The organism is Pseudomonas sp. MDT2-39-1, assembly GCF_054898085.1.
The window spans coordinates 4,278,186-4,334,359 of record NZ_CM142716.1 but is presented as its reverse complement, the minus strand read 5'-3'; the positions used below and the strand labels follow the sequence as shown (position 1 = coordinate 4,334,359).

57 protein-coding genes (2 of these 57 cut by a window edge) are annotated in these 56,174 nt (G+C 59.5%); 25 read left to right on the top strand and 32 right to left on the bottom strand.

The annotated features are described in order from the left end of the window. The 3 genes from ACYZTM_RS20230 to ACYZTM_RS20220 all read left to right on the top strand — a co-directional run. Positions 1-1,313: the 3' portion of an MFS transporter gene (locus ACYZTM_RS20230; protein WP_131061176.1), read on the top strand. The gene continues 187 nt to the left of window position 1, outside the view; only the last 1,313 of its 1,500 coding nucleotides appear in the window; the start codon falls outside the window, past its left edge; its stop codon occupies positions 1,311-1,313. A 380-nt stretch (positions 1,314-1,693) separates the two neighbouring features. After that, a complete protein-coding gene (locus ACYZTM_RS20225) occupies positions 1,694-2,032 on the top strand; it encodes a HopJ type III effector protein (protein ID WP_461984290.1) in 339 nt (112 codons plus the stop codon). A gap of 123 nt (positions 2,033-2,155) precedes the next feature. Then, on the top strand, positions 2,156-3,406 hold the full coding sequence (locus ACYZTM_RS20220; protein ID WP_461984287.1) for a 2-aminoadipate transaminase: 1,251 nt from the start codon (positions 2,156-2,158) through the stop codon (positions 3,404-3,406). Between the two features lie 176 nt (positions 3,407-3,582). Here the strand turns inward: ACYZTM_RS20220 and ACYZTM_RS20215 are convergent, their stop codons facing one another. Both ACYZTM_RS20215 and trxB read right to left on the bottom strand, forming a co-directional pair. Beyond that, on the bottom strand, positions 3,583-4,155 hold the full coding sequence (locus ACYZTM_RS20215; RefSeq protein ID WP_449643770.1) for a hypothetical protein: 573 nt from the start codon (positions 4,153-4,155) through the stop codon (positions 3,583-3,585). A gap of 364 nt (positions 4,156-4,519) precedes the next feature. Beyond that, a complete protein-coding gene (gene trxB / locus ACYZTM_RS20210) occupies positions 4,520-5,482 on the bottom strand; it encodes a thioredoxin-disulfide reductase (protein ID WP_131061180.1) in 963 nt (320 codons plus the stop codon). 316 nt (positions 5,483-5,798) lie between these two features. On the opposite strand from trxB, the gene cysZ reads away from it, so the two are divergent. Continuing rightward, on the top strand, positions 5,799-6,551 hold the full coding sequence (cysZ, locus tag ACYZTM_RS20205) for a sulfate transporter CysZ (RefSeq protein ID WP_131061181.1): 753 nt from the start codon (positions 5,799-5,801) through the stop codon (positions 6,549-6,551). A gap of 40 nt (positions 6,552-6,591) precedes the next feature. Next, positions 6,592-7,791, top strand: coding sequence for a glycosyltransferase family 4 protein (locus tag ACYZTM_RS20200; protein WP_461984283.1), 1,200 nt, complete (start codon positions 6,592-6,594; stop codon positions 7,789-7,791). Positions 7,792-7,903: 112 nt separating this feature from the next. On the opposite strand, the gene ACYZTM_RS20195 is transcribed toward ACYZTM_RS20200, so the two are convergent. From ACYZTM_RS20195 to ACYZTM_RS20185, 3 genes are all read right to left on the bottom strand, one after another. Next, on the bottom strand, positions 7,904-9,007 hold the full coding sequence (locus ACYZTM_RS20195; protein ID WP_131061183.1) for an NADH:flavin oxidoreductase: 1,104 nt from the start codon (positions 9,005-9,007) through the stop codon (positions 7,904-7,906). Between the two features lie 237 nt (positions 9,008-9,244). Next, the gene (locus ACYZTM_RS20190; RefSeq protein ID WP_461984279.1) at positions 9,245-9,727 is read right to left on the bottom strand and encodes a glutathione peroxidase; all 483 of its coding nucleotides are present in this window, start codon (positions 9,725-9,727) and stop codon (positions 9,245-9,247) included. A 123-nt stretch (positions 9,728-9,850) separates the two neighbouring features. Then, a complete protein-coding gene (locus ACYZTM_RS20185) occupies positions 9,851-10,336 on the bottom strand; it encodes an FKBP-type peptidyl-prolyl cis-trans isomerase (protein ID WP_045061434.1) in 486 nt (161 codons plus the stop codon). Here ACYZTM_RS20185 and ACYZTM_RS20180 point away from each other — a divergent pair. The 3 genes from ACYZTM_RS20180 to ACYZTM_RS20170 all read left to right on the top strand — a co-directional run bounded on the left by ACYZTM_RS20180 (position 10,305) and on the right by ACYZTM_RS20170 (position 13,707). Further along, the gene (locus tag ACYZTM_RS20180) at positions 10,305-10,643 is read left to right on the top strand and encodes a DUF3565 domain-containing protein (RefSeq protein ID WP_131061185.1); all 339 of its coding nucleotides are present in this window, start codon (positions 10,305-10,307) and stop codon (positions 10,641-10,643) included. The genes ACYZTM_RS20185 and ACYZTM_RS20180 overlap by 32 nt on opposite strands. A gap of 61 nt (positions 10,644-10,704) precedes the next feature. After that, positions 10,705-12,804 carry a phosphate acetyltransferase gene (gene pta, locus ACYZTM_RS20175; RefSeq protein ID WP_131061186.1) on the top strand — a complete coding sequence of 700 codons (2,100 nt, stop codon included), beginning with the start codon at positions 10,705-10,707 and terminating at the stop codon, positions 12,802-12,804. Then, positions 12,805-13,707 carry an acyltransferase gene (locus ACYZTM_RS20170; protein WP_131061187.1) on the top strand — a complete coding sequence of 301 codons (903 nt, stop codon included), beginning with the start codon at positions 12,805-12,807 and terminating at the stop codon, positions 13,705-13,707. A 178-nt stretch (positions 13,708-13,885) separates the two neighbouring features. Here the strand turns inward: ACYZTM_RS20170 and cysN are convergent, their stop codons facing one another. From cysN to ACYZTM_RS20155, 3 genes are all read right to left on the bottom strand, one after another. After that, on the bottom strand, positions 13,886-15,784 hold the full coding sequence (gene cysN, locus ACYZTM_RS20165; RefSeq protein WP_131061188.1) for a sulfate adenylyltransferase subunit CysN: 1,899 nt from the start codon (positions 15,782-15,784) through the stop codon (positions 13,886-13,888). A 9-nt stretch (positions 15,785-15,793) separates the two neighbouring features. Then, entirely contained in the window at positions 15,794-16,711 is a 918-nt protein-coding gene (gene cysD / locus ACYZTM_RS20160; protein WP_283182974.1) for a sulfate adenylyltransferase subunit CysD, read from the bottom strand. A gap of 263 nt (positions 16,712-16,974) precedes the next feature. Continuing rightward, positions 16,975-17,733: a Nif3-like dinuclear metal center hexameric protein gene (locus ACYZTM_RS20155; RefSeq protein WP_131061191.1), complete on the bottom strand. Its 759-nt coding sequence runs from the start codon at positions 17,731-17,733 to the stop codon at positions 16,975-16,977. A 102-nt stretch (positions 17,734-17,835) separates the two neighbouring features. Here ACYZTM_RS20155 and algW point away from each other — a divergent pair, with 102 nt between their 5' ends. From algW to ACYZTM_RS20135, 4 genes are all read left to right on the top strand, one after another. After that, a complete protein-coding gene (gene algW / locus ACYZTM_RS20150) occupies positions 17,836-18,996 on the top strand; it encodes a Do family serine endopeptidase AlgW (protein WP_131061192.1) in 1,161 nt (386 codons plus the stop codon). Positions 18,997-19,082: 86 nt separating this feature from the next. Then, entirely contained in the window at positions 19,083-21,188 is a 2,106-nt protein-coding gene (locus ACYZTM_RS20145; RefSeq protein ID WP_461984268.1) for a TonB-dependent siderophore receptor, read from the top strand. A gap of 12 nt (positions 21,189-21,200) precedes the next feature. Further along, on the top strand, positions 21,201-21,929 hold the full coding sequence (locus ACYZTM_RS20140) for a DUF4198 domain-containing protein (protein WP_461984266.1): 729 nt from the start codon (positions 21,201-21,203) through the stop codon (positions 21,927-21,929). A 244-nt stretch (positions 21,930-22,173) separates the two neighbouring features. Then, positions 22,174-22,599: a hypothetical protein gene (locus ACYZTM_RS20135; protein ID WP_461984263.1), complete on the top strand. Its 426-nt coding sequence runs from the start codon at positions 22,174-22,176 to the stop codon at positions 22,597-22,599. 90 nt (positions 22,600-22,689) lie between these two features. Here the strand turns inward: ACYZTM_RS20135 and hisC are convergent, their stop codons facing one another. The 10 genes from hisC to ACYZTM_RS20085 form a co-directional block, all read right to left on the bottom strand. Further along, positions 22,690-23,742, bottom strand: a complete 1,053-nt coding sequence (gene hisC / locus ACYZTM_RS20130) for a histidinol-phosphate transaminase (RefSeq protein WP_131061195.1) — start codon at positions 23,740-23,742, stop codon at positions 22,690-22,692. Between the two features lies 1 nt (position 23,743). Next, on the bottom strand, positions 23,744-25,081 hold the full coding sequence (hisD, locus tag ACYZTM_RS20125; RefSeq protein WP_461984259.1) for a histidinol dehydrogenase: 1,338 nt from the start codon (positions 25,079-25,081) through the stop codon (positions 23,744-23,746). Positions 25,082-25,208: 127 nt separating this feature from the next. Further along, positions 25,209-25,844, bottom strand: a complete 636-nt coding sequence (gene hisG, locus ACYZTM_RS20120) for an ATP phosphoribosyltransferase (RefSeq protein WP_007901570.1) — start codon at positions 25,842-25,844, stop codon at positions 25,209-25,211. 143 nt (positions 25,845-25,987) lie between these two features. Further along, the gene (gene murA / locus ACYZTM_RS20115; protein WP_131061197.1) at positions 25,988-27,253 is read right to left on the bottom strand and encodes a UDP-N-acetylglucosamine 1-carboxyvinyltransferase; all 1,266 of its coding nucleotides are present in this window, start codon (positions 27,251-27,253) and stop codon (positions 25,988-25,990) included. 22 nt (positions 27,254-27,275) lie between these two features. Next, positions 27,276-27,515 (bottom strand): BolA family protein, encoded by a 240-nt coding sequence (locus ACYZTM_RS20110; RefSeq protein ID WP_131061198.1) that lies wholly within the window; start codon positions 27,513-27,515, stop codon positions 27,276-27,278. 113 nt (positions 27,516-27,628) lie between these two features. Beyond that, a complete protein-coding gene (locus ACYZTM_RS20105; RefSeq protein ID WP_461984256.1) occupies positions 27,629-27,934 on the bottom strand; it encodes an STAS domain-containing protein in 306 nt (101 codons plus the stop codon). Then, positions 27,931-28,584, bottom strand: a complete 654-nt coding sequence (locus tag ACYZTM_RS20100) for an MlaC/ttg2D family ABC transporter substrate-binding protein (RefSeq protein WP_131061200.1) — start codon at positions 28,582-28,584, stop codon at positions 27,931-27,933. The genes ACYZTM_RS20105 and ACYZTM_RS20100 overlap by 4 nt, the downstream gene beginning before the upstream one ends. Positions 28,585-28,595: 11 nt before the next feature. Beyond that, positions 28,596-29,063, bottom strand: a complete 468-nt coding sequence (gene mlaD / locus ACYZTM_RS20095) for an outer membrane lipid asymmetry maintenance protein MlaD (protein ID WP_131061201.1) — start codon at positions 29,061-29,063, stop codon at positions 28,596-28,598. Next, positions 29,063-29,860: a lipid asymmetry maintenance ABC transporter permease subunit MlaE gene (gene mlaE, locus ACYZTM_RS20090; protein ID WP_131061202.1), complete on the bottom strand. Its 798-nt coding sequence runs from the start codon at positions 29,858-29,860 to the stop codon at positions 29,063-29,065. The genes mlaD and mlaE overlap by 1 nt, the downstream gene beginning before the upstream one ends. Next, a complete protein-coding gene (locus tag ACYZTM_RS20085) occupies positions 29,860-30,669 on the bottom strand; it encodes an ATP-binding cassette domain-containing protein (RefSeq protein ID WP_131061203.1) in 810 nt (269 codons plus the stop codon). The genes mlaE and ACYZTM_RS20085 overlap by 1 nt, the downstream gene beginning before the upstream one ends. Before the next feature lie 277 nt (positions 30,670-30,946). Between ACYZTM_RS20085 and ACYZTM_RS20080 the strand changes: the two genes are divergently transcribed. The 10 genes from ACYZTM_RS20080 (at position 30,947) to ACYZTM_RS20035 (ending at position 37,974) form a co-directional block, all read left to right on the top strand. Continuing rightward, on the top strand, positions 30,947-31,921 hold the full coding sequence (locus ACYZTM_RS20080; protein ID WP_131061204.1) for a KpsF/GutQ family sugar-phosphate isomerase: 975 nt from the start codon (positions 30,947-30,949) through the stop codon (positions 31,919-31,921). Further along, entirely contained in the window at positions 31,921-32,445 is a 525-nt protein-coding gene (locus ACYZTM_RS20075; RefSeq protein WP_461984250.1) for a KdsC family phosphatase, read from the top strand. Before ACYZTM_RS20080 ends, ACYZTM_RS20075 begins: the two co-directional genes overlap by 1 nt. A gap of 7 nt (positions 32,446-32,452) precedes the next feature. Then, positions 32,453-33,025: an LPS export ABC transporter periplasmic protein LptC gene (gene lptC / locus ACYZTM_RS20070; protein ID WP_131061206.1), complete on the top strand. Its 573-nt coding sequence runs from the start codon at positions 32,453-32,455 to the stop codon at positions 33,023-33,025. Continuing rightward, the gene (gene lptA / locus ACYZTM_RS20065; RefSeq protein ID WP_131061207.1) at positions 33,012-33,560 is read left to right on the top strand and encodes a lipopolysaccharide transport periplasmic protein LptA; all 549 of its coding nucleotides are present in this window, start codon (positions 33,012-33,014) and stop codon (positions 33,558-33,560) included. The genes lptC and lptA overlap by 14 nt, the downstream gene beginning before the upstream one ends. Next, entirely contained in the window at positions 33,560-34,285 is a 726-nt protein-coding gene (lptB, locus tag ACYZTM_RS20060; protein ID WP_109627985.1) for an LPS export ABC transporter ATP-binding protein, read from the top strand. Before lptA ends, lptB begins: the two co-directional genes overlap by 1 nt. Positions 34,286-34,469: 184 nt before the next feature. Beyond that, positions 34,470-35,963, top strand: coding sequence for an RNA polymerase factor sigma-54 (locus tag ACYZTM_RS20055; RefSeq protein WP_131061208.1), 1,494 nt, complete (start codon positions 34,470-34,472; stop codon positions 35,961-35,963). Between the two features lie 74 nt (positions 35,964-36,037). Then, on the top strand, positions 36,038-36,346 hold the full coding sequence (gene hpf, locus ACYZTM_RS20050; protein ID WP_131061209.1) for a ribosome hibernation-promoting factor, HPF/YfiA family: 309 nt from the start codon (positions 36,038-36,040) through the stop codon (positions 36,344-36,346). 12 nt (positions 36,347-36,358) lie between these two features. Next, entirely contained in the window at positions 36,359-36,823 is a 465-nt protein-coding gene (gene ptsN / locus ACYZTM_RS20045; RefSeq protein WP_131061210.1) for a PTS IIA-like nitrogen regulatory protein PtsN, read from the top strand. A gap of 2 nt (positions 36,824-36,825) precedes the next feature. Next, positions 36,826-37,683, top strand: a complete 858-nt coding sequence (rapZ, locus tag ACYZTM_RS20040) for an RNase adapter RapZ (RefSeq protein ID WP_131061211.1) — start codon at positions 36,826-36,828, stop codon at positions 37,681-37,683. 15 nt (positions 37,684-37,698) lie between these two features. Next, positions 37,699-37,974, top strand: a complete 276-nt coding sequence (locus ACYZTM_RS20035) for an HPr family phosphocarrier protein (protein WP_131061212.1) — start codon at positions 37,699-37,701, stop codon at positions 37,972-37,974. Positions 37,975-37,982: 8 nt separating this feature from the next. Here the strand turns inward: ACYZTM_RS20035 and ACYZTM_RS20030 are convergent, their stop codons facing one another. The 6 genes from ACYZTM_RS20030 to pmbA form a co-directional block, all read right to left on the bottom strand. Next, complete coding sequence (locus ACYZTM_RS20030) at positions 37,983-38,876, bottom strand: ZIP family metal transporter (RefSeq protein WP_461984244.1); 894 nt, start codon at positions 38,874-38,876, stop codon at positions 37,983-37,985. 30 nt (positions 38,877-38,906) lie between these two features. Beyond that, positions 38,907-39,518, bottom strand: a complete 612-nt coding sequence (locus ACYZTM_RS20025) for a superoxide dismutase (RefSeq protein WP_461984243.1) — start codon at positions 39,516-39,518, stop codon at positions 38,907-38,909. A 1-nt stretch (position 39,519) separates the two neighbouring features. Continuing rightward, positions 39,520-39,948 (bottom strand): hypothetical protein, encoded by a 429-nt coding sequence (locus tag ACYZTM_RS20020; protein WP_131061215.1) that lies wholly within the window; start codon positions 39,946-39,948, stop codon positions 39,520-39,522. A 27-nt stretch (positions 39,949-39,975) separates the two neighbouring features. Then, entirely contained in the window at positions 39,976-41,352 is a 1,377-nt protein-coding gene (locus ACYZTM_RS20015; protein ID WP_461984241.1) for a class II fumarate hydratase, read from the bottom strand. Then, complete coding sequence (locus ACYZTM_RS20010; RefSeq protein ID WP_131061217.1) at positions 41,333-41,740, bottom strand: FagA protein; 408 nt, start codon at positions 41,738-41,740, stop codon at positions 41,333-41,335. Before ACYZTM_RS20010 ends, ACYZTM_RS20015 begins: the two co-directional genes overlap by 20 nt. A gap of 248 nt (positions 41,741-41,988) precedes the next feature. Then, positions 41,989-43,335 (bottom strand): metalloprotease PmbA, encoded by a 1,347-nt coding sequence (pmbA, locus tag ACYZTM_RS20005; protein ID WP_461984239.1) that lies wholly within the window; start codon positions 43,333-43,335, stop codon positions 41,989-41,991. A gap of 108 nt (positions 43,336-43,443) precedes the next feature. Here pmbA and yjgA point away from each other — a divergent pair, with 108 nt between their 5' ends. Beyond that, complete coding sequence (yjgA, locus tag ACYZTM_RS20000; protein WP_131061219.1) at positions 43,444-43,968, top strand: ribosome biogenesis factor YjgA; 525 nt, start codon at positions 43,444-43,446, stop codon at positions 43,966-43,968. Positions 43,969-44,016: 48 nt separating this feature from the next. Here the strand turns inward: yjgA and tldD are convergent, their stop codons facing one another. The 8 genes from tldD to mreB form a co-directional block, all read right to left on the bottom strand. Next, on the bottom strand, positions 44,017-45,459 hold the full coding sequence (gene tldD / locus ACYZTM_RS19995) for a metalloprotease TldD (protein WP_131061220.1): 1,443 nt from the start codon (positions 45,457-45,459) through the stop codon (positions 44,017-44,019). 4 nt (positions 45,460-45,463) lie between these two features. Then, positions 45,464-46,324 carry a carbon-nitrogen hydrolase family protein gene (locus ACYZTM_RS19990; RefSeq protein ID WP_461984236.1) on the bottom strand — a complete coding sequence of 287 codons (861 nt, stop codon included), beginning with the start codon at positions 46,322-46,324 and terminating at the stop codon, positions 45,464-45,466. A 148-nt stretch (positions 46,325-46,472) separates the two neighbouring features. After that, entirely contained in the window at positions 46,473-50,276 is a 3,804-nt protein-coding gene (locus tag ACYZTM_RS19985; RefSeq protein WP_461984234.1) for a YhdP family protein, read from the bottom strand. A 75-nt stretch (positions 50,277-50,351) separates the two neighbouring features. Beyond that, on the bottom strand, positions 50,352-51,809 hold the full coding sequence (rng, locus tag ACYZTM_RS19980; RefSeq protein WP_131061223.1) for a ribonuclease G: 1,458 nt from the start codon (positions 51,807-51,809) through the stop codon (positions 50,352-50,354). A gap of 57 nt (positions 51,810-51,866) precedes the next feature. Beyond that, the gene (locus ACYZTM_RS19975; RefSeq protein WP_461984232.1) at positions 51,867-52,463 is read right to left on the bottom strand and encodes a Maf family protein; all 597 of its coding nucleotides are present in this window, start codon (positions 52,461-52,463) and stop codon (positions 51,867-51,869) included. A gap of 43 nt (positions 52,464-52,506) precedes the next feature. After that, positions 52,507-52,998 carry a rod shape-determining protein MreD gene (gene mreD, locus ACYZTM_RS19970; RefSeq protein ID WP_109627971.1) on the bottom strand — a complete coding sequence of 164 codons (492 nt, stop codon included), beginning with the start codon at positions 52,996-52,998 and terminating at the stop codon, positions 52,507-52,509. After that, complete coding sequence (gene mreC, locus ACYZTM_RS19965; protein ID WP_131061225.1) at positions 52,998-54,152, bottom strand: rod shape-determining protein MreC; 1,155 nt, start codon at positions 54,150-54,152, stop codon at positions 52,998-53,000. Before mreC ends, mreD begins: the two co-directional genes overlap by 1 nt. Before the next feature lie 141 nt (positions 54,153-54,293). Further along, on the bottom strand, positions 54,294-55,331 hold the full coding sequence (gene mreB, locus ACYZTM_RS19960; RefSeq protein WP_002555108.1) for a rod shape-determining protein MreB: 1,038 nt from the start codon (positions 55,329-55,331) through the stop codon (positions 54,294-54,296). Positions 55,332-55,541: 210 nt separating this feature from the next. Between mreB and gatC the strand changes: the two genes are divergently transcribed. Both gatC and gatA read left to right on the top strand, forming a co-directional pair. After that, positions 55,542-55,829, top strand: a complete 288-nt coding sequence (gatC, locus tag ACYZTM_RS19955) for an Asp-tRNA(Asn)/Glu-tRNA(Gln) amidotransferase subunit GatC (RefSeq protein WP_007901429.1) — start codon at positions 55,542-55,544, stop codon at positions 55,827-55,829. A gap of 16 nt (positions 55,830-55,845) precedes the next feature. Further along, on the top strand, positions 55,846-56,174 hold the 5' end (the start) of the coding sequence (gene gatA / locus ACYZTM_RS19950) for an Asp-tRNA(Asn)/Glu-tRNA(Gln) amidotransferase subunit GatA (RefSeq protein WP_131061226.1). 1,123 nt of this gene lie beyond the right edge of the window; only the first 329 of its 1,452 coding nucleotides appear in the window; it begins with the start codon at positions 55,846-55,848; its stop codon lies beyond the right edge, outside the window.

Sequence of the window (56,174 nt, the reverse complement as noted above, 5' to 3'; positions counted from 1 at the left end):
CACTGGGCGATCGCATTGGCCATCGCCGCGTCTTCATGTGGGGGCTGGTCGGGTTCGGGATCGCCTCACTGGCCGCCGCCTTCGCGCCAAGTGCCGAATTACTCATCACTGCCCGTATGCTGCTTGCCGTGGGAGCGGCAATGATGCTGCCCGCCACTATTGCTCTTCTGCGGCTGACCTTCAAGGAGGAGCGCGAGAGCGCTATCGCACTTGGCATATGGGGAGCCACCGCTTCCTGCGCTGTGGCCATCGGCCCGCTGATTGGAGGGGCGTTGTTGGAGTATTTTTGGTGGGGAGCAGTTTTCCTGATCAATGTGCCTGTCGTGCTGGTCACACTGGCCCTGACCCTCCGTTATGTTCCCAGCCATGGGGGAAATGCCACGCGCCATTGGGATTTTTGGACCTCCGTCCTTATTACGCTCGCCTTGGTGGGACTCATCTATGGGCTGAAGGAGGCGATCAGGCCCGACGGCGATACCATACATACCCTCGCGGCAATTGTTCTCGGCGGGTTGTTCACATGGTTGTTTCTGCGGCGACAGAAGAGTCTTCCCTCACCAATGTTGGACTTTTCGCTGTTTCGCAACCCGCGCTTCGCTGCAGGCATTATGGCAGCGCTGTTCAGCAGCCTGGCTATTATGGGCACCGATTTCGTAATTACCCAGCAACTGCAGCTTTCACACGGCTATACGCCTTTACAGGCGGGGCTGTACCTACTGCCAATCGCCGTCGCCGCGTTCCTGTCTGGCCCCGCTATAGGCTCCGTACTTATGCAGGTAGGGGTGGAACGCATGCTCGCAGTTATGCTCGGAGTGACCGGAATTGGGCTTGGTCTGTTTACCTTGTCGGGTGACGTCTCTCTCATCTGGCAGGCTGCCGCGCTGGCTCTATTTGGTTTTGGAGCGGGCGGAACCATGTCAGCTGCCTCTAGCGCAATTATGATCAGCGTGCCAGTGGATCGCGCGGGTATGGCTGGCTCCATCCAGGAGGTATCATTTGAACTGGGAGCAACGCTTGGTGTGGCCGTATTGGGCAGCCTGATGGCTGCGGTCTATACCGCCTCCTTTGCACCTCCATCGGATATGACCGTCCCGGTATTGGCATGGGACAGTATCGACCAGGCGTTGATTGCTGCCAGTTCACTTTCGCCCGATGCCGCAGCACGCATGACGGCAGCAGCGCGAATAGCCTTTGATCGCGGAGCTATCGTCAGCTTCACATTGGGGGCAGCCCTCGTGACGGCATTGGCGATTGGCATCGGTATACTGGCGCACCGCAGATCTGCCAACGCAAGCCTTCCGGTAGAACTATGAATGCGTGAACCGTATTGGCGTTCATTCAGATGTGAGGTCGGCTTCCATGGCAGCAAGTTCAACCACTCAATCTCTGCCCGCAGGGCAGAGACCAGAGCCCTCAAGACATGAAGTTTTTTAGGCCGGGAGTCGGTCACGACCGAATGTTACTTGGGCTTTTTTCAGCGTGGCAAGTTAGGCCGTGAGGGCGGGGGCTGTACGAATTGACCTCCGCCAATAAATGGTCAGGTCGAATGCAAACGGGTGGTCAAGTGGAGTGCAATTATCCAGCTTAGGTGTGGTTCGAAATGACCTCAAAAAAAGTAAAAAAAATACTATATGTAAGTGACTGAAAACGTTTGCGAATATCGCATTTAACAGTTAATAAGGAGCCATATTCAATGAGTGATTTGAACACCCTGCGCACCCGCCTCAAGAGCGGCGAACACGTTTTTGCCGACACCTTGGCCTTCATCGCCACCGGCTACGAATATCAGCCCCAAGCCTTCAACAACGGTGGCGTGGAAAACGCCGCCGGTCAGAACGAAGGTTCGTGCAAGACTTTGGGTTTGGCGCTGCTGGAAGGTCTGAGCGATGAAGAAGCGCTGTTGGCGTTTGGCGAGCATTACCGCTCGGTGGTGGCCACGCCTGAAGGCAGCGACCACGGCAATATCCGCGCGTTGATTGCGCATGGATTGACCGGAGTGAAATTCACTCAGCAGCCGCTGACTCGTCGCTGACTCCACGCCCACCCAACACATCCCGACTTTTAAGATTGACCCGGCGACTTTATTTCGTTTGCCGGGCACCGCTGCTCACGGCTTAGATAAAAAGAAGCATCCCTTCTTCAGAGTCGGCCATCCATGAGCAGCGAATCCATCAGCCGGTCGATCAACATCGTGCACCCCGTCACGCTCAGCCACGGCAAAAATGCCGAGGTCTGGGACACGGATGGCAAACGCTACATCGACTTCGTCGGTGGCATCGGGGTGCTGAACCTCGGCCATTGCCATCCGCGCATCGTCGAGGCCATTCGTGAACAAGCCACCCGGCTGACTCACTACGCGTTCAACGCTGCGCCCCATGCGCCCTACCTCCAACTGATGGACCGCCTGACGGCGTTTATTCCGGTGGACTACCCGGTCAGCGGCATGCTCACCAACAGCGGCGCGGAAGCGGCGGAAAACGCCCTGAAGATCGTCCGTGGCGCGACCGGTCGCACGGCCATCATCGCCTTCGATGGCGCCTTCCATGGCCGCACCCTCGCCACGCTCAACCTCAACGGCAAAGTCGCGCCTTACAAACAGAAAGTCGGCGTGCTGCCGGGGCCGGTGTTTCATTTGCCGTACCCGAGCAAGGACAACGGCGTGACCTGCGCCAAAGCCTTGAAGGCCATGGATCGACTGTTCAGTGTCGAGATCGACGTTGAAGATGTGGCCTGCTTTATCGTCGAACCGGTGCAAGGTGAAGCTGGCTTCCTGGCGATGGATGTGGAGTTCGCCCAAGCGCTGCGACGCTTCTGCGATGAGAAGGGCATTGTGTTGATCGCCGACGAAATCCAGTCCGGCTTCGGTCGCACCGGCCAGCGCTTTGCGTTCTCGCGACTGGGCATTGAGCCGGACCTGATCCTGCTGGGCAAAAGCATTGCCGGCGGCGTGCCGCTGGGTGCGGTTGTCGGGCGTAAGTCGCTGCTCGACACCTTGCCAAAGGGCGGGCTGGGCGGCACCTATTCAGGCAATCCCATCGCCTGCGCCGCGGCGCTGGCAACCCTGGACGAAATGACTGACGCGCAGCTGCAAGCCTGGGGCGCACAACAGGAAGAAGCGATTGTCAGCCGCTACGAATCATGGCGTACCAGCAAGCTATCGCCGTATCTGGGCCGTTTGACCGGCGTGGGTGCAATGCGGGGCATCGAGTTGATCAATGCCGACGGCACACCGGCATCGGCGCAGTTGACCCAGCTGCTGGCGTTGGCACGAGACGCAGGTTTGCTGGTGATGCCCAGCGGCAAGGCGCGCCACATCATCCGGCTGTTGGCGCCGTTGACCACCGAGGCGGTAGTGCTGGAAGAAGGGCTGGATATCCTTGAGGCGTGCCTGGCGAAGCTTTCCTGAGAGCAAACTACGATCAGGGACTGACATAGCGAATTATGTTCGCTTGTAGTCCCCGATTTTGCGTCGCAATACTGGCCAAATACCCCCTTTACCAAGCGAGATCACTGCCACCTATAAGCCTGAGGCAGTCATGTAGCAATGCCCCGGACAGCCTGACCGCTGCACGTTATTGATAGCTACCCCGGTACCGAGGATTTTTGCGCACCGACACTGCTCGCCCTACCGGCGACTGCCAGTGCCACGCAACAAGCCAGTAACGAGAATGCGGCGAATGCGCCCATTACATGTAGGTAAGGCAACACGTGATTCCAGGCTCGAGCCACCCCCAGGAAAGCGGCGAATAGCCAACCACTCATGGAAAGCGCACCCAACAAGGCAAGCCGCGCGCGGCCTGCACTGCGCAGTGCGACGAACGGAGCCTTTTGCAGCAACGGGAAGCCGACTCGATGCAATAATGCACCGTTCAGACTAAGCAGCACGACGACAGTCACCTTGGCCCAGAGCTTCTGATTGAGCAGATACGCGTCGCCTTCATCGAGGTAACCCTGAAGCACCAGCAACAGTCCGCTTGCCCAAAGGGCCAGCAGTGCGAGGCTGACGATCTTCTGAGTTTCATCAAGGTACTCAAGCCTCGCCTGGTCCAGTATTTCCTTGCGCCAACTCCAAAGCTTGTGATCCGCCTGCAACACCCTACCCAGGGCAATACACGTAGCGAGCAGATGACCGTATACGAGAAGCATTTTGAGCATTGCCTTGACCTTATTATTGTTTTGGCGCTGCGTTCCCTGCTTCGCTGAATTGAAAGCGAATGATACAAATTTGCAATTGCATTTTCAACATGAGCATTCATTCATAGGTGCTGGCACCGACCGCGATACAACTGTCATCACACATAGAGCCGGTCATTGCTGTGGCGGATGATGTAGCCGGTCGGCAACCACCACAACACTGTTGTTCGAATGCAGGTCTATGCCACAAAAGACTTTCAGATTAGCAATGTCAAAAAAATACCCCTCATAGAGGGGTATTTGTGTAGTTACAGTCTGGAAAGACCCTAACTATGTATTCCTAGGTGGGGGAATAGCCGAGGCCGGTATTTTCATTGCAACGCAATCAGAACGAAGCGTTCTGCAGGTCGTCAAGGTAACGCTCGGCGTCCAGTGCGGCCATGCAGCCAGCGCCGGCCGAGGTGATGGCCTGACGGTAAACGTGGTCAGCCACGTCACCGGCAGCAAAGATGCCTTCGAGACTGGTGGCAGTGGCGTTGCCGTCACGGCCGCCCTGGACCACCAGGTAACCGTCTTTCAACGTCAGCTGACCTTCGAACAACGAGGTGTTCGGGGTGTGGCCGATAGCAATGAACACGCCGTCGACTGTCAGCTCGTCGAAGCTGCCGTCGTTGTTCTTCAGGCGGGCACCGGTCACGCCCATGTTGTCGCCCAGGACTTCGTCCAGAGTCGAGTTCAGCTTCAAGACGATCTTGCCTTCTGCAACCCGGGCATTCAGCTTGTCGATCAGGATCTTCTCGGCGCGGAACGTTTCGCGACGGTGGATCAGGGTCACGGTGCTGGCGATGTTGGCCAGGTACAGGGCTTCTTCGACAGCGGTGTTGCCGCCACCCACCACAGCCACTGGCTTGTTGCGATAGAAGAAACCGTCGCAGGTTGCGCAGGCCGAAACGCCTTTGCCCATGAACGCTTCTTCCGACGGCAGGCCCAGGTAACGCGCGCTGGCGCCGGTGGCGATGATCAGGGCGTCGCAGGTGTAAGTCGCGCTGTCGCCGGTCAGGGTGTACGGCTTGGCAGCGAAGTCCACGGCATTGATGTGATCGAAAACGATCTCGGTTTCAAAGCGCTCGGCGTGCTCTTTCATGCGCTCCATCAACGCCGGGCCGGTCAGGCCGTGGACGTCGCCCGGCCAGTTGTCGACTTCGGTGGTGGTGGTCAGTTGACCACCAGCCTGCATGCCGGTGATCAGCAGCGGCTTGAGGTTGGCACGGGCGGCATAGACCGCGGCGCTGTAACCGGCAGGGCCGGAACCGAGAATAATCACTCGCGAATGACGGACTTCAGACATGACCTGCTCCTGTTGACCGGCCCGGAACACCTGGCGCGGAACGCCGGGTTGCCGGCGGGAATAAAAAAGGACCGTTGAAAGCACTTGGGGAAGGCTTGAACTCGACAGTCCTGTAAAAAAGATTGGGTGCAGCGTATCGAGGGGGCGAAGATTAAGGAAATACGGTTTAACAATCCAGCTCATAGGTGGTCTCTATCCCGTCACGCTGAATATAGAGACGCCTTTGTTACAGTTGATGTCGATGCTTCGACCGCGCTTTCGCCTGTCAGGCAAAGCCGGTAAGGTCGGCGCGTTTTCCCTCTGCTCGGAGCACGTTATGCCCGCCCCTGTTCTGTCCGGCCCGCAATACCTGCGCGAAGGCCTCAAGCTGGTCCTGAGCCCCAGCCTGCGTTTGTTCGTGTTGTTGCCCTTGGCGATCAACCTCGTGCTGTTCGTCGGATTGATCTACCTCGCCAGCCATCAATTCAGCCTGTGGGTCGATACGCTGATGCCGTCCCTGCCCGACTGGTTGAGTTTTCTCAGTTACGTCCTCTGGCCGATTTTTGTCGTGCTGGTGGTGCTCATGGTGTTTTTCACCTTCACCATGCTCGCCAACGTCATCGCCGCGCCGTTCAACGGCTTCCTGGCGGAGAAGGTCGAAGTGGTGGTGCGCGGCACCGATGACTTTCCGGCGTTCAGCTGGGGTGAACTGATTGCCATGATCCCCCGCACCTTGTCTCGGGAAATGCGCAAACTCGGCTATTTCCTGCCGCGGGCGATCGGGTTGTTCATTCTCTCGTTCATCCCCGTGGTGAACATCATTGCTGCGCCGCTGTGGCTGCTGTTCGGCGTGTGGATGATGGCAATCCAGTACATCGACTACCCGGCGGACAACCACAAACTGGGCTGGAACGAAATGCTCGCCTGGCTGCGCGAGAAGCGCTGGCAGAGCATGAGTTTTGGCGGGAGTGTTTATCTGGTGCTGCTGATTCCGGTGGTCAACATCCTGATGATGCCGGCGGCTGTGGCGGGTGCGACCCTGTTCTGGGTGCGTGAGCGTGGCGCGGAGAATTTGGTGACCCAACGCTGACACCGTCACAAATCCATCATCGAAACGCCACAATGACGACATGGCCTCAGCCGACACTGGGGTCATGACGACAGCTCTGCATATCACTCTGATCACCGAAACCTTCCCACCGGAAATCAACGGCGTGGCCAATACCCTCGGCCGCTTGTGCGATGGATTGCGCGCTCGCGGGCATCAGGTTGAACTGGTGCGACCACGTCAGGGCTGCGATCAGCAGTTGGGCAGTGACGATGAGTTGTTGCTGTGTCGCGGCTGGCCGCTACCGGGCTATCCCGGTTTGCAATGGGGTCAGTCGTCGATGCACAAGCTGCTGCGGCGCTGGAAACGCAATCGCCCGGACGTGCTCTACATTGCCACGGAAGGCCCGCTGGGATTGTCGGCATTGCGGGCGGCACGGCGTTTGGGGATTTCGGTGGTCAGCGGCTTCCATACCAATTTCCAGCAGTATTCCAATCGGTACGGGCTCGGATTGCTGTCGCGCTTGCTGACTCACTACCTGCGCTGGTTTCACAATCGTTCTACGTTGACGCTGGTGCCCAGCATCAGCCAGCGACTGGAACTGGAGCGGCGTCATTTCGAACGTCTTGCGTTGTTGTCCCGAGGGGTCGACAGCCAATTGTTCCACCCGGTCAAACGCCTGCAATCGCTACGCGAACAGTGGGGCCTGGGTGAGAAGGACATCGCGGTCATCCACGTAGGACGTCTGGCGCAGGAGAAAAATCTTGGCTTGCTCAAGCGCTGCTTCGACGCGCTGAAAGCCACTTATCCCCAGCGCAACATGAAGCTGATTGTGGTTGGCGACGGCCCGCAGCGGGGGGCCTTGGAACAGCAGCTTCCCGAAGCGATTTTCTGTGGCGCACAACGCGGCGAGGTTTTGGCCAGCCACTATGCGTCGGCGGATGTGTTTCTGTTTCCGAGTTTGACCGAAACGTTTGGCAACGTTGTGCTTGAGGCATTGGCTTCGGGACTGGGTGTGGTTGCCTACGATCAGGCGGCAGCGGCTCAGCATATTCGCCATGGCTACAACGGCGTGCTGGCGATGCCAGGGGATGAAGAGGCGTTCTGCGATGCGGCAACGTGGTTGCTGGAGGAGCGCGAAACCTTGCGGTGCGTGCGGCTCAATGCGCGCCAGCATGCGAGTCGGCAGGGCTGGGCGGCGATTATCGAGCAGTTTGAGGGGCAGTTGCGGGGGGCTTGTTCGCAGGAACAAGCCCTGCCAGATGCAGCGTTGTTGCCTTAAAAGCTTCGCGGGCAAGCCTCGCTCCTACAGGTTCTGCGCCGAAACACAATCCTGTAGGAGCGAGCGGTGCGGCGATCCGACTTGCCCGCGAAGAGTCCATTCCAGTCGCCGCTTAAACCAGCGTCATCAACGCCTCTCGGCTGAACGGCAGGATGTCTTCCTCGCGACCGTCACGCACTTTCTGCGCCCAGTCCGGATCGACCAGCAGCGCACGCCCTACCGCCACCAGATCGAACTCATCGTTGTTCAACCGCTCCAGCAGTTTTTCCAGACTGGCCGGCTGCGCGATCTTGTCAGTGTTGACCATGAACTGCAGGAACTCGCCGTCCAGGCCAACGCTGCCCACGGTGATGGTTGGCTTGCCAGTGAGCTTGCGGGCCCAGCCTGCCAGGTTCAGCTCGGAACCGTCGAACTCAGGCTCCCAGAAACGGCGCGTCGAGCAGTGGAAAATATCCACGCCGGCGTCGGACAACGGTTTGAGGAATTCGCCCAACGCTTCGGCTGTTTGCACCAGACGCGCGGTGTAATCCTGCTGCTTCCATTGGGAGAAACGAAAAATAATCGGGAAGCCTTCACCGACCGCTGCACGCACCGCCTGGATCAGTTCAATGGCGAAACGCGAACGGTTGGCCAGGTCGCCACCGTATTCGTCGGTGCGCTGGTTGCTGCCTTCCCAGAAGAACTGGTCCACGAGGTAGCCGTGGGCACCGTGGATTTCCACGCCGTCCATGCCGATGCTTTGGGCGTCTTTGGCGGCTTGGGCGAATGCGGCGATGACGTCCTGAATATCTTGTTGGGTCATGCCGTGAACCACGACCTGACCGTCCTTCAATTTCTCCGACGGACCGTAACCCGGCACGCTGGCGTCCGGCTCTGTGCCGATACGGCGCACGCTGCCCACATGCCACAGCTGAGGAACGATCTTGCCGCCTTCGGCGTGGACCGCGTCGACCACTTTCTTCCAGCCGGCCAGCGCTGCTTCACCGTAGAAATGTGGCACGTTCGGGTAGCCATTGGAGGCCTTGTGCCCGACGGTGGTGCCTTCGGTGATGATCAGGCCGACGCCTGCGGCGGCGCGGCGGCGGTAGTACTCGATCACTTTGGAATTAGGAACGCCGCCCGGCGAAAACGAGCGGGTCATCGGCGCCATGACGACGCGGGTCGGCAGTTCGAGGGTGCCGAGGTGGAACGGTTTGAACAGGGCTTTGACTGGCATGGGACGCTCCACGAAAACGATATCGACGGGACACAACTTTTATGACGACGATAATATGCGCAGTCGAAGACGATGCACAGCACTATTGATCTGGGTGATTAAGGATTAAAAGCAGATGTATCGTAGGAGCGAAGCTTGCTCGCGAATGCGTCATGCCAGTCAGCGATGATCTCGACTGATCGACGTCTTCGCGGGCAAGTCGGATCGCCGCACCGCTCGCTCCTACAGAAGGGGAAATCAGCTCAGCGCTTTTTCAATCGCATGGATGACCGTCGGATCATCCGGCGGCGTACGCGGCGAAAACCGCGCCAACACACGCCCGTCTTTGCCGAGCAGGAATTTCTCGAAGTTCCAGGTAATGTCCCCCGGAAACTCCGCGCCCTCGCCCGCCAGCAGACGGTACAACTGATGACGATCGTGACCGTTGACTTCCAGCTTGCTGGACAACGGAAAGGTCACGCCATAATTAAGGCTGCAGAAATCCTGGATCTCTTGCTCGGTGCCCGGTTCCTGCCCGGCAAACTGGTTGCACGGCAAGCCCAGCACACTGAAACCCTGGCCTTTGTATTTCTGGTAAAGGTTTTCCAGTGCCGCGTATTGTGGGGTCAAGCCACATTTGGAGGCGACGTTGACCACCAGCACGACGTTCCCTTTAAAGGGCGCCAGCGGTAGCTCCTGTCCATCCAGGGCTGTCAATTTAAGGTCGTGAAAAGCACTCATGACGAACTCCAGATTCCCGTTTTCTACTCGAAACAGCCACTTGGCGATGTCGCCAGGGACAGCCGCGGACTAAAAAGGCGCCCCTCGGGCGCCTCTCCAGTTCTCTGAGCTTAGCGCAGAAAATCAGTGGTGATGGCCACCTTCGCCATGGACGTGACCATGAGCGACTTCTTCCTGGCTGGCGTCACGGATGTCGATGATCTTGACCTGGAAATTCAGGCGCTGACCGGCCAACGGGTGGTTGCCGTCGACGGTGACATCGTCGCCGTCCAGATCGCGAATGGTGACGATCTGCATCTGGCCGTCTGGAGCGGATGCGTGGAACTGCATGCCCACTTCCAGTTCGTCGACGCCTTCGAACATGCTGCGGCTCAGGGTGCTGACCAGTTCGGCAGCGTATTCGCCGTAAGCATCTTCAGGCTCAACGGCTACGGTCAGCTCGTCGCCGACTGCTTTGCCTTCCAGTGCCTTTTCCAGGCCCGGGATGATGTTACCTGCGCCTTGCAGGTAGACCAGCGGCGCGCCGCCGGCGGAACTGTCGATGACCTCACCAGCGTCGTTGGTCAGGGTATAGTCGATGGAGACAGCCTTATTGGCGGCGATCAGCATGGGGCGAGACCTTTTGCATAAGAATGAAGAAAGGCCAAGTTTAGCGAAGCAATCGTCCGAAAGCGAACACAACCCGGACAGACGGATCGCGGCGAAAGGCTCGACGGTCACCGGTTTCCATCAGGATGAGGACGGGCACTGGGTGGCCGAGCTTTCCTGCGGTCACACCCAGCACCTGCGCCACCAGCCGCCCTGGCAATCGCGCGCCTGGGTCCTGGACCCCGCGCAACGCATTGAAAAAATAGGCCAGCCCTTTGATTGCGGTTGGTGCGCACAAGGCTCGGTTAGCGATAACCTTGGCGACTGAATTTCGGTAGATCAGTCAGATATAGATGATCACCACTGCCATGCTCCCTTAGAGAATCCGCATGCAAACTTTTTTTATCGCGCCCACCGATTTTGGTGTGGGTCTGACCTCCATCAGCCTCGGGCTGGTACGCACCCTTGAGCGAGCCGGCCTCAAAGTCGGCTTTTTCAAACCGATTGCCCAGCCGCATCCAGGTGACACCGGCCCGGAACGCTCCACCGAACTGGTGGCGCGCACTCACGGCTTGAAACCGCCTCAGCCACTCGGCCTGGCTCACGTCGAGCGCATGCTCGGCGACGGTCAGCTGGATGAGCTGCTCGAAGAAATCATCACCCTTTATCAGCAAGCCGCCGTCGGCAAGGACGTGCTGATCGTCGAAGGCATGGTCCCGACCCGCAGCGCCAGTTACGCCGCACGGGTCAATCTGCATTTGGCCAAGAGCCTCGATGCCGAAGTGATCCTGGTCTCGGCGCCGGAAAACGAAGTGCTGACCGAACTGTCTGGACGGGTGGAATTGCAGGCGCAATTGTTTGGCGGTCCGAAAGACCCGAAAGTCCTCGGCGTGATCCTCAACAAGGTCAAGACCGAAGAAAGCATGGAGGCCTTCGCTTCGCGACTGAAAGAGCACTCGCCGTTGCTGCGCAGCGGTGATTTCCGTTTGCTTGGCTGCATTCCTTTCCAGCCGGAATTGAACGCCCCGCGCACCCGCGATGTCGCCGATCTGATGGGCGCGCAAATTCTCAATGCCGGCGATTACGAAACCCGGCGCATGACCAAAATCATCATCTGCGCCCGCACCATGCGCAACACCGTGGAGCTGCTCAAGCCCGGCGTGCTGGTGGTGACGCCTGGCGATCGCGACGACATCATCCTCGCCGTCAGCCTCGCCGCCATGAACGGCGTGCCCCTGGCCGGCCTGTTGCTGACCAGCGACACCCTGCCCGACCCACGCATCATGGACCTGTGCCGTGGCGCGTTGCAGGCTGGCCTGCCGGTGTTGTCGGTGAGCACTGGCTCCTATGACACTGCCAACCAGTTGAACGGGCTGAACAAGGAAATACCGATCGACGACCGCGAGCGCGCGGAGATCATCACCGATTTCGTTGCCAGCCATCTGGACGCGAACTGGCTGCACCAGCGCTGCGGTACGCCACGGGAAATGCGCTTGTCGCCAGCGGTGTTCCGCTATCAATTGATTCAGCGTGCCCAGGCCGCCAACAAGCGCATCGTTCTGCCCGAAGGCAGCGAGCCGCTGACGGTGCAAGCCGCAGCGATCTGTCAGGCACGCGGTATCGCCCGTTGTGTGTTGCTGGCGAAGCCGGAGGACGTCGAAGCCGTCGCCCGCGCCCAAGGCATCGAGTTGCCGCCGGGGCTGGAGATTCTCGACCCGGACCTGATTCGCGAGCGCTACGTCGAACCGATGGTTGCGCTGCGCAAAAGCAAAAGCCTCAACGCACCCATGGCCGAGCAGCAACTGGAGGACACCGTGGTGATCGGCACCATGATGCTGGCGCTGGATGAGGTCGACGGCCTAGTGTCCGGGGTCATCCACTCCACCGCCAACACCATCCGCCCGGCCTTGCAGCTGATTAAAACGGCGCCGGGCTGCACCCTGGTGTCGTCGGTGTTCTTCATGCTGTTTCCTGAAGAAGTGCTGGTTTACGGCGACTGCGTGATGAACCCGCACCCGAGCGCCAGCGAATTGGCCGAGATCGCCCTGCAAAGCGCCGACTCGGCTGCCGCATTCGGCATCATCCCGCGCGTGGCGATGATCAGTTATTCCAGCGGAGAATCGGCCAGCGGCGAAGAAGTCGAGAAGGTTCGCGAAGCAACGCTGCTCGCCCACGAACAGCAGAACTCGCTGCTGATCGACGGCCCGTTGCAGTACGATGCCGCCGCCAACGAAACCGTGGCCAGGCAACTGGCGCCGAACAGCCAGGTGGCCGGTCGCGCCACGGTGTTCGTGTTCCCGGACCTGAACACCGGCAACACCACGCACAAAGCCGTGCAGCGCAGTGCCGATTGCGTCAGCCTCGGGCCGATGCTGCAAGGCCTGCGCAAACCGGTGAACGACCTGCCGCGTGGCGCGCAAGTCGATGACATCGTGTACACCATCGCGTTGACCGCGATTCAAGCTGCCAACCGACCTATGGATCTTTAAATGCTGGCTTTTCTACCTGCACCCGTGCGCGGCGTAATTGCCTCGCTGCTTTTGGCACTGAATACCATTGCGCTGTGCTCGTTTCTGTTCTGCGTGGCGATTTTCAAGGTGTTGCCCTTTGCCCTCACCCAGCGTTTCACGCTTTGGCTGATGAGCCATACCCATGAAGCCTGGATCAGCAACAACAAGGCCTGGATGAACCTGGTCTGCCGCACCCGCTGGCACCTCAGCGGTCTGCAAGGGCTGGATTATCAGCACTCCTACCTGATCACCAGCAACCACCAGAGCTGGGTCGACATCATGGTGTTGCAGTACGTGCTCAACCGGCGCATCCAGCCGCTGAAGTTCTTCCTCAAACAGGAACTGATCTGGGTGCCGGTGATTGGCCTGGCCTGGTGGGCACTCGGCTTTCCATTCATGAAGCGCTACTCCAAGGCCTACCTGGAAAAGCACCCAGAGAAGAAAGGCAAGGACCTGGAAACCACCCGCAAGACGTGCGACAAGTTCCGCAATAACCCGGTGGGGATTTTCAATTTTGTCGAAGGTACGCGCTTCACTGAAGGCAAGCATGCCCAGCAGAAATCACCGTTCAAGTACCTGCTCAAGCCCAAAGCCGGCGGCATTGCGTTTGTGCTGGATGCGATGGGTGAACAGCTTGAGTCGATCGTCAACGTGACCATTCACTACCCGGCCGGACGTCCTGGGTATTGGGATTTGCTCTGTGGGAACGTTGCGGATGTGGTGGTGCATTTTCAGGAGCTGAAGATTCCGCCGCTGTTCATTGGCAAGAACTACGACCAGGATGGGGAGTATCGATTGCAGTTTCAGGGCTGGATCAATCAGTTGTGGGAAGACAAGGATGCGCTGCTTGCGCAGATGCATCGGGAGTATCCGTCCAAGTAGTCAGGTGCCTGTTCCGGCCTCTTCGCGGGCAAGCCTCGCTCCTACAGGATGGGGGGATCGCGGCATGTGGCACGACGCAAATCCGTAGGAGCGAGGCTTGCCCGCGAAGGCATTTTCCCGGACACAAAAAACCCGCCGATGATCACTCATCGGCGGGTTTTTTATTAACGGCTAACGCTTAGATCGCGCCACGCTTGCGCAGCAGATCCAGCACTTGCTTGACGCTTTCTTCCAGTGACAGCGACTGGGTGTCGACCACGAGGTCGGCGTCCAGCGGCACGTCGTACGGGAAGGAATCGCCCGGAATGTTGTCCCCGGCCGCCGCGTACAGACCTTGCGGATCACGCTCGGCACAGACCGTCGGCGAGGCCTGGACGTAGACCGTCAGCAGACGCTCTTTGCCGATCAAGTCCTTGGCCTGCTCACGCCCTTCAGCACTCGGCGCAACAAACGCAGCCAACGTCACCAGACCAGCTTCGTTGAACTGACGCGCAACGTGCGCGGCACGGCGCCAGTTCTCGGTACGCCCGGCGCGGTCCTGTGGCAGACCTTTGTTCAGGTCGTGACGCAGGTTCTGACCATCGAGTACAAACACCGCACGGCCCATGTCGAACAGCTTGCGTTCAACCGCGTAGGCCAGCGTGCTTTTGCCCGCGCCCGACAAGCCGCTGAACAACACGGTGGCCGGCTGCTGGCCGAAACGCTGGGCGCGTTCTTCGGTGGCAACGTGCGCGAGTTTGCCGTGGTGCGTGCTGCTTCCATGCGCCAACGGCTGGGCGATGATCATGCCGGCGGCGACGGTGCCGTTGGTCAAACGGTCGATGACGATGAACGAACCGGTGGTGCGGTTGCTCGCGTAACCGTCCAGCGCGATCGCGGCGTCTAGGCTGACCTTGACCCGACCGATCTCGTTCAGTTGCAACGAGCTGGCAGGACCCTCTTCCAGGGTGTTCACGTCAACGCGGTTGACGATGCTGGTGATCGAACCCGGCACGTAACTCGTGGCGCGCTTGATGTCGTATTTCTTGCCCGGCAGCATCGGTTCTTCGGCCATCCACACCAGCATGGCGTCGAAAGCGTCGGTCACTTGCGGCAGGTTGTCGGCGTGCACCAGCAAGTCGCCGCGAGAGATGTCGATCTCGTCTTCCATGGTCAGCGTCACCGCTTGACCAGGACCGGCGTGTTCCAGCTCACCTTCGAAGGTGACAATGGATTTCACCCGGCTGCTCTTGCCCGACGGCAGCACAACGACTTCATCTCCCTTGTGCACGACGCCGCTGGCCAAAGTACCGGCGAAACCACGGAAGTTCAGGTTCGGACGGTTGACGTACTGCACCGGGAAACGCAGGTCGCTGTAGTTGCGGTCGCTGGCAATTTCGACGGTTTCAAGAATTTCCATCAGCGACTGGCCGGTGTACCACGGCGAGCGCTCGGACTTGTTCACCACGTTGTCGCCCTTCAGCGCCGACATCGGCACGAAGGCCATGGTGGTCGGTTTGAACGCGATACCTTCGGCGAACTTCAGGTAATCGGCCTTGATCGACTCGAAGACTGTTTCGTCGAAGCCGTTGAGGTCCATCTTGTTGATGGCGACAACGATGTGCTTGATGCCCAGCAACGAGGCAATGAAGCTGTGGCGACGGGTCTGGGTCTGCACGCCGTAACGGGCGTCGACCAGGATGATCGCCAGGTCACAGGTGGACGCACCGGTGGCCATGTTGCGGGTGTACTGCTCATGGCCGGGGGTGTCGGCGATGATGAATTTACGCTTGGAGGTGGAAAAGTAGCGGTAAGCGACATCGATGGTGATGCCCTGCTCCCGCTCGGCCTGCAGGCCGTCGACCAGCAATGCCAGGTCGATGTCATCGCCGGTGGTGCCGACTTTTTTCGAATCGCGGGTAATGGCTTCCAGGTGATCTTCGTAGATCATTTTGGAGTCGTGCAGCAGGCGCCCGATCAGGGTGCTCTTGCCGTCGTCGACGTTGCCACAGGTCAGAAAGCGCAGCATTTCCTTGCGTTCGTGCTGGCCCAGGTAGGCGAGGATGTCCTCGCTGATCAAATCAGATACGTGCGACATGACAACCCCTTAGAAATAACCCTGACGTTTCTTTTCTTCCATCGAGCCGGCGCCATCGTGATCGATGACTCGGCCCTGGCGTTCGGAAGTTCGCGTCAGGAGCATTTCCTGAATGATGTCGGTCAGGCTGATGGCCTCGGATTCGACCGCACCGGTCAGCGGGTAGTCACCCAGTGTGCGGAAACGGACTTTCTTCTTGACGATGCGCGCCTTGTCTTCGTCGCTCAGGTGATTGAGCAGGCGTTCGTCGTCGATCATGATCCAGGTGCCATTCATCTCGATGACGTCGCGCTCGGCGGCGAAATACAGCGGCACGATCGGGATGCCTTCGAGGTAGATGTACTGCCAGATGTCCAGCTCGGTCCAGTTCGACAAAGGGAATACGCGGATCGATTCGCCCTTGTTGACCTTGCCGTTGTAGACGTTCCACAACTCGGGACGCTGGTTTTTCGGGTCCCAGCGGTGCTTGGTGTCGCGGAAGGAATACACGCGCTCTTTGGCGCGGGACTTCTCTTCGTCGCGGCGAGCGCCCCCGAAAGCGGCGTCGAAACCGTACTTGTCGAGGGCTTGTTTGAGGCCTTCGGTTTTCATGATGTCGGTGTGCTTGGCACTGCCGTGGGTCAGCGGGTTGATGCCCTGCGCAACGCCATCGGGGTTCACGTGCACGATCAGGTCCAGGCCGAGTTCTTCGACCATGCGGTCGCGGAACGCGTACATTTCCTTGAACTTCCACCGGGTGTCGACGTGCATCACCGGGAACGGCAATTTGCCGGGGAAGAATGCCTTGCGCGCAAGGTGCAGCATCACGGCGGAGTCTTTACCGACGGAGTACAGCATCACCGGGTTATCGAACTCGGCGGCGACCTCGCGGATGATGTGGATGCTTTCGGCCTCCAGCTGTTTCAGATGCGTCAGTTTGTCGACCATGGCTACTCACGAAAACGATCTTATGGACGGCCAGCGGGCCGTGTTCGAGCGAGGAATCCTAGCACAGCGACCTCTTCTAATCAGGACGCGGGCTAGATCGAAAGGGTATATGAATATACCCCCTCGTTTGGGTTGCACGGACCTTGTAGGAGCGAGGCTTGCCCGCGAAGAACGATAACGCGGACTACCTGACACACCGCGTTATCGTTCTTCGCGGGCAAGCCTCGCTCCTACAGGATTGGGGATGTCACGCGAATCCGTTATCAAATCGGATTCGGGCAATCGATGAAGATGTGCTCAACGGCAAACCGCCGCGCCAGGTAATCACCCAATGCCTGCACACCATAACGCTCGGTGGCGTGATGGCCGGCGGCGATGAAGCTGATGTCGTTTTCCCGAGCGCTGTGGAAGGTCTGCTCGGACGCTTCGCCGCTGAGGTACAGATCGACACCGGCCAGCACCGCTTGATCGATGTAGCCCTGGCCGCCACCGGTGCACCAGCCCACGCGGCGAATCATCTCGCTGCCTTCAATCAGCAGGGGCTCGCGCCCCATGACTTCCTGCACACGACGGGCGAAATCACGGGGCGTCATCGGTTCGTTCAACGAGCCGACCAGGCCGACCACTTTGAGGTTGTCCGGATCCAGCGGGCCTTCGACCGTGATGTCGAGCTGACGCGCCAACTGCACGTTGTTGCCGACGTCCGGGTGCAGATCCAGTGGCAAGTGATAGGACAGCAGGCTGATGTCGTGCTTGAGCAGGGTTTTCAACCGGCGCTGCTTCATGCCGGTGATGCACGGGTTCTCGCCCTTCCAGAAATAGCCGTGGTGCACCAGCACCAGATCGGCCTGGGCTTCGACGGCGGCGTCCAGCAATGCCTGGCTGGCGGTGACGCCACTGACGATGCGCATCACCTGCGGCCGGCCTTCGACCTGCAAGCCGTTGGGGCAGTAATCGGCAATCCTGGCACTGTTAAGGTAACGGTCGGCTTCTTCGACCAGGGTACTCAAGGCGACGGCCATAAAAGACTCCTAAATATCCCGTTCAGAGGCGAGCTGCGCCTCGTATAATGCGCGACATTATGGGCGGTCTCATACCGCCTGCAACCTTTCAGGACGTGCTTAATGCTCAAGGCGCTGCGTTTTTCCGGCTGGCCGTTGTTGGCCGGCGTGCTTATCGCTTTACTGATCATCCAGCGTTTTCCGGAGTGGGTCGGGCTGCCGAGTCTCGACGTCAACCTGCAGCAAGCGCCGCAAAGCACCACCGCGCAACAGGGTCCGGTGTCCTATGCCGACGCAGTGACCATAGCTGCGCCGTCGGTGGTGAACCTGTACACCACCAAAGTCATCAACAAACCAAACCATCCATTGTTCGAAGACCCGCAGTTCCGCCGCTTCTTCGGCGACAACTCGCCCAAGCAGAAGCGCATGGAGTCGAGCCTGGGTTCGGGCGTGATCATGAGCCCGGAAGGCTACTTGCTGACCAACAACCACGTCACCAGCGGCGCCGACCAAATTGTGGTCGCGCTCAAGGATGGCCGCGAAACCCTGGCCCGCGTGATCGGCAGCGACCCGGAAACCGACCTCGCCGTCCTTAAGATCGATCTGAAAAACCTGCCGTCGATCACCGTCGGCCGCTCCGACAACATCCGTATCGGCGACGTCGCCCTGGCCATCGGCAACCCGTTCGGCGTCGGCCAGACCGTGACCATGGGCATCATCAGCGCCACCGGGCGTAACCAGTTGGGGCTGAACAACTACGAAGACTTCATCCAGACCGACGCCGCAATCAACCCCGGCAACTCCGGCGGTGCGCTGGTGGATGCCAACGGCAACCTGACCGGCATCAATACGGCGATCTTCTCCAAGTCTGGCGGCTCGCAAGGCATCGGTTTTGCGATCCCGGTCAAACTGGCCATGGAAGTGATGAAGTCGATCATCGAACACGGCCAGGTGATTCGCGGTTGGCTGGGCATTGAAGTGCAGCCGTTGACCCAGGAACTGGCGGAATCGTTTGGTCTGTCGGGGCGCCCGGGCATTGTGGTCGCGGGGATTTTCCGTGACGGTCCGGCGCAGAAGGCCGGCCTGCAACTGGGTGACGTTATTCTCAGCATCGACGGCGAACCGGCCGGCGATGGTCGTCGTTCGATGAACCAGGTCGCGCGGATCAAACCGACCGACAAGGTCACGATTCAGGTGATGCGCAACGGCAAGGAGCTGAAACTCACGGCTGAAATCGGCCTGCGTCCGCCACCGGCGCCGGTTAAAGAGAAAGAAGAAAACTGACGCTAGCCCGAGGCTCTCGGGCTAATAGAAGACATTCTCATTAGGCATGTTATATTGTTTCAATGTCTCTATTGGAACAACATAACATGTCGTCTCGAACAATGGCTTTCGTGGCAAGTCTTGCCCTCGGCCTGCTGGGGGATCCGGTCTTCGCCGAAGAGTCCGGCACCCTTGAACTGGACGCCATCAGCGTCACCTCCGACTACGAATCACCCATCGGCCCGGTCAAGGGCTACCGCGCTACGCGTTCTTCCAGCGCAACCAAAACTGACACCGCCATTCGCGATATCCCACAATCCATCAGCGTCATCCCTGTCAGCGTGCTCAACGACCTGGGCAGCACCAGCGTCGAGCGTGCCCTGGATTTTGCCGGCGGCGTGTCGAAGCAGAACAACTTCGGCGGCCTGACACTTTACGAATACAGCGTGCGCGGCTTCACTACGTCGGAGTTCTACAAGGATGGCTTCAGTGCCAACCGTGGTTACCCGAGTACGCCGGACGTGGCCAACATCGAGCGCATCGAAGTGCTCAAAGGACCCGCCGCCAGCCTCTACGGACGAGGCGATCCGGGTGGCACGGTCAATATCGTCACCAAGAAACCCCAACCCGAAGCCTTCACCACTCTGCAGACCAGCGCTGGCAGTTGGGACCGTTATCGCACCGCGCTGGACGTCAACACGCCGCTGGATGACGACGCCAACGTGCTGTCTCGAATCAACGTGGCCGTCGAAGACAACCACAGCTTTCGCGATCATGTGAACAGCCAGCGAGTGTTCGTCGCACCCTCCTTCAGCTGGCAACTGAACCCGGACACCAGCCTCTTGGTGGAAAGCGAGTTCGTCCGTCACAGCTCCACGTTCGATCGCGGCATCGTCGCGCCTAACAATGAATGGAGCGGCGTTTCTCGCTCGACTTTCCTAGGCGAACCCAACGATGGCAACATCGATAACCACAACAACCTGCTGCAAGCCACGCTCGAACACCATCTCAACGACAGCTGGAAACTGCGCCTGGCCAGCCACTACAAGGAAGGCAAACTCTGGGGCTACGCCTCCGAAAATCGCCCGCTGAACGCCGACGGCCACACGCTCAATCGACGTTATCGCGAGCGCGATACAGATTGGCACGACAGCATCACCCAACTCGAATTGCGCGGTCTGTTCGACCTCGGTAGCTGGCAGCACGAACTGCTGATTGGCACCGAGTACGAGAACTTCCGCAAAAACGAACGGGTCACGACCATTGCCGGCGGCCCCTACGCCATCGACATTTATCACCCAATCTACGGTCAGCCGAAACCCAACGGCGCGCGTTCCGGCACTGACCTTTTTGAACACGTCGAAAGCCAGGCACTGAACCTGCAGGATCAGATCGTCTTCACCGAAAAATTGCGCGGCATGCTCGGTGCACGTTTCGAACACTTTGAGCAAAGCATCGACGATCACAGCCGCGGCGCCACCAGCCGCCAGAGCCACGACGCGTTGACCCAGCGGGCCGGCCTGCTCTATCAGCTCACACCCGAAGTCGGGCTGTTCGCCAACGCCTCCACCTCGTTCAAACCGAACAACGGTCTGGACGCTGGCGGCAAATCCTTCGACCCGGAAGAAGGTATCGGTTACGAAGTCGGAATCAAGAGCGAGCTGTTCGACGACCGTTTGAGTACCACCCTCGCCGCCTTTCATATCGAAAAGGAAAATGTCCTCGCACTCGACCCGGGCACGGACACCAGCCGCGCCATGGGCAAGGCCCGCAGCCAGGGTTTCGACCTGCAAGTCACCGGGCAAGTGACCGACGCCGTGCGGGTAATCGGTGCCTTCGCCTACATCGACGCGAAGGTCACCGAGGGCGACAAGGTGATCCCCACCGGCAGCCGAATCCTCGGCGTCGCCAAACGCAGCGGCAGTCTGCTGGGCGTTTATGAACTTCAGAATGGCCAGTTGCGCGGCTCCGATGTCGGCGCGGCGTTCACTTACGTCGGTGATCGCTCGGGCGAATCCGGCAGCGATTTCGAGCTGCCGGCCTACCACACCGTCGACTTGCTGGCGCATTACAAGGCCAGTGAAAACGTCACTGTCGGCCTGAACCTGAACAACCTATTCGACGAGAAATACTACGAGCGCTCGTACAGCAATTACTGGGTCAACCCCGGCGAACCGCGCAATTTCACCGTCAGCCTCACACTCAATCTGTAAAAGGAAGTTCTCATGCAACACCTCAAACCCGCACTGCTCAGCCTGCTGCTCGGCCTGTTGTTTACCGGCCAGGTCTCGGCCCATGGCCTCTGGACCGAACAACGGCGCGGCAACATCGAAGTGATTTACGGCCATGGTGCCGAAGACAACGCCTTCAAGGCACAGAAAATCAGCGGCGCCTGGGCGTATGACGCCAACGGCAAAATGATCCCGGTGACCGTGCAGCGCCTGGCCGATCACGCACGCCTGCAACCGCTGAAGCCGCCCGCCGTGATGGCGGTGGCACTGGACAACGGCATGTGGTCGCAGACGGCGGATAAAAAATGGATAAACGAGGGCCGCAGCAAAGTGCCGGGGGCCATCGAGTCGACGCAGACCTTCAAATACAGTCTGGCGATTTATCAGCCCGGGGCGAAGTTGCCGAAGCTTGATCAGATGAAACTGTTGATTCTTCCGGAGGTTGATCCGCTGACGGTCGGGCCGGGCAAGTTGCTGCCAGTGCGGGTGCTTCTGGATGGGAAACCGGCGGCGGGGGTGAAATTGACTGGCGACTATCGCAGCGCGCCGAATACGTTGAGTACCGAGACGGATAAGGAAGGCCGGGCGCAGGTGGTGGTGCGTAATGAGGGGTTGAATGTGATTTCGGCGCAGATGGAGATTGTGCTGAAGGGCAATCCGGATGTGGCGACGCACGGGGTGTTTAGCTCTTTGACGTTTCTTGGCGAGCCGCACCACGAGTAATGGGTGCGTAACGCGATTGTAAATAGTGCTCCAGAGGCTTAGTCATTTGCACCTGCTTCAAAAATTTGAACGCAATAGTCAGTGCGAATGACGAAAGCCCTATAACTGAAAATAAAAATTTCACCGAAGCACATTCCAAAACAAACTAAACAACTGTCATTTCTGACAGTAGTCGCCAGCAAACAATGTCACTACTTTCATCTCCTGCACATTGCCTTTCTACTAGTTAATCGAGGAGCTAATAATGCAACCGTCCGAATTTTCACCTTTAGAATATAACGCTACTGCCAGTGGCAGCATGTCGGGTCAAGACCAGTACGGGCGGAAGTTTAACGCCAATACTTATATGCTTCATACCGGCGGTAAAAATGGGGGAATCATACGATTTGAGGAAAGCGGCGTCGCTTTTTCCTTTAGCTTTCCCGGAGGACTAGTAGCCGATACCACATATACCAAAACATATCCGGAAGACTTCACCGGAGCTTCTTTCTCCACGACGAAAAGCAATAATGGTGTCCAAACAGAAGCAAGAGCAGGAACGCTTACAATTAGATTTTCAAATTCAAAAGCACATTCTACGACAAATGCGAAAGGTAGTATTGAATACACCTACACGGACGGATCAATATTCAAGGGTACATTTGATGTGACTAACACCTATAGTAAGTAGTCCTTCGCAACTATAGATCCTGCAAAAACAACAATACTGGCAACCTTACTCCCGCCTTCACGCGAAGACGGGAGCAAGCCGTATAAACGGTTACAGGTCGCCGAGCCCATCAATCAACGCCTGATTCTGTTCAGGTGTACCGATGGAAATCCGCAAGAACTGCGCGATCCGCTCCTGCTTGAAGTGCCGAACGATCACTCCCTGCTCACGCAGCTTCGCAGCCAATCCCGCCGCGTCATGTTTCGGATGACGAGCGAAAATGAAGTTCGCCGCCGAAGGCAGCACTTCAAAGCCCTTCCCTTCCAGTTGCGCAACAACCCACTCACGATGCTCGATGACCAACCGGCAGGTCTTGTCGAAGTACTCGCGATCCTCGAACGCCGCCGCAGCCCCGACATTCGCCAGACGATCCAGCGGATAGGAGTTGAAGCTGTTCTTGATCCGCTCCAGCGCCTCGATCAAGTCGGGATGCCCAACCGCCAATCCAACTCGCAGCCCAGCCAGCGAACGGGACTTGGACAAGGTCTGAGTCACCAGCAGGTTCGGATAACGGTCCACGAGACTGATCGCCGTCTCGCCGCCAAAGTCGATGTAGGCCTCATCCACCACGACCACCGAATCCGGGCTGGCCTTGAGGATTTGCTCCACTGCGTCGAGTGCCAGCAGGCAACCGGTTGGCGCGTTCGGGTTCGGGAAGATGATCCCGCCGTTCGGCTTGGCGTAGTCCGCCGGGTTGATCTGGAACTGCTCGTCCAGCGGCACCGCGTCGAACTTGATGCCATACAACCCGCAGTAGACCGGATAGAAGCTGTAGCTGATGTCCGGGAACAGCAGCGGCTGATCATGTTGCAGCAAACCATGAAAAATGTGCGCCAGGACTTCATCGGAACCGTTGCCGAGGAACACCTGATTGCCCTGCACGCCGTAATACTTGGCAACGGCTTGCTTGAGCACGTCGCTGTTCGGGTCCGGGTACAGACGCAAGTTGTCGTTCAATTCGGTTTGCATCGCCGCCAAGGCTTTTGGCGATGGGCCGTATGGGTTTTCGTTGGTGTTGAGCTTCACCAGCTTCGCCAGCTTCGGCTGCTCGCCCGGTACGTAAGGCACCAGATCCTTGACGAACGGGCTCCAGAATTTACTCATCTCAGTTCCCCTGCCCTTCATTAAAGAGCTCGTCAACGATGCGGTATTCGGCGCTACGGGCGTGGGCGGTCAGCGACTCGCCACGGGCCAGCACGGAAGCGGTTTTGCCCAGTTCGGACGCACCCTGCTCGGAGCAGAAGATGATCGACGAGCGTTTCTGGAAGTCGTACACACCCAGCGGCGAAGAGAACCGCGCGGTGCCGGAGGTCGGCAGTACGTGGTTGGGACCTGCGCAGTAATCGCCCAAGGCTTCGGAGGTGTGACGGCCCATGAAGATCGCGCCTGCGTGACGGATCAGCGGCAGCCAGGCTTGCGGATCGGCGACCGACAACTCCAGGTGCTCCGGCGCAATGCGGTTGGCTACTTCGATGGCTTGCTCCATGTCGCGAACCTGGATCAGCGCGCCACGGCCATTGATCGAGGTTTCGATGATCTCGGCGCGTTCCATGGTCGGCAGCAGTTTGGCGATGCTGGCGGCGACCTTGTCGAGGAACTCGGCGTCCGGGCTGACCAGAATCGCCTGGGCGTCTTCGTCGTGCTCGGCCTGGGAGAACAGGTCCATGGCGATCCAGTCCGGATCGGTATGGCCGTCGCACACCACGAGGATCTCGGAGGGACCCGCGATCATGTCGATGCCGACCTGGCCGAACACATGGCGCTTGGCGGTAGCCACGTAGATGTTGCCCGGGCCAACCACCTTGTCGACTTTCGGTACGCTTTCGGTGCCGTAAGCCAACGCGGCAACCGCTTGTGCGCCGCCAATGGTGAAGACGCGGTCGACTCCGGCGATGCAGGCCGCGGCCAGCACCAGTTCATTGATTTCACCGCGCGGGGTAGGCACCACCATGACCACTTCGGTCACACCGGCGACCTTGGCCGGAATCGCGTTCATCAGCACCGACGACGGGTACGACGCCTTGCCGCCCGGTACATACAAGCCGGCGCGATCCAGCGGCGTGACCTTCTGGCCCAGCACCGTGCCGTCGGCTTCGGTGTAGCTCCAGGAATCCTGCTTCTGTTTTTCGTGGTAGCTGCGCACACGAGTTGCGGCTTTTTCCAGCGCTTCGCGCTGAGGTACGGTGATCCGGGTGAGGGCCAGTTCCAGGCGTTCGCGCGGCAGGATCAGATCGGCCATGGACGCAACGTCCAGACCGTCGAATTGCCGGGTGAAGTCCACCAGCGCCGCATCGCCACGCTCGCGCACGGCTTTGATGATGTCGAGCACTCGCTGATTGACCGAGTCGTCAGACACACTTTCCCAGCTCAGCAGATGATCCAGATGATGCGCGAAATCCGGGTCAGCAGCGTTGAGTCGGCGAATTGCAGTCGGTGCGGTCATAGCGAGAGCCTCATAGGATTGGCAAAAAACTCAGGCGCCCTAACTTAGCAGTCGTTTCCGCTTGGGCACCTGAGAATTCTGGCTATGAGGCGGATAGACGGGCGCGACTTAACATCGCGCGGGTGAATCAGCCGCGGTGTCGAGACTCCACTGCCTTGCGCAGGGTGTCGATCAACGCCTGGATACGGGCGTGCTGCATTTTCATCGAAGCTTTGTTGACGATCAGCCGGGAGCTGATGTCGGCAATGAAATCCTGGGGTTCCAGGCCATTGGCACGCAAGGTGTTACCGGTGTCGACCACGTCGATGATCTTGTCCGCCAGACCGATCAGCGGCGCCAGCTCCATCGAGCCGTAAAGCTTGATAATGTCGACCTGACGGCCCTGCTCGGCGTAGTAACGCTTGGCAACGTTGACGAACTTGGTCGCAACGCGCAGACGGCCCTTGGGCTCGACGTCGCCGACACGGCCGGCGGTCATCAGCTTGCAGAGGGCAATTCGCAAGTCCAGCGGTTCGTACAGACCCTGGCCACCATATTCCATCAGCACATCTTTACCGGCGACGCCCAGGTCCGCGGCACCATGCTCGACGTAGGTCGGCACATCGGTGGCGCGCACGATCAGCAGACGTACGTCGGCCTGAGTCGTGGGGATGATCAGCTTGCGGCTCTTGTCCGGATTCTCGGTCGGCACAATGCCCGCTTCAGCCAGAAGCGGCAGGGTGTCGTCAAGGATGCGGCCCTTGGACAGTGCGATGGTCAACATGGGAAACGTCAGTCCTTATCAGGCTACTGATGCCCGGTCGCAAACGGCGCCGGACACACTTCGAGGGCTTTCTCAATAATGAAAAGACACCCTCGACTTGAAACGAAACCAACGGGCACGTCCCTGTGCCCATACAGCAGAAACTAACCCGGTACGCGGCGGATCTTGGCGCCGAGCATCTGCAGTTTCTCTTCGATGCACTCGTAACCACGGTCGATGTGGTAGATGCGGTCGATCAGGGTGTCGCCTTCGGCGATCAGCGCCGAGATCACCAGGCTGGCCGAGGCACGCAGGTCGGTGGCCATGACTGGCGCGCCCTTGAGTTTCTCGATGCCGGTGACGATGGCCGTGTTGCCCTCGACCTGAATGTGAGCGCCCATGCGGTGCAGTTCGTAAACGTGCATGAAGCGGTTTTCGAAGATCGTCTCGATCACTGCGCCCGTGCCTTCGGCAATGGCGTTGAGGGAGATGAACTGCGCTTGCATGTCCGTCGGGAACGCCGGGTACGGAGCAGTCCGCACGTTGACGGCTTTTGGCCGCTTGCCGTGCATGTTCAGCTCGATCCAGTCTTCGCCGCAGGTGATTTCAGCACCCGACTCGCGGAGCTTTTCCAGAACGGCTTCGAGGATCGTCGGATCGGTGTCCTTGACCTTCACACGACCGCCGGTCACGGCAGCGGCGACCAGGTAAGTTCCGGTTTCGATACGGTCCGGCATCACTTTGTAAGTGGTCGGGTGCAGACGCTCAACGCCATCGATGGTGATGGTGTCGGTGCCGGCGCCAGTAATCTTGGCACCCATGGCGATCAGGAAGTTCGCCAGGTCGACGACTTCAGGCTCGCGCGCGGCGTTGGCCAGAACGCTGCGGCCCTTGGCCAGAGCGGCGGCCATCATGATGTTTTCGGTACCGGTTACGCTGACGGTGTCGAAGAAGAAGTGCGCACCGCGCAAGCCGCCTTCTGGCGCCTTGGCCTTGATGTAGCCGCCTTCGACGTCGATGACCGCGCCCATGGCTTCGAGACCGCGGATGTGCAGGTCAACCGGACGCGAGCCGATGGCGCAACCGCCAGGCAGTGCGACTTCGGCTTCACCGAAGCGGGCAACCATCGGGCCCAGCACCAGGATCGACGCACGCATGGTTTTCACCAGTTCGTACGGTGCGATCAGGGTCTTGATGGTGCGCGGGTCGATTTCGACGCTGAGCTTCTCGTCGATCACCGGCTCGATACCCATGCGACCGAACAGCTCGATCATGGTGGTGATGTCGTGCAGGTGCGGCAGGTTGGCAACGGTTACCGGGCCATCGCACAGCAGGGTTGCAGCCAGGATCGGCAGGGCAGAGTTCTTTGCCCCGGAGATGCGGATTTCGCCATCAAGACGAACGCCGCCAGTAATAATCAATTTATCCATAAGAATCTCGACGCCCTTGGGCTCAGGTGCGCTCGGCCCAGGCCGCGCTGCTGAAAAATTTCATAGTGACCGCATGGATGCTGCCATCGGTGATCCATGGGTTCAAATGGGCATAGATCTGCTGCTGACGCTTCACCGGGCTCAACGCCGCCAGTTCATCGCTAATCACGTTCAGCTGAAAGTTGCAGCCTTCGCCCTCAACTTCTACGTGCGTTCCGGGCAGCTTTCCTTCAAGGAAGCTCTTCACTTCTACGGCCTGCATGCTCAACCTCAATCGGCGCCCTGTGCGCGCGGGTCGGACATCATACAAAAAAGCCCCGCGCCTGCGAACCCCGCGAAGCAGGACTCTGACGGGGGGCTTCTTTATAGATGCGGTTAGGGATGCGCCAACAGCTCGGTCAATTCACTGACCTGAGCGATTTCGCGCATGTCTTCTGGCATCCCGCGGATGGTCAGCGCCTTGCCGGCCGCCTGTGCATCGCGCATGAAACACAGCAGCAGGGACAAGCCCACGCTGCTGGACTTCAACACTGCCGAACAATCGACCACCACTTCGGCAGCCTGGCTGGACTTGATCAACGCCTGCCCCTGCTTGCGCAGACCAGGGCCGGTGCGGTAATCCAGCATGCCGCTAAGCCGCAGTTCGCCGGAATCGCTCATGCGAATGGCCGACACACTCATTGGATCGACTTCTCGGTGGCGTCTGCAGTTTTTTCCTTGGCCTTGGCGACTTCCCCGGCCCAACCGTTGATGGTCTTGTCCAGGTCATTGCCATTGCGCTGCATCGCGTCAGCGAACTGATCGCGGAACAGCTTGCCGATGTTGATACCGTTGATGATCACATTACGCAGTTTCCACTCGCCACTGATCTTCTCGAGTGTGTACGACACGGGATAGATCGAGCCGTTGGTGCCTTTGACCGTCATGGCAACGCTGGTACGGTCTCCCGACTCATCCTTGGCAGGGTCGACGGTGATGCCCTGGTTGTTGAACTCGAGCAAGGCGTTGCCATAGAACTGGAACAGACCCTTTTTGAAGTTTTCTTCAAAGGTTTTCATCTGCGCAGGCGTGGCTTTGCGTGAGTACTTGACCGTCATGATGCTTTTGGAAATGCCCTCGGCATCCACGACCGGCCCGACGATGGTGTTCAGCGCCGTGTAAAAGTCTTGCGGGTCCTGCTTGTACTTCTCTTTGTTGGCCGCCAGGTCGGCCAGCAACCGAGTGGTGGTGTCCTGCACGATTTCGTGCGCTGAGGGCGCTGCCACGGCGTTAGCCATCAGCGGCAGGGCCGAGAGTAATACCAACAGGCCACGTCGCAAGGTAGAGATCATTCAAAAGCTCCTCATTTGGCGTCTTTGCTAACGGTATTGAGCAGAAATTTACCGATCAGGTCCTCGAGCACCAGCGACGACTGGGTGTCGTGGATGGTTGAACCATCCTTGAGCAAGGTTTCTTCCCCGCCCACGCTGATACCGATGTACTTCTCGCCCAACAGGCCAGCGGTCAGGATAGATGCAGTGGAGTCAGTCGGCAGGTTATCTACGCGCTTTTCCAGCTGCATGGTCACTCGACCGGTGAAACTGTCGCGGTCCAGATCGATCGCCGTAACCTTGCCGATGGTCACACCGGCCATGGTCACTTTAGCTCTGACAGTCAAACCAGCGATATTGTCGAAATACGCATAAGTTTTATAAGTATCGGTGGTTGCACTCGGGGACAGGCCACTCACCCGCAACGCCAGCAACAGCAAAGCCAGGATGCCAGCCAGCAAGAAAAGGCCGACACCAATTTCCAGGGTGCGGTTTTGCATCAGAAATCTCCAAACATCAAGGCGGTCAGAATAAAGTCCAGGCCGAGTACAGCCAAAGAGGCATACACCACGGTCTTGGTAGTGGCACGACTGATCCCCTCGGAAGTGGGCTCGCAGTCATAGCCTTGGAATACGGCGATCCAGGTCACGACGAAGGCGAAAACGATGCTTTTGATGATGCCGTTGAGCACATCGTCAGCAAAAGTCACGCTGTTCTGCATGTTGGACCAGTAGGAACCTTCATAGACACCCAGCCAGTCGACGGCCACCCACGAACCGCCCCAGATACCCACCACGCTGAAAATCATCGCCAGCACCGGCAGGGAAATGAAGCCGGCCCACAGGCGCGGAGCAATGATGTACTTGAGCGGGTCGACGCCAATCATTTCCAGACTGGACAACTGTTCGGTGGACTTCATGTTGCCGATTTCGGCGGTCAACGCCGAACCTGCGCGACCGGCGAACAGCAATGCCGTGACCACGGGGCCGAGTTCACGCAACAGCGTCAGCGCAACCATCTGCCCGACCGCCTGCTCCGAACCGTAGCTGGACAGAATGTTGAAGCCTTGCAGCGCCAGCACCATGCCGATGAACACCCCGGAGACCACAATGATCACCAGGGACATTACGCCCACCGAATGCAGTTGCTTGATCAGCAGGCCAAAACCGCCGCCGATACCACCGCGGCCGAGCAAGGCGTGAAACAGGAAAATCGCCGAACGCCCGAACACCGCCAGCACATCGATGCCGGCATGGCCGAATCGACGCACGCGTTCCAATAGTGAAATCTTGCGCATCAACGCTTCCCCAGAAGATCTGCGCGGTAATCCGTCGCTGGAAAGTGGTATGCGACCGGACCGTCGGGATCGCCGGTCATGAATTGACGAATACGCGGTTCCTGCGAGTTCATCAGCTCCTCGGGAGTGCCCTGCCCCAACACTTGCCCGTCGCCCACCACATAAATGTAATCGGCAATGCTGGCGGTCTCGGCCAGATCATGGGAGACCACGATACTGGTGATGCCCAGCGCATCGTTGAGCAAACGGATCAAGCGCACCAACACGCCCATGGCGATTGGGTCCTGGCCGACGAAGGGTTCGTCATACATGAGGATCTGCGGATCGAGGGCAATCGCCCGCGCCAGCGCGACACGGCGCTTCATGCCACCGGACAGTTCGTCGGGCATCAGGTCGATGGCGCCACGCAAGCCCACGGCCTGCAATTTGAGCAGGACGATGTCTCGGATCATTTCTTCCGGCAGCTCGGTATGAACGCGCAGCGGAAAGGCGACGTTCTCGAACACATCGAGGTCGGTAAACAGCGCGCCGCTCTGGAACAGCACGCCCATGTGCTTGCGCGCATCGAACAAATCGCTGCGCGACAGCTTCGGCAGGTTCTGGCCATTGACCCAGACCTCGCCCTTGGTGGGCCGCAACTGTGCGCCCATCAACCGCAACAGCGTGGTCTTGCCACACCCGGAAGGCCCCATGATGCCGGTGACCTTGCCGCGCGGGATACGGATATCGACGTTATTGAAAATGCTGCGCGCACCGCGCTTGAAGGACAGTCCCTTCAGCTCGACCGCGTAGGCGTTATCGGCACTCATCTAAACTCCTTGCGATGCAGCCTCACACTCGGACGCCTGGCTTCCTGACGAAAGCACATACCTCCCCGGGCAGGCCGAACTGGCGGCGAACTATATCACTGCAAAGGCCAAGCGCCCAAGGCCCAAGCCGGCCCATGTTCAGCAACATGACAGGCAAAAAGCCTCGTCCGGAGGGGATTAGGTAACAGGGAATGACAAAGCGCGACGAACTTGCGTGAGGGTTTTGATCATTACCGCTATAATCGCCGCCTTTTCATCAGGCTATACGATTTCTGACATGAGCCAATCCAGCGACCTGATTCAATCTGCACAACGCACCATCCGCCTCGAACTGGAAGCCGTCCAAGGCTTGCTGCCCCATATCGACGCAGATTTCGTACGCGCTTGCGAGATGATTCTGGACAGCAAAGGCCGCGTGGTCGTGGTCGGCATGGGCAAATCGGGGCACATCGGCAACAAGATCGCCGCCACCCTGGCCAGCACCGGCACCACGGCGTTTTTTGTGCACCCGGCCGAAGCCAGTCACGGCGACATGGGCATGATCACTCGCGACGACATCATCCTGGCCCTGTCGAACTCCGGCTCCACCAATGAAATCGTCACCCTGCTGCCCCTGATCAAGCGTCTGGGCATCAAATTGATCAGCATGACCGGCAATCCGGACTCGGCGCTGGCCAAGGCTGCCGAGGTCAATCTCAACGTCCACGTCGAGCACGAAGCCTGCCCGCTGAACCTGGCACCGACCTCGTCGACCACCGCCGCGCTGGTCATGGGCGATGCCCTGGCCGTTGCACTGCTGGAAGCCCGCGGCTTTACCGCTGAAGATTTCGCCTTTTCCCATCCAGGCGGAGCGCTGGGCCGACGCCTGCTGCTGAAAGTCGAAAACGTCATGCACGCTGGTCAAGAGCTGCCGCAGGTTCAGCGCGGCACGCTGCTCAAGGACGCGCTGATGGAAATGACCCGCAAGGGCCTGGGCATGACCGTGATCCTGGAAGCCGACGGCAAACTGGCCGGAATCTTCACCGACGGTGATTTGCGCCGCACACTGGACCGCAGCATCGATATCCACAGCGCCACCATCGATCAGGTCATGACCGCGCACGGCAAAACCGCTCGCGCCGAGATGCTCGCCGCCGAAGCCCTGAAAATCATGGAAGACCACAAGATCAACGCACTGGTCGTGGTCGACAGCGAAGACCGCCCGGTCGGCGCCTTGAACATGCACGACTTGCTGCGTGCGGGAGTAATGTAATGAGCATGGACCTGCTGCAACGCGGCAAACAGATCAAACTCGCGGTGTTCGACGTCGATGGCGTGCTGACCGACGGGCGCCTGTACTTCCTCGAAGACGGCAGCGAATTCAAGACGTTCAGCACCCTCGACGGCCAAGGCATCAAGATGTTGATGGCAGCCGGCGTGCAGACAGCTATCATCAGCGGCCGCAAGACCCCGGTGGTCGAACGTCGAGCGAAGAATCTCGGCATTCCTCATCTTTACCAGGGGCGCGAAGACAAACTGGTGGTGCTCGACGAACTTCTGGCTCAGCTCAACCTAAGCTATGAGCAGGTCGCCTATCTGGGCGACGACTTGCCGGACCTGCCGGTGATTCGGCGTGTTGGCCTGGGCATGGCCGTAGCAAACGCCGCCAGCTTCGTGCGTGAACACGCCCATGGCATCACCCACGCCCGTGGTGGCGAGGGTGCCGCTCGCGAATTCTGTGAATTGATCCTGCGCGCCCAGGGCCGCCTCGATGCGGCCAACGCCGCGTACCTGTGAGCCCATTATGCTGAGCAAAAAGATTCGTAACATCCTGGTGTTCGGCTGCATTGCGGCGCTGTTTGCCGCGGTCGGCTACTGGAACATCAGCCCGGAACGCTTCCTCGACAAACCGGTGGTCAAGGTCGATGAAAGCGCGATCGACTATTACGCCCTCAACGCCCACAGCGTGCAGTATCTGCCGGACGGCAAATTGCAGTACGAAATGACGTCCGACAAGGTCGAACACCTGAAAGTGAGCGAGGTGACGTTGCTGACCAACCCCGACCTGAACATGTTTCGTGGCACCGAGTTTCCCTGGCACGTCCAGAGCGAGCACGGCGAAGTCAACCCGGACGGCACTCAGGTCGAGCTGATCGACTCGGTACGCATCACGCGTTTCGACGAGAAAAACCGCAAAACCCTGATTACCACCACCCGAATGACAGTGTTCCCGCAGCAGCAATATGCGCAGACCGATCAACCCGTTAGAATCGACGGCGCTGGCGGTGTATCGACAGGCAACGGAATGAAAGCGTATTTGAAAGAAAGCAGGATACACCTGCTATCGAACGTAAGAGGACAGTATGAGGCTCGTTAAAACTCTCCCTATTTTGCTCAGTCTGGGCGCAGCACTGGGAAGCGTGAGCGCCTGGGCTCTGCCGAACGATCAAGAGCAGCCTATCCGCATTCAGGCCGACGACGCCCAACTGGACGACAAGAATGGCGTTGCCACCTATAAGGGTGACGTGATCATTACTCAGGGCTCGATGAAGGTCACCGGCAACACCGTGACCATCACCCGCACCGCGGCTGGCGACATCGACGTGGTGACTTCGGTGGGCAACCTCGCCTACTTCGAGCAACTGCAAACTGCCGGTGACACCAAGCCTGTCCAGGGTTGGGGGGTGACTATCCAGTACCACGCCTCGCAGAATCGCGTTGTGCTGATCGACAAGGCGAAAGTCATCGATAAGGACAACAACACCACCCAAGGCGAGAAAATCGTCTACGACACCGAGAAAAAGCTTGCGAGCGCCGGGCGTGCTACGGGCAGCAAGGTCACTGAGTCGCGTCCGCGCATCGACATGGTGATCCAGCCCAAGCCGAAAACCGACGAGAAAAAGGCCCCGTAATGGCAACTCTGAAAGCTCAGCATCTGGCCAAGAGCTACAAGAGCCGCCAGGTTGTGCGTGACGTCAGCCTGTCCATCGACAGCGGTCAGATCGTCGGCCTGCTGGGCCCTAACGGCGCCGGCAAGACCACCTGTTTCTACATGATCGTCGGCCTGGTGCAGGCCGATCAGGGTCGCGTATTGATCGACGACCTGGACGTCAGCCACCAGCCGATGCACGGTCGAGCAAAGGCCGGCATCGGCTATCTTCCGCAAGAAGCGTCGATCTTCCGCAAACTGTCGGTGGCCGACAACATCATGGCCATCCTCGAGACTCGCAAGGAACTCGACAAGGCCGATCGTCGCAAGGAGCTGGAAAGCCTGCTGCAGGAATTCCACATCAGCCACATCCGCGACAACCTCGGCATGAGCCTGTCCGGTGGCGAACGCCGCCGCGTGGAAATTGCACGGGCATTGGCCACCAACCCGAAATTCATCCTGCTCGACGAACCTTTCGCCGGCGTGGACCCGATTTCGGTGGGCGACATCAAACAGATCATCTACCACCTCAAGGCCAAAGGCATTGGCGTGCTGATCACCGACCACAACGTCCGTGAAACCCTGGACATCTGCGAAACCGCCTACATCGTCAACGATGGCCAGCTGATCGCCGAAGGTGACTCCGCCACCATCCTGGCCAACGAACTGGTCAAGGAAGTGTACCTGGGCCATGAGTTCCGCCTTTAAGCACTGAGGTGTCTGGCTGATTGTCCGGGCGCTCGTCTCGATAAAAAATCAATACTTTTTTATTGTTACAGCGCTCTAGGCAAACGCTGCAGTTTCGGGCATATAATTTGCTTATGTTTGGCGCTCCGGCGCCCTGTAGTGGATGGCGCATGTGCGCCGGCGAATAAGGTGTTAAGCCCCTGCCATGAAACCATCGCTAGTCTTGAGAATGGGCCAGCAGCTGACGATGACACCGCAGCTGCAACAGGCCATCCGCCTGCTCCAATTGTCGACCCTGGACCTGCAACAGGAAATCCAGGAGGCCCTGGAGTCCAATCCGATGCTCGAACGCCAGGAAGAAGGCGACGACTTCGATAACGCCGACCCCTTGGCCGACAAAGCCGAACAACTACCCAACGCCGATGTTTCGGAACCCTCCTACCAGGAAACCGCCCCGACGGTGGATAACCTCGAGGAAGGTGACTGGAACGAGCGCATTCCCAACGAACTGCCCGTCGATACCGCGTGGGAAGACGTCTACCAGACCAGTGCCAGCAGCCTGCCGAGCAACGATGACGACGAGTGGGACTTCACCACCCGCACATCGGCCGGCGAAAGCCTGCAAAGTCATTTGCTATGGCAACTGAACCTGGCACCGATGTCCGACACCGATCGCCTGATCGCCGTGACCCTGATCGACTGCATCAACAATCAGGGCTACCTGGACGAAACCCTCGAGGAAATTCTCGAGGCCTTCGATCCGGAACTGGACATCGAACTGGACGAAATCGAAGCCGTCCTGCACCGCATCCAGCAATTCGAACCGGCCGGCATAGGCGCCCGCAACCTGGGCGAATGCCTGCTGCTGCAACTGCGCCAACTGCCTGCCAAGACACCTTGGCTGGCCGAAGCCAAACGTCTGGTCACCGACTACATCGACCTGCTCGGCAGCCGCGACTACAGCCAGCTGATGCGCCGCATGAAGCTCAAGGAAGATGAACTGCGCCAGGTGATCGAGCTGGTGCAGAGCCTCAACCCTCGTCCGGGCTCGCAGATCGAGTCCAGCGAAGCCGAGTACGTTGTCCCTGACGTGATCGTGCGCAAGGATAACGAGCGCTGGCTGGTCGAACTGAACCAGGAATCGGTGCCACGGCTGCGGGTCAACGCCCAGTACGCCGGTTTTGTACGCCGCGCCGACACCAGCGCCGACAACACCTTCATGCGCAATCAGTTGCAAGAGGCTCGCTGGTTTATCAAGAGCCTGCAAAGCCGCAACGAAACACTGATGAAAGTGGCCACCCAGATTGTCGAGCACCAGCGCGGCTTCCTGGAGTACGGCGACGAAGCGATGAAACCGCTGGTGCTGCATGACATCGCCGAAGCGGTGGGGATGCATGAGTCGACGATTTCGCGGGTGACCACGCAGAAATTCATGCATACCCCTCGGGGCATATATGAACTGAAATACTTTTTCTCCAGCCACGTCAGCACTTCCGAAGGCGGTGAATGCTCGTCCACAGCGATCCGCGCGATCATCAAAAAACTGGTTGCCGCGGAAAATCAGAAAAAGCCGTTGAGTGACAGCAAGATCGCTGGTTTACTGGAGGCACAAGGCATTCAGGTGGCTCGCCGCACCGTCGCCAAGTACCGCGAATCCCTCGGGATCGCGCCTTCGAGCGAACGCAAGCGGTTGATGTAGAGCCACGCCACAGCGTTCCAGTGGCAGGCATTTCTGCCTGCCGCTTTATGCACTGGCAACGAAGGAGAAGCTGTATGCAAGTCAACATCAGTGGACACCAACTGGAAGTGACCGAACCCCTGCGCGCCTACATCGGCGAAAAACTCGACCGATTAGAGAGGCACTTCGACAAGATCACCAACGTGCAAGTCACGATGACCGTCGAAAAGCTGCTGCAGAAAATCGAAGCCACGTTGCATTTCCCCGGCGGAGAAGCGGTCGCCAATGCCGAACACTCAGACATGTATGCGGCTATCGATCTGTTGACCGACAAGCTGGATCGCCAACTCAAAAAGCATAAGGAAAAGACCCAGCGTGTCCTTCAGGGCGCAACCGGTCGTTAACACTCCCCACCCATGATCCGACTTGAAAGTATCCTGACCCCCGGCCGTTCTCTTGTGAACGTGCCGGGCGGCAGTAAAAAGAAAGCCCTCGAGCAAATTGCCAACCTTATCCATAAAGAAGTACCGGATCTGGAGATGCAAGATGTCTTCGAGGCTCTGATCGCCCGTGAAAAACTTGGCTCGACCGGTTTTGGAAACGGCATCGCCATCCCCCACTGTCGTCTCAAGGGTTGTAACTCGCCCATCAGTGCCTTGATGCACCTGGACGCCCCCATCGATTTCGACGCCATCGACGGCGCCCCGGTTGACCTGCTGTTCGTTCTGCTGGTCCCGCAAGCCGCCACCGATGCGCACCTGGAGCTACTGCGCCAGATCGCCAGCATGCTCGATCGCAAGGAAGTGCGCGAAAAACTGCGCAGCGCCCCGAGCAATGAAGCCTTGTATCAGGTTGTCCTGGACGAGCAAAACGGTCAGTAATCATGCGCTTGATCATTGTCAGTGGCCGTTCCGGCTCAGGTAAAAGTACCGCACTCGATGTTCTCGAGGACAACGGCTACTACTGCATCGACAACCTGCCTGCCGGATTGCTGCCGGAACTGGCCGAGCGCGCACTGATTCATACCGAGCTGGCGCAACCGCTGGTTGCTGTATCCATCGATGCGCGCAACCTGCCGAGTCATCTATCGCGGTTTCCGGAGCTGCTGGAAGAAGTCCGCAGCCGGCACATCAAATGTGATGTGCTGTATCTGGACGCCGATGAAGAAACATTGCTCAAACGCTTCTCGGAAACCCGTCGTCGCCACCCTCTGAGCAACGCCAATCGCTCACTGGCCGAGGCGATTCAGGACGAGACCCAGTTGCTGGGCCCCATCGCCGACCTGGCCGACCTCAAGGTCAACACCACCAACCTGAACCTGTATCAGCTGCGCGATACCATCAAGCTGCGTCTGCTGAACCAGCCGGAAGCCGGCACTGCATTCCTGGTGGAGTCATTCGGGTTCAAGCGTGGCATGCCGGTGGACGCGGACCTGGTGTTCGATGTGCGCTGCCTGCCCAACCCTTACTGGAAGCCGGAACTGCGCGATCAGTCCGGGCTTGATCAACCGGTGGCCGAGTATCTGGCGGCACAACCGGACGTCGAAGAGATGTTCCAGGATATTTCCACGTACCTGCTCAAGTGGTTGCCGCGCTTTGCCGCCAGCAACCGCGCTTATGTCACCATTGCCATTGGCTGCACCGGCGGGCATCACCGCTCCGTCTACCTGACCGAACGTCTGGGCCAGGTCCTGCAACAATCCCTGAAGAACGTCCAGGTTCGCCACCGCGACCTCAGCTAAAGGATTCACATCGCGATGCCTGCTCTGGAAATCGAAATCATCAACAAGCTGGGCCTGCATGCCCGTGCTTCGGCAAAATTCGTTGGCGTTGCCGGTGAGTTCAAGGACTGCACGATCCGGGTCGGACGTACTCCCGAGGCCATGGTAGACGGTAAAAGCATCATGGCCATGATGATGCTCGCCGCCGGCAAGGGAACGATAATTCACCTAAGCACCGAAGGTGAGCAGGCTGACGAGGCCTTGCAGGCTTTGGTCGACTTGATCAATGACTACTTCGGCGAAGGTGGTTAAACACTCGCCTAGGCCAACGCCGTATCCATCACCGTCATCAAACAAAACCCGATCAGCAACCCAAGGCTCGCCAGCTTGTCGTGACCATTGCGCCGCGACTCCGGGATGATTTCATGGGTAACCACCAGCAGCATCGCTCCCGCCGCCAGTGCCAACCCCAACGGCAACAGCAATTCGGCCAGGCTTACCAGCCAGGCGCACAACAGGGCGAAGACCGGCTCGACCAGACCTGATGCGGCACCGATCAGGAACGCCTTCACCCGCGACATACCCGCCCCTGCCAGTACCAGCGCGATCACCAGACCTTCCGGTACATCTTGCAACGCAATGCCCATGGCCAGGCTGTCAGCATCCGGCATTCCACCACCGGCCGAGACGCCGACGGCCATGCCTTCAGGAATGTTGTGGGCAATGATGGCAAACACAAACAACCAGATCCGTGGCGGGATGACCGGCCGCTCCAGCGTTCCGACGAGCATTTCAGGCGAAGCGCCAGACACCTTTCGGTCCACCAGAAACAACCCGAACGCGCCGAGCATGATGCCAAAGCTGATCAGGCCGCTGGCCGCCCAAGGCGTCAGCCCCAGGCTTTCAGCGGCGGAAATACCCGGAACGATCAGCGAAAATGCCGTCGCCGCCAGCATGACCCCGGCACCGAAACCGAGCAGCGTATCGCTGACCGCCTGCGGCATCCGCCGAATCACCAGCACCGGCACCGCGCCCAACGCAGTACCCAAGGCACAAATCGCCCCGCCCTGCAGCGCGCGCAGCAGTTTTGGTTCGAGATCGAGCCACGCCAGCCCATGGGCGACCAACAGCGTCATGCCCGCCAGCAGCAACAGCGATCCCAACGCGTAACGAAACATTCGTCCGCTTCCGCTCGCCAGTGTTTCAGTGCCCATAGTCAGCCTTGGATTGTTTTTATAGAGGACTTAAACCAGCGCAGCCTGATAACGCGCAGCGACTTCGGGCCAATTGATGACGTTGTAGAACGCGTTGATGTATTCCGGACGGCGGTTCTGGTATTGCAGGTAGTAGGCGTGCTCCCAGACATCCAGGCCGAGAATTGGCGTATTGCCATTCATCAACGGGCTGTCCTGGTTACCGCTACTTTCCACGATCAGGGTCTTTTGCGGCGTGACACTCAACCAGGCCCAGCCACTGCCGAAGCGGGTCAGCGCGGCTTTGGTGAAGGCTTCCTTGAAACTGTCCAGACCACCCAGTTGCTCATCAATCGCCGTGGCCAGCGCACCTTCCGGTTTGCCACCGCCGTGCGGCGCCATCACTTCCCAGAACAACGAATGGTTGGCATGGCCGCCGCCCTGATTGATCACCGCCGCGCGGAGTTTTTCCGGCAGTTGCTGGACGCTGGCGACCAGTTTTTCCACCGACCACTCGGCAAACTCGGTGCCTTCGACCGCGGCGTTGAGATTATTGATGTAGGTCTGGTGGTGCTTGGTGTAGTGGATCTCCATGGTCTGCGCATCGATGTGCGGTTCCAGGGCATCGTAAGCGTAAGGCAAGGCGGGCAAGGTAAAAGCCATTTCAATGGACTCCATGATGTAGAGGCGCAGGCGATGCGGTATCGGTGTGCAGCAAACGGTGTGTGCGCGGGTATTCGCCATGCTCGCTGATGAAATTCAGCAGCTCGACATAGGTTTTGCTGCTTTGACGCAACGCGGCTTCGCGCAGGGCCGGGGCCAGGCGCGGGTCCTGCATGGTCTGCAATAACCGCTGATGGATCGCGCACAAATACTCGGCGCTCTCCTCCGGCTGGTTAAGACGCAAATGCAGGTCTGCCAGGTTGTGGTGGGAAATCACGCAGGCCGCCACCGCTTCGTCGGCATCCGCCCAGCGCTCGAACAACACCTGGGCCAACGCCAGGGCCTGCAAGTACGCCTCGCGGGCATCGACGAGTTCGCCCAGCATGAAATGGCGATTAGCCCTTTCGATCGTGCGTTTCCAGTGCTCCATGGTGAGCCTCCAAAGCGGTAGCGGTGATTACACGCCGCCTGCGGTGAGCTTCTCTGGGTTGAGTAATTCTTCCAGTTGGCTGCGCGTCAGGTCCGTGTGTTCCAGGGCGACATCAATCACCGGTCGGCCCTGCTGATAGGCCTTCTTGGCGATTTCAGCGGCTTTTTGGTAACCAATGATCGGGTTGAGTGCGGTCACCAGAATCGGATTGCGCGACAGCGCCTCTTTAATTCGCGCCTCATTGACCTTGAAGCTGGCGATGGCCTTTTCACCCAACAGATGACTGGCGTTGGCCAGCAGTTCGATGCTGCTCAGCAGGTTCTGCGCGATGATCGGCAGCATCACGTTCAATTCGAAATTGCCCGACTGACCGGCGATGGTGATGACGGTGTCATTGCCGATCACCTGGGCGGCGACCATGGCGGTGGCTTCCGGGATGACCGGGTTGACCTTGCCGGGCATGATCGAAGAACCCGGCTGCAAGGCTTCGAGTTCGATTTCGCCGAGGCCGGCCAGCGGGCCGGAGTTCATCCAACGCAGATCGTTGGCGATTTTCATCAACGAAACCGCTGTCGCTTTAAGCTGTCCGGAGACCGCAACTGCGGTGTCCTGGGAGCCGATCAGCGCAAACAGATCCTTGCCCGGCGTGAATTGAACGTGGGTCAGCTCGCTCAACTGTTGGCTGAAACGCGCAGCGAATTGCGGATGCGCATTGACCCCGGTGCCCACCGCCGTGCCGCCCTGAGCCAGGGATTGCAGGCTCGGCAGCAAGTCCTGCAAATGGCCGATGTTGGCCTTGAGCTGTTGCGCCCAGCCATTGAGCACCTGGCTCATGCGCACGGGCATGGCGTCCATCAAGTGCGTGCGACCGGTTTTGACGTGGTGATGAACCTCTTCAGCCTTGTACTCGATCACCTGCACCAGACGCACCAGCGCCGGCAGCAGTTGCTCGTGCAACGCCAGTGCGGCGCTGACATGGATGGTGGTCGGGATGATGTCGTTGCTGCTTTGGCCGCAATTCACGTGGTCGTTCGGGTTCACCGGCTCGCCGAGCAGACGGCTGGCCAGGGTGGCAATCACTTCATTGGCGTTCATGTTGGAACTGGTGCCGGATCCGGTCTGGAAGATGTCCACTGGAAAATGCTGCATGAAGTCGCCCTGAAGCAGACCCAATGACGCATCGACGATGGCCTTGCCCTGCGACTCGCTGATTTGCTTGAGCTCGACGTTGGCTTGGGCGGCGGCAGCCTTGGCCAGAATCAACGCGCGGATGAACTGCACCGGCATCGGCTTGCCGCTGATCGGGAAGTTATCCACTGCGCGCTGGGTCTGCGCGCCATAGAGCGCATCCACCGGGACCTGAAGCTCGCCCATGCTGTCGCGCTCAATACGAGTCTTGTTCATCAGAAAATCCTTGCACCAGTTCTATGAGAGGAATCGAGGGTTGCAACTCGCAGGTCGCCAGTTGCCAGGTGTAGCTTTGCCAGCGCTTGAGGCGGCATTTGCACAGAGAGAGGCGTTCCAGATCGCGCAAAGGACGCCAGGCCTGGTCCAGGCAGTAAGTCCGCCAATGCCAGGGCAGCGCGACATCGGCGGCCGTGTCGAGCAACAAACGGAAAGATGTTTCGGCGATGGTCCAGGCAGAGGTGGCCGTGCAGCACGCCAGATACCGGCCTTCAGCCAGGTAATGTTCGATCAGGCGCGGTTCATCGGGGTCCATCGCGCAACGGATCTGGCGACTCATCCAGCGCCAGCTTTTGAGGTAAGGCATCTCGTGCAAGGCAGAACTCATGATCCGGGCCCATTCGGTAATGAGATTTATTATTAGATGATAATGAGAACCAACACAACCCCGAGAGCATCAGCGAGATTTAGTGTGGGAGCGGGCTTGCTCGCGAAGGGGTCATCACATTCAACCTCTTCGTTGACTGATACACCGCCTTCGCGAGTAAGCCCGCTCCCACAGGGGGCCGGTGCAAGGCGCATAAAAAAGGCGCGCCACCCAATGGGTGGCGCGCCTTTTTGTGTAGCGCTAAGGGTTTAGCTGCCCGCGACTGTCATCCGCTCAATCAACACCGAACCTGTACGAATGTTGCTGCGCAACTCCAAATCATTACCCACTGCAACGATCTGCTTGAACATGTCGCGCATGTTGCCGGCGATGGTCACTTCCTGGACCGCGAACTGGATTTCACCGTTCTCGACCCAGAAACCCGCCGCGCCACGGGAGTAATCGCCGGTGACCATGTTCAGCCCTTGGCCCATAAGTTCGGTGACCAGCAAGCCGCGACCCATGCGGCGCAGCAAGGCGGCCTGATCTTCATCACCATGGGTGACGAACAGGTTGTGCACGCCACCCGCGTTCGCGGTGCTCGGCATGCCGAGTTTGCGGCCGGAATAGGTGCCGAGGATGTAGGACACCAACTCGCCCTTTTCGACGAACGGCTTGGCATAAGTCGCCAGGCCATCACCGTCGAACGCCGAACTGCCCATGGCGCGCATCAGGTGCGGACGCTCATCGATGGTCAGCCATTCCGGGAACAGCTTCTGACCCAGCGTGCCTTCAAGGAACGACGATTTGCGATACAGACTGCCGCCGGAAATCGCTGAGAGGAAGCTGCCGAACAAGCCACCGGCCAGTTCCGCGGAAAATAGCACCGGCACTTCGCAGGTCGGCACCGGACGCGCGCCCAGACGGCTCGCCGCCCGTTGCGCGGCACGCTGGCCGATGCTCACCGGGTCAGCCAGCAAGTTGCCCTGACGGTTCACGTCGTACCAGTAATCGCGCTGCATCTGGCCGTCTGCTTCGGCAATCATCACGCAGCTCAGGCTGTGCCGGGTCGACGCGTAACCGCCGATGAAACCGTGACTGTTGCCGTAAACACGGCAGCCCTGGTGGGTGCTGAGGGTGGTGCCGTCGGCGTTCTTGATCCGGCTGTCGATGGCAAACGCCGCCGCTTCACAGGCCAGCGCCTGCTCGATGGCTTGTTCCGGGGTGATGTCCCATTGATGGAACAGGTCGAAATCCTGCAGATCCCTGGCCATCAACGCGGCATCTGCCAGGCCGGAAGCCTCGTCTTCGGAGGTGTGCTTGGCGATGGCCAACGCAGCAGCGACGGTTTCACGAATCGCCTCAGGACCACTGGCCGAGGTGCTGGCCGAGCCTTTGCGCTGACCGACGTACAAGGTGATGCCAAAGCCCTGGTCGCGGTTGAATTCGACGGTTTCGACTTCGCGCTGACGCACCGAAGTGGACAGGCCCTGCTCAAGGGACACGGCGACTTCACAGGCACTGGCACCCTGGCGCTTGGCTTCAGCGATGATCTGCTCGACTTGTTCTTGCAGTGCCGGCAACGCTTGTGGGCCGACGCTTTCAACTGCACTCATGCTGTTCTCCACTTAAATTCTGCTTTCGGCTGGGGCCTTCGAGCGACCGGGCCGGACAAGCGGCCCCCGACTGGTTATCATGGCGGCGTTTCTTTGCGGACGGCCACCATGGTTGATTCTTACGACGACTCCCTCGATACGGGAGAAAAAAGCAAATCCCAGGTCAAACGCGAGCTTCATGCTCTGGTTGACCTCGGCGAGCGCCTTACAACGCTCAAGCCTGACTTGCTGGCAAAACTGCCGTTGACCGACGCTATGCGCCGGGCACTGGCCGATGCGCCCAAGCACACCGCGAATATCGCGCGTAAACGGCACCTCATGTTCATCGGCAAACTGATGCGCGATCAGGACACTGACGCCATTCTGACTTTGCTCGACCAACTCGATGCCTCCACCCGGCAGTACAACGAACGTTTCCATGGCCTGGAACGCTGGCGCGATCGCTTGATCGCGGGCGACGATGCAGTCCTGGAGAAGTTCGTGCTCGACTACCCGGAGGCTGATCGTCAGCAGTTGCGCTCCCTGATCCGTCAGGCCCAGCACGAACTGGCGACCAACAAGCCACCGGCATCGAACCGTAAAATCTTCAAGTACATCCGTGAGCTGGACGAGACTCAACGCGGTCTGCGTTAAGTCCCGAATCGGGTGAATCGCCAAGCGATTCACCCGAAGCTCCATCCTTTATGATCCTGTGCCACCCACAGTGATCGCATCAATTTTCAGCGTTGGCTGGCCGACACCCACCGGCACCGACTGCCCATCCTTGCCACACGTCCCCACGCCGCTGTCCAGCGCCAGGTCGTTACCGACCATCGACACCTTGCTCATGGCTTCCGGGCCGTTGCCGATCAACGTCGCGCCTTTGACCGGGGCGGTGATTTTGCCGTCTTCGATCAGGTACGCCTCGCTGGTGGAGAACACGAATTTGCCGCTGGTGATGTCCACCTGCCCGCCGCCGAGGTTGGCGCAGTAGATACCGCGCTTGACCGAGGCGATGATTTCCGCCGGGTCGCTTTCACCCGCCAGCATGTAGGTGTTGGTCATCCGCGGCATCGGCAGGTGCGCGTAGGATTCGCGACGACCGTTGCCAGTGCGGGCGACACCCATCAGGCGTGCGTTGAGCTTGTCCTGCATGTAACCCTTGAGTACGCCGTTTTCGATCAGCGTGGTGCACTCGGTCGGGGTGCCTTCGTCGTCGACGCTCAGGGAACCGCGACGACCGGCCAGCGTGCCGTCATCGACGATGGTGCAAAGCTTGGAGGCAACCATCTCGCCCATGCGCCCGCTGTAGGCCGAACTGCCCTTGCGGTTGAAATCGCCTTCCAGACCGTGGCCGACCGCTTCGTGCAACAGCACGCCGGACCAGCCCGAACCCAACACCACCGGTAACGTACCGGCCGGCGCGGGAATGGCTTCAAGGTTGACCAGCGCCTGGCGCAGCGCTTCACGGGCGTAGCCCATGGCGCGGTCATCGCTGAGGAAGTACCGGTAATCGGTACGCCCGCCGCCGCCATGACCACCGCGCTCGCGGCGACCGTTTTGCTCGACGATCACGCTGACGTTGAAGCGCACCAGCGGTCTCACATCGGCGGCCAGGCTGCCGTCGGTCGAAGCGACAAGAATGCGTTCCCAGACCCCGGCCATGCTGACGGTGACTTGCTGGATACGCGGGTCAAGGGCGCGAGTCGCGACGTCGATACGCTTGAGCAGCTCGACTTTTTCGGCGCGGCTCATCACTTCCAGCGGGTTGTCCGGCCCGTACAACTGGGCGACATCCGCAGTGGTGAAGGCCTGCACCGTGCCGTTCTGCCCGGCGCGGGAGATCGAACGGGCCGCACGAGCCGCTGCGCCAAGGGCTTCGAGGGTGATGGCATTGCTGTAGGCGAAACCGGTTTTTTCACCCGATTGCGCACGCACACCCACACCTTGGTCGAGGTTGAAGCTGCCTTCCTTGACGATCCCGTCTTCCAGCGCCCAGGACTCGGAAATCTGCCCCTGGAAATACAGATCCGCGGCATCGATGCCCGGACCGGCCAGATCGCCGAGCACACCTTGCAGGCTCTCGATCGTTACGCCACCGGGCGCCAGGAGGTGTTCACTGACAGAGGACAACAACTCGCTCATATTTTTACGCCTTAAATTCGTCGTTCCGGGCAGGTCGCTGTGCGCCCTGCGAGAAAAAGCGCCGGTGACTGGACACCGGCATCCGCGCCCTGATGGACGCCTGTTCGCTGCTATCGCGTTCGGCCAGCAGCACGGCCTCGCCTTGGTCCTGTTGCACCAACACACGCCCCCACGGGTCGATGATTGCCGCATGACCCCAGGTTTCTCGCGGCCCCGGATGGTTTCCACCCTGAGCGGCCGCGAGCACATAACATTGAGTTTCGATGGCCCGCGCGCGAATCAATACATCCCAATGCGCCGCGCCGGTCACCGCGGTAAAGGCAGACGGCGCGGTAATCAACTGCGCACCGGCAGCGCGCAATTCGCTGTACAGCTCCGGGAAGCGCAGGTCGTAACACACGGTCAGCCCGACTCGACCGACGGGCGTGTCCGCCACCACCACCCCACTGCCATAAGCATAGTCATCGGATTCGCGATAACGCCCGCGATTGTCCGCCACATCGACGTCGAAGAGGTGCAGCTTGTCATATCGCGCAACGGTTTCGCCGTGGTCATTCACCAGCAGCGAACAGGCATGCACTTTGGCCGTCGGCTGATCCACTGGCGGCAACGGCAACGTGCCGGCCACTATCCATAACTTAAGGTCGCGGGCGGTCTGTTTCAACCATGGCAGGATCGGGCCTTCGCCCGACGCCTCGGCGCGGCCGATGTCGGCAATGTCGCGACGGCCCATGGCGGCGAAGTTTTCCGGCAGGACGGCGAGTTGCGCACCACCGGCCGCGGCCTGCTCAAGCAGACGACGGGCCTGGGCCAGGTTGGCCAGCACATCGCTCTGGCTGACCATTTGAATCACCGCAAAAGACATGGCCTTTTCCTTATCGGGAATCAACACATCCCTGTAGGAGCGAGCGGTGCGTCGGTTCGCGGGCAAGTCGGATCGCCGCACCGCTCGCTCCTACAGGAATCAGGGGCGAAGCATCAGACCCCAGGACCATGCTACTCCATCGGCGTGGTCAAAAAGGCTTGTCGAAGGTGATTTTCGGCTCTTTCCAAGGGCCTTTGACGGTGTATTTGACGCTGGCGAAGCGTGCCACGCGGTCACCGATCAGCTTGTCGATCAGGAACAGCGCGCCGCCGATGGCCGGGGCGCCGACAATCAGCGCGGCAATCGGCAGGTTGTTGGTCACCGGCAACGTCACCAGCAGTTTCGCGTCAACCTGATCGGCCACCAGATTCAGGGTACCGTTGAGTTCAATGTTGCTCGACGGGCCAGTCAGCAGGATCGGCTCTTTCGTCACATAAACCCCGTTGGTCGCGGCCAGCAGACCTTTGACCCGGTCATAACTCAAGCCTTTGCCGAACAGGTCGGAGAAGTCCAGGCGCAGACGGCGACCGATGGAATTGAAGTTGAGCAGGCCGAATACCCGCAGGGCCTGAGCGCTGCCCTCGACTTCAACGAACTGGCCTTTATTCAAAGAGGCATCGAGCGTACCGGAGAAACGTTTGGTGGCCAGCCACGCGGGTGAACCCGGCCAGCGACCGTCGACATCCATATGAAACTCTTCACTGGTGACGCTTGGCGCAAAGCCCCAGCCCTTCAGCACGTCAGCGAGGTTCTTGCCGCTGATCCGCCCTTTGTACCAACTGCTGGAGCTGCCGGGCATGCCTTCCCAGCCGCCAGTGCCCTGCAACAGCATGCCCTTGAGGCCCAGGTCCAGTGTATTGAGCGCAATACCCTTGGCGGTCGGACGGATTTTCAGGTACCAGGCGCCTACGAGATCCTGCCCCTGGAACAGCTGATTGATGGTGATATCCAGCGCCGGAATCTTGGTCGGATCGACTGAAGCCAGCGGATCCGGTGAGTTCTCGTCGGCCAGGACCGTAGGGTCCGGTGCCGGCAACCGCACGGATTGCAGATTGATCGCAATCGGCGCGCCTTTCGCATCAGGGATGCTCGCGCTGCCCTTGACCTGCTGACTGTCGAGTTGCAAGGCCCACGCCGCGGCTTTGCGGTTCAACTGCACCGATGCCTGATCGAGCGTCGTGCCGATACCGCTGAGCTTGCCGACCTTGAGGTCCGCCCTGCTGAGCAACTGCTTGGCACTGCCACCCGGATCCTGGCCGGCGTACTTGTCCAACAGATCCTTCCACGGGCCGATATCCAGTTCCGACAGCACGCCGCGCACTCGCAGCCCTTTGGCACCGGACAGCACGGCACTGCCGCCGCCCAGGAACAACTCGCCACGACCGTCGGCAAAATTGCCGGCCGGCGCCGCAAACGTGAAGTCTGCCAGCTCACCATAGTTGACCCAGTAGCGTCGTTCCGGTCCCTGTAGGGTCATGCGGAACGTGGTGTCGCGGCCCGCATCTGCGGTCATGCCGAACGGCGCCGGCAAATCGATCGCCACGCCTTTGAGGCTGGAACTGACCATCAACTGGCTGTCGGCGCCATCCAGGCTCAATTGCAGCTGATACGGAATCACGCCGGACACCGGCAGTGGCTGGGTGACGCTCAACCAATCCGTGAGTTTCTTGACCTCGACCTGACCGGATGCAGTGACGCGGGTCTTGAGGTTGCCTGCGCTGCCATCGGCAAATATCTGCGCGGTGACCGGTTTGTCGAAGGCGCGCGCGGTGATGTTCTTTCCGCTCAAACCCTTGGCGCTGTCGAAGCGGAAGTCACCCTTGAGTTGCGTCAGCTCCAGGGAGGGCTCGGCCAGCTTCAAACGCGCCTTGGCGGTCTTGAAGTCGACAAGAATCTTCGGCTGCTCACCTTTGACCAGCGGAACATCCAGCTTCAGCTTGCCTTGCAAATCACCCTCGCCTTCCCATCCGGCAAAAGTTTCAGCGGTGCCGATCGGCGCTTCCTGGAGAATCTTCAGGCCATCACCTAACTCACCGGAGAACCCGCCGTCGAGGAACAGGTGAACACTCTGCCCTTCCGGCGCATGGGGAATATTGACGTAAATGTCGCGAACCTGAGTATCGAGCAACTGGCCTTTGCTCGCCAGGACCCGCACGCCGCTGTCCTCAACAAACACGTCACCGGTAACTTTGCTGACATGCGGCCAACCCGGCTGGAACGCCAGTTCGGCATCGTGAACCTTGAAGAACAGGCTGATGCTGCGCGCAGTGTCGGCGGCGCCATGGTTCAGCGAGCCCTGGTACTGGAAGAAGCCTTGGTCCACCGCGCCTTTGAGAATGGCCGTGCGCAGCCATTCGTCCAGCGCCGGGCTGAGCATGGTCGGCAGGTACTTGGCGGTGTAGCGACCGTCGCCGTCCACCAGGCCGACCCGCAGGTCCATGTAGTCTTCCTGGGTGTGGTCGAAATGCAGGCGGATCAGGAAGTCACCGGCAATCTTGCCCTCCTCGCCCAGCACCTTCAGGTACGGCGCGATCAGGGTGAAGCTTTCTTTGTCGAGCTTCCAGGTCAGCCGGGCGTTGGCCTGGATGTATTGCCATGGCTTGGCGAAAATCGGGTCCAGGTGCAGGACGAAGTCCTTGCTGTCCATCCGCAATTCGCCTTGACCGAGGTCACCGCTGATGCTGCCGCTGACGTTGCGTGCTGCCGGAGCGCCGTGATAGGCATCGAAGCCGACCTGATCGAGGTTGGCGGCAAAGCTGAACTTGCTGTCATCGGTGGCATTGGGCCGCAGATCGATCAGCACGTTGCGCAGCCCGCCGGTCACCTTGAGTCGCTCGACCGCCGTGGCAACGCCTTCGGGCAGGGGCCCCAAGGCGTTGATCAGCGGGGTGAGCGGTGTGAGATCGAGGCGGTCGGCTTGCAAGTGCCAGAGTTCTTCAGCCTTGTCGGTGGCGGCGGTCTGTCGGAGTTGCAGGTGTGATTCCCAACGGGTCTCGCCAAAGTTCATGGCCAGGGAGTCCAGCGTCACCAGCATGCCTTCGGAGCTACGCTGGAAATAGCCATTGAGCGCCAGATTGTTGATCTGGATCGGCTTGCGTTCGGCGTAGGCACCCTTGAGTTGCGGCGCGTTCAAGCGAATGGCGCCGCTTTGCAGTACGCCCTTGCCCCAATTCACCCAGAGTTCGCCTCCGGCCTTGAGCTCGGAGAAATTCCACTGCCGGGTCACGCGCTCGGGCAGCCATTTCGACCAGTCGCTTTGCGGCAGGCTCAGGTAGGCTTCGGCCTCGCCGTCCTTCCACTGGCTGGCGCGCAGACGGGTGCGCAGGGTCATGGCCACTGGCTGGCCGTCGGGCAGGGTCAAACGGGCATCGAGGCGTTGACGGGAGACGCCGGTTTTCAGGTTCAGGCCAACGTAGGTCAGGGTCAGCGGTGGATGGTCCAGTGGCTGCAAGGTCACCTGGCTGTCAATCACCGACAGTTGCCGGACCATTTGCATGCGATTGAGTAGCTGCTCCGGATCCAGCGGCTGGTCCTGTTGCACCGGCAACCCTTCCAGCGCCCAATGTCCGTCCGCGCCTTCCTTGAGGCTGATCTTCAGGCCGTTGAGCTCCAGGTGAGCGATGCGAACGTCGCGAGCCAGCAGGCTTTCCCAAAGGTCCGGCACCGCTCGTACCTGATCCAGGTGCAGGGCGTTGGCGCCCTCGCCGACTGTCACATCGTGCGCCAGCAAAATCGGCGCGAAACCGCTCCAGTTACCTTCCAGCTTGCCGATCAGCAGCGGCATGCCCAAGGCGGCGCTGGCTTTGGTTTCGACGTCGGCACGGTATTCGGCCACCAGAGGCGTCAGCTCCCGGCCGAGGCTGACGTACAACGCCATCAACACCAAGACCAACGCGCACAGGCCAAGACCCCAGCGGGTCAGTGCGGCCAAAATGCGTGTCAGACGTTCCATGTCAGTTGGCTCCCATAGCGAAAATACTGCAAAAAGCTGAGGCCAGCCGTTCTAGTAAGGGTGAAACACCGCGATTCAGAGCAGCACCACGTCGTATTGTTCCTGGGAATACATGGTTTCCACCTGGAACCGAATGGTGCGTCCGATAAATCCTTCAAGCTCGGCGACATTACCCGACTCTTCATCAAGCAACCGGTCGACGACTTTCTGGTTCGCCAATACACGATAGCCTTCCGCTTGATAGGCACGCGCCTCGCGGAGGATTTCGCGGAAAATCTCGTAGCAGACCGTTTCCGGCGTCTTCAGCTTGCCGCGGCCCTGACAGCTGCTGCACGGCTCGCACAGCACTTGTTCGAGGCTTTCTCGGGTGCGCTTGCGCGTCATCTGCACCAGGCCCAACTCGGTGATGCCGATGATGTTGGTCTTGGCGTGATCGCGCTCCAGTTGTTTTTCCAGCGTGCGCAGGACCTGGCGCTGGTGCTCTTCGTCTTCCATGTCGATGAAGTCGATAATGATGATCCCGCCCAGATTGCGCAGGCGCAGCTGGCGGGCGATGGCGGTCGCGGCTTCGAGGTTGGTCTTGAAGATGGTTTCTTCGAGGTTGCGATGGCCGACGAACGCCCCGGTGTTGACGTCGATGGTGCTCATGGCTTCCGCCGGATCGACCACCAGATAACCGCCGGACTTGAGCGGCACTTTGCGCTCAAGGGCTTTCTGGATTTCGTCTTCGACGCCGTACAGGTCGAAAATCGGCCGCTCGCCCGGATAATGCTCAAGACGATCAGCGATTTCCGGCATCAGTTCGGCGACGAACTGCGTGGTTTTCTGGAAGGTTTCCCTGGAGTCGATGCGGATCTTCTCGATCTTCGGGCTCACCAGGTCGCGCAATGTGCGCAGCGCAAGGCCGAGGTCTTCATAGATCACACTCGGTGCGCCGATGGTTTTGATCTGTTCGTTGATCTGGTCCCAGAGACGGCGCAGGTAGCGGATGTCCATGAGGATTTCATCGGCACCGGCCCCTTCGGCGGCGGTACGCAGAATGAAACCGCCCGCCTCTTTGATGCCTTCTTTGGCCACGCAATCGGTGACGACTTGCTTGAGACGTTCGCGTTCGGCTTCGTCTTCAATCTTCAGCGAAATGCCGACGTGAGCCGTACGCGGCATGTACACCAGATAGCGGGAAGGAATCGACAACTGAGTGGTCAGGCGTGCTCCTTTGGAGCCGATCGGGTCCTTGGTGACCTGGACCACCAGGCTCTGGCCTTCGTGGACCAGCGCGCTGATGCTCTCCACCGTAGGGCCTTCACGCAGGGAAATTTCCGAGGCATGAATGAACGCGGCGCGGTCCAGACCGATATCGACGAAGGCCGCCTGCATGCCCGGCAATACCCGCACGACCTTGCCTTTATAGATGTTGCCGACGATCCCGCGTTTTTGCGTGCGCTCGACGTGGACCTCTTGCAGGACACCGTTTTCGACCACCGCCACGCGCGATTCCATCGGCGTGATGTTGATCAGGATCTCTTCACTCATGGCAGGGTCTCGTTCAGGCATGTTCACGATAATGGCCGCATCTTGTCAGTACGACGCTCAGCGCGCGTTAAGGGTTTGCCAACAGGGTATGCCGAAATGGCCGAGCAGCTCAGCGGTTTCGCACAGCGGCAGTCCGACCACCGCCGAGTAGCTTCCAATCAGCTGGGCGACAAACACCGCGCCCAGTCCTTGAATGCCATAGCCACCCGCCTTGTCCCGGGGTTCGCCACTGGCCCAGTAAGCCGCCGCTTCATCGCGAGCGATGTTGCGAAAGCGCACCAGACTGCGCACCACCCGGGACTCACAACGCTCGCCGTCAAGCACTGCAATGGCGGTCAGCACTTCATGCTCTTGCCCCGCCAACATCATAAGCATGGCGCACGCGTCAGCTTCGTCCACCGGTTTGCCGAGAATTTTCCCGTTGAGTACCACAGCGGTGTCGGCGCCCAGCACGCAAAAATCGGCGGCGGACACGACCGTGCCGCGCCCGGCCTCGGCCTTGCCGCGCGCGAGGCGCTCGACATAGGCCGACGGGGATTCTTGAGCTAAAGGGGTTTCATCGATGTCCGCGCTGATCGCGCAGAACGGCACGCCGATCTGCGTGAGCAGTTCACGCCGACGCGGTGAGCCTGAGGCGAGGTAAAGCACTTTCATCTAGACATCTCCCTGTCGAGGTATTGGCAGATGCCTGACCGAATTAATTGATCTTGTAGCGTCGACGCAAACCGCGCAAACCGTAGCTGATCCAAGGCCAGAGCAAGGCGCTGACCAAGGCCGGCAGCACTAGCGCCAGGGTTGGCTGACGGTTGCCGGTCAAGGCGCTCAGCCAGAGTTGAACAAGCTGCGCGAGGCCGAAGATCACCAGGATCACCAGGCTCTGTTGCCACATCGGGAACATGCGCAGGCGCTGTTGCAACGACAGCACCAGAAAGGTGATCAGGCACAGAATCAACGCGTTCTGGCCCAGTAATGTGCCGTAGAGCACGTCTTCGGCCAGGCCCAGGCACCAGGCGGTGACCATCCCGACTTTCTGCGGCAAGTACAACGCCCAGAAAGCCAGCAGCAAGGCCAGCCACAGCGGACGGAGGATTTCCATGAATTGCGGCAGCGGCGAAACGCTGAGCAGCAGGCCAATGGCAAACGTCAGCCAGATCATCCAGCCATTTCGGGATGCGGTAGCACCGACCATTATTCTCGTCCCCCAGTGGAAGCCGGTGCGGAGACAGGCGGTTTGGCGGCAGGCTTCACCGCAGCCGGTTGAGCGGCTGGCGGTTTGGTTGCGGCAGGTTGCGATGCTGGCGGCTTGGCGGCTGCGGGATGTGCAGGTTTGGCCGGGGTAGTCGCCGGTGCCGGTGCCGGTGCCGCTGGAGTTGCAGCGGGCGCTGCGGCTGCGGCTGCGGCGGGCACCACGACGGTGGCAGGCACTGGTTTTGGAACGGTCGCCGGAATGATCGGCCCACCACCGTGCTGGTCCAGCGCTTCTTGCGCCTGGGCAGCGTCGTTGGCCCGCTCTTCGGCGGTGCGGCCGTCAGTGAACACCAGCAGCAAGTAACGGCTGCGGTTCAACGCGGCGGTCGGCACAGCACGCACAATGGCAAACGGCTGGCCGGAATCGTGGATCACTTCCTTGACCGTCGCCACCGGATACCCGGCCGGGAACCGCTGACCGAGGCCGGAACTGACCAGCAGATCACCTTCCTTGATATCAGCCGTATCAGCGACGTGACGCAATTCCAGGCGTTCCGGGTTGCCGGTGCCACTGGCAATCGCCCGCAGCCCGTTGCGGTTTACCTGCACCGGAATGCTGTGGGTGGTGTCAGTCAACAGCAGCACGCGGGAGGTGTACGGCATCAACTCGACCACCTGGCCCATCAGGCCGCGGGCATCGAGCACCGGCTGACCGAGGACCACACCGTCGCGCTCACCTTTGTTGATGATGATGCGATGGGTGAACGGGTTGGGGTCCATGCCGATCAACTCGGCCACTTCGACCTTCTCGTTGACCAGCGCAGAGGAATTGAGCAACTCGCGCAGCCGAACGTTCTGCTCGGTGAGGGCGGCAAGCTTTTGCATGCGGCCCTGCAACAGCAGGTTTTCGGTCTTGAGTTTTTCGTTTTCGGCGACAAGCTCGGTACGGCTGCCGAATTGGCTGGCCACACCCTGCCATAGCCGCTGCGGCAGGTCGGTGATCCAGTAAGACTGCATCAGCACCAGCGACATCTGGCTACGCACTGGCTTGAGCAGTGTGAAGCGGGCATCGACCACCATCAGCGCGACCGATAGCACGACCAGCACCAACAAGCGCACGCCCAGTGAAGGCCCTTTGGTGAAAAGCGGTTTAATAAGCCGCTCCTCCCAGGCAATTGTTTTCTTTATTCATACGGCATCAAACCGGCCTGGATGCAGAGTGACAGAAGATAAACGCCAACAGGCAGCACTGCAAAGTGCTGCCTGCGCGCCACAGCATAGATGCAACCAGCGAGATCACTCGCTTGAAAGCAGGTCCATGGTGTGTTTATCCATCATTTCCAATGCACGGCCACCGCCGCGAGCAACGCAGGTCAGCGGATCTTCGGCAACGATCACCGGCAGACCTGTTTCCTGGGCCAGCAACTTGTCGAGGTCACGCAGCAAGGCGCCACCACCGGTCAGTACCAGGCCACGTTCGGCGATATCGGAAGCCAGTTCCGGAGGCGATTGCTCCAGCGCACTTTTCACGGCCTGAACGATGGTGGCCAGGGACTCTTGCAGAGCTTCCAGCACTTCATTGGAGTTCAGGGTGAAGGCACGTGGAACGCCTTCGGCCAGGTTACGGCCACGAACGTCGACTTCACGAACTTCGCCGCCCGGGTAGGCCGTACCGATTTCCTGCTTGATGCGCTCAGCGGTGGATTCACCGATCAGGCTGCCGTAGTTGCGACGCACGTAGGTGATGATCGCTTCGTCGAAGCGGTCGCCGCCAACCCGTACGGATTCGGCGTAAACCACACCGTTCAGGGAGATCAGTGCGATTTCAGTGGTACCGCCACCGATATCGACGACCATCGAACCGCGTGCTTCTTCAACCGGCAGGCCGGCACCGATCGCAGCAGCCATTGGCTCTTCGATCAGGAACACTTCGCGAGCACCGGCGCCAAGGGCCGATTCACGGATGGCACGACGCTCAACCTGGGTGGATTTGCACGGAACGCAGATCAGCACCCGCGGGCTAGGCTGCAGGAAGCTGTTTTCGTGAACCTTGTTGATAAAGTATTGCAGCATCTTTTCGCAGACGCTGAAGTCGGCAATGACGCCGTCCTTCATCGGACGAATGGCAGCAATGTTGCCCGGCGTACGGCCGAGCATGCGCTTCGCCTCGGTGCCGACAGCAACGACACTTTTCTGGTTACCGTGTGTCCGAATAGCCACAACCGATGGCTCATTCAGGACGATACCGCGCTCGCGCACGTAAATAAGGGTGTTGGCAGTGCCCAGGTCAATGGAAAGATCGCTGGAAAACATGCCACGCAGTTTCTTGAACATGGGAAAGGGACCCTAGGCAACGCGTGGGTAAAAAAGTGCGGCAAACTCTAACAACGACAGGGATTTTGGGCAAGGCGCCAATATGTTAAATTGGCCGCTTTTCTGTGCACCAACCCCCACAATCGCGGCCTTATGACCGTAGAAATGCGGTAGTGTTCCGACAATCTAACACACGGACGCCGTCCGTTCTGTTTTCCACTGGAGATTCCCATGGCGCTTGAACGCTCCGACGTGGAAAAAATCGCTCATTTGGCCTGTCTTGGCCTCAATGATGCCGATCTTCCACACATCACTTCGGCCCTGAACAGCATTCTGGGGCTGGTTGACGAAATGCAGGCGGTCAATACCGACGGTATCGAGCCGCTCGCCCACCCACTGGAAGCCAGCCAGCGCCTGCGTGCAGACGTCGTGACCGAGACCAATCATCGCGAGGCCTATCAGTCCATCGCACCAGCGGTCGAAAACGGCCTGTACCTGGTTCCGAAAGTCATCGACTAAAGGGAAAGAGCCTGCAATGCATCAATTGACTCTGGCCGAGATCGCCCGCGGACTCGCCGATAAAAAGTTTTCTTCCGAAGAGCTGACCAAAACTCTGCTGGCGCGTATCGCCCAGCTCGATCCTCAGCTCAACAGCTTCATCAGCCTCACCGAAGACCTGGCGCTCCAGCAGGCGAAAGCCGCTGACGCACGCCGTGCCAAGGGTGAGAGCGGCGCCCTGCTCGGCGCGCCGATCGCGCACAAAGACTTGTTCTGCACTCAGGGCATCCGCACCAGCTGCGGTTCGAAGATGCTCGACAACTTTAAAGCACCGTACGACGCCACTGTCGTTGCCAAGCTGGCCAC

Coding starts and splice junctions, on each gene's coding strand:
- ACYZTM_RS20225 (WP_461984290.1), top strand. CDS start 1,694: ATGAGTGATTTGAACACCCTGCGCACCCGCCTCAAGAGCGGCGAACAC.
- ACYZTM_RS20220 (WP_461984287.1), top strand. CDS start 2,156: ATGAGCAGCGAATCCATCAGCCGGTCGATCAACATCGTGCACCCCGTC.
- ACYZTM_RS20215 (WP_449643770.1), bottom strand. CDS start 4,155: ATGCTCAAAATGCTTCTCGTATACGGTCATCTGCTCGCTACGTGTATT.
- trxB (WP_131061180.1), bottom strand. CDS start 5,482: ATGTCTGAAGTCCGTCATTCGCGAGTGATTATTCTCGGTTCCGGCCCT.
- cysZ (WP_131061181.1), top strand. CDS start 5,799: ATGCCCGCCCCTGTTCTGTCCGGCCCGCAATACCTGCGCGAAGGCCTC.
- ACYZTM_RS20200 (WP_461984283.1), top strand. CDS start 6,592: ATGGCCTCAGCCGACACTGGGGTCATGACGACAGCTCTGCATATCACT.
- ACYZTM_RS20195 (WP_131061183.1), bottom strand. CDS start 9,007: ATGCCAGTCAAAGCCCTGTTCAAACCGTTCCACCTCGGCACCCTCGAA.
- ACYZTM_RS20190 (WP_461984279.1), bottom strand. CDS start 9,727: ATGAGTGCTTTTCACGACCTTAAATTGACAGCCCTGGATGGACAGGAG.
- ACYZTM_RS20180 (WP_131061185.1), top strand. CDS start 10,305: ATGGAGACAGCCTTATTGGCGGCGATCAGCATGGGGCGAGACCTTTTG.
- ACYZTM_RS20185 (WP_045061434.1), bottom strand. CDS start 10,336: ATGCTGATCGCCGCCAATAAGGCTGTCTCCATCGACTATACCCTGACC.
- pta (WP_131061186.1), top strand. CDS start 10,705: ATGCAAACTTTTTTTATCGCGCCCACCGATTTTGGTGTGGGTCTGACC.
- ACYZTM_RS20170 (WP_131061187.1), top strand. CDS start 12,805: ATGCTGGCTTTTCTACCTGCACCCGTGCGCGGCGTAATTGCCTCGCTG.
- cysN (WP_131061188.1), bottom strand. CDS start 15,784: ATGTCGCACGTATCTGATTTGATCAGCGAGGACATCCTCGCCTACCTG.
- cysD (WP_283182974.1), bottom strand. CDS start 16,711: ATGGTCGACAAACTGACGCATCTGAAACAGCTGGAGGCCGAAAGCATC.
- ACYZTM_RS20155 (WP_131061191.1), bottom strand. CDS start 17,733: ATGGCCGTCGCCTTGAGTACCCTGGTCGAAGAAGCCGACCGTTACCTT.
- algW (WP_131061192.1), top strand. CDS start 17,836: ATGCTCAAGGCGCTGCGTTTTTCCGGCTGGCCGTTGTTGGCCGGCGTG.
- ACYZTM_RS20145 (WP_461984268.1), top strand. CDS start 19,083: ATGTCGTCTCGAACAATGGCTTTCGTGGCAAGTCTTGCCCTCGGCCTG.
- ACYZTM_RS20140 (WP_461984266.1), top strand. CDS start 21,201: ATGCAACACCTCAAACCCGCACTGCTCAGCCTGCTGCTCGGCCTGTTG.
- ACYZTM_RS20135 (WP_461984263.1), top strand. CDS start 22,174: ATGCAACCGTCCGAATTTTCACCTTTAGAATATAACGCTACTGCCAGT.
- hisC (WP_131061195.1), bottom strand. CDS start 23,742: ATGAGTAAATTCTGGAGCCCGTTCGTCAAGGATCTGGTGCCTTACGTA.
- hisD (WP_461984259.1), bottom strand. CDS start 25,081: ATGACCGCACCGACTGCAATTCGCCGACTCAACGCTGCTGACCCGGAT.
- hisG (WP_007901570.1), bottom strand. CDS start 25,844: ATGTTGACCATCGCACTGTCCAAGGGCCGCATCCTTGACGACACCCTG.
- murA (WP_131061197.1), bottom strand. CDS start 27,253: ATGGATAAATTGATTATTACTGGCGGCGTTCGTCTTGATGGCGAAATC.
- ACYZTM_RS20110 (WP_131061198.1), bottom strand. CDS start 27,515: ATGCAGGCCGTAGAAGTGAAGAGCTTCCTTGAAGGAAAGCTGCCCGGA.
- ACYZTM_RS20105 (WP_461984256.1), bottom strand. CDS start 27,934: ATGAGTGTGTCGGCCATTCGCATGAGCGATTCCGGCGAACTGCGGCTT.
- ACYZTM_RS20100 (WP_131061200.1), bottom strand. CDS start 28,584: ATGATCTCTACCTTGCGACGTGGCCTGTTGGTATTACTCTCGGCCCTG.
- mlaD (WP_131061201.1), bottom strand. CDS start 29,063: ATGCAAAACCGCACCCTGGAAATTGGTGTCGGCCTTTTCTTGCTGGCT.
- mlaE (WP_131061202.1), bottom strand. CDS start 29,860: ATGCGCAAGATTTCACTATTGGAACGCGTGCGTCGATTCGGCCATGCC.
- ACYZTM_RS20085 (WP_131061203.1), bottom strand. CDS start 30,669: ATGAGTGCCGATAACGCCTACGCGGTCGAGCTGAAGGGACTGTCCTTC.
- ACYZTM_RS20080 (WP_131061204.1), top strand. CDS start 30,947: ATGAGCCAATCCAGCGACCTGATTCAATCTGCACAACGCACCATCCGC.
- ACYZTM_RS20075 (WP_461984250.1), top strand. CDS start 31,921: ATGAGCATGGACCTGCTGCAACGCGGCAAACAGATCAAACTCGCGGTG.
- lptC (WP_131061206.1), top strand. CDS start 32,453: ATGCTGAGCAAAAAGATTCGTAACATCCTGGTGTTCGGCTGCATTGCG.
- lptA (WP_131061207.1), top strand. CDS start 33,012: ATGAGGCTCGTTAAAACTCTCCCTATTTTGCTCAGTCTGGGCGCAGCA.
- lptB (WP_109627985.1), top strand. CDS start 33,560: ATGGCAACTCTGAAAGCTCAGCATCTGGCCAAGAGCTACAAGAGCCGC.
- ACYZTM_RS20055 (WP_131061208.1), top strand. CDS start 34,470: ATGAAACCATCGCTAGTCTTGAGAATGGGCCAGCAGCTGACGATGACA.
- hpf (WP_131061209.1), top strand. CDS start 36,038: ATGCAAGTCAACATCAGTGGACACCAACTGGAAGTGACCGAACCCCTG.
- ptsN (WP_131061210.1), top strand. CDS start 36,359: ATGATCCGACTTGAAAGTATCCTGACCCCCGGCCGTTCTCTTGTGAAC.
- rapZ (WP_131061211.1), top strand. CDS start 36,826: ATGCGCTTGATCATTGTCAGTGGCCGTTCCGGCTCAGGTAAAAGTACC.
- ACYZTM_RS20035 (WP_131061212.1), top strand. CDS start 37,699: ATGCCTGCTCTGGAAATCGAAATCATCAACAAGCTGGGCCTGCATGCC.
- ACYZTM_RS20030 (WP_461984244.1), bottom strand. CDS start 38,876: ATGGGCACTGAAACACTGGCGAGCGGAAGCGGACGAATGTTTCGTTAC.
- ACYZTM_RS20025 (WP_461984243.1), bottom strand. CDS start 39,518: ATGGCTTTTACCTTGCCCGCCTTGCCTTACGCTTACGATGCCCTGGAA.
- ACYZTM_RS20020 (WP_131061215.1), bottom strand. CDS start 39,948: ATGGAGCACTGGAAACGCACGATCGAAAGGGCTAATCGCCATTTCATG.
- ACYZTM_RS20015 (WP_461984241.1), bottom strand. CDS start 41,352: ATGAACAAGACTCGTATTGAGCGCGACAGCATGGGCGAGCTTCAGGTC.
- ACYZTM_RS20010 (WP_131061217.1), bottom strand. CDS start 41,740: ATGAGTTCTGCCTTGCACGAGATGCCTTACCTCAAAAGCTGGCGCTGG.
- pmbA (WP_461984239.1), bottom strand. CDS start 43,335: ATGAGTGCAGTTGAAAGCGTCGGCCCACAAGCGTTGCCGGCACTGCAA.
- yjgA (WP_131061219.1), top strand. CDS start 43,444: ATGGTTGATTCTTACGACGACTCCCTCGATACGGGAGAAAAAAGCAAA.
- tldD (WP_131061220.1), bottom strand. CDS start 45,459: ATGAGCGAGTTGTTGTCCTCTGTCAGTGAACACCTCCTGGCGCCCGGT.
- ACYZTM_RS19990 (WP_461984236.1), bottom strand. CDS start 46,324: ATGTCTTTTGCGGTGATTCAAATGGTCAGCCAGAGCGATGTGCTGGCC.
- ACYZTM_RS19985 (WP_461984234.1), bottom strand. CDS start 50,276: ATGGAACGTCTGACACGCATTTTGGCCGCACTGACCCGCTGGGGTCTT.
- rng (WP_131061223.1), bottom strand. CDS start 51,809: ATGAGTGAAGAGATCCTGATCAACATCACGCCGATGGAATCGCGCGTG.
- ACYZTM_RS19975 (WP_461984232.1), bottom strand. CDS start 52,463: ATGAAAGTGCTTTACCTCGCCTCAGGCTCACCGCGTCGGCGTGAACTG.
- mreD (WP_109627971.1), bottom strand. CDS start 52,998: ATGGTCGGTGCTACCGCATCCCGAAATGGCTGGATGATCTGGCTGACG.
- mreB (WP_002555108.1), bottom strand. CDS start 55,331: ATGTTCAAGAAACTGCGTGGCATGTTTTCCAGCGATCTTTCCATTGAC.
- gatC (WP_007901429.1), top strand. CDS start 55,542: ATGGCGCTTGAACGCTCCGACGTGGAAAAAATCGCTCATTTGGCCTGT.